We start from the raw sequence: 57,671 nt of genomic DNA, 5'->3' as shown, positions 1-57,671 counted from the left end.
CACGGTGGAACCATGGATAACCGCCGAATACTTCGTCCGCAGCCTCACCGGAAATAGCGACCGTTGCTTTTTTCTTAATTTCACGGCAAAACAAATAAAGCGAGGAATCGACATCCGTCATCCCCGGCAAATCTCTAGATAGAGTGGCTGCATTCAGAGCCTCCACAACTTCATCTGTATCGAATTCAATAAAATGATGGTTGGTTTTTAGTTCATCGACCATTCGCTGGATAAAAGGGGCATCGGAGTTGGGCTGAAAAGCATGAGCTTTAAAATGTTTATCATTATCTACATAGTCAACGGAGAAAGTATCAATGTTACCTTGGCCTGTTCTTTTGTAATAATTCACAGCAAGTGCAGATAATGCACTGGAATCGAGACCGCCGGATAACAAGGAGCCAAGCGGTACATCCGAAGCGAGCTGGCGCTCCAGCGTATCTACAAGCAGGCGTCTAACTTCTGCTGCCGTTGCATCGACATCATCTTCATGCGGCTTACTCTCGAGCTTCCAGTATGCGTAGGTGCGGAAACCATTTCTGCTAAAAATAGCTGCATGACCTGCACGAAGTTCTTTCATCGAGGAATAAACGCCGTGTCCTGGTGTTCTCGCAGGTCCAATAATAAAGATTTCAGCAAGCCCTTCCGGCCCTACCACGGCTTCAACTGCCGGGTGAAGGAGAAGTGCTTTTGGTTCAGAACCAAAAACGAGTGTATCTCCTTGATGACTGTAGAATAGAGGTTTTACACCGAGACGGTCCCGTGCCATAAAAATATGCTCCCGTCCACTATCCCAGATGACGAAAGCAAAAATACCATTAAACCGGTCTACACATCCCGGTCCCCATTCAACATAGCTTGCCAGAAGCACCTCTGTATCACAAGTGGTCTTGAAACGATGACCGCGCTGTTCTAGTTCTTTTTTTAGCTCCGGCGCATTATAGAGCTCTCCATTGTACACGAGTGTATACTGTTTGTCGCTGTGGTTCATGATCATCGGCTGTGCCCCGTTTTCAGGGTCCATTACGCTCAGTCTTCGATGTCCAAAGGCACAAGGTCCGGATATCCAAGTTCCCCCAGCATCCGGCCCTCGATTCGACATACTTTCTGTCATGCGAACAAGTAGTTCTGAGTCCTGAGTGAGATCATGGTTCCACTGTATGAATCCAGTAATTCCGCACATGAGAAGTTCATCCTTTCTGGTCGTTTCTTCCACAGAAATTTGCCTTAGGGTGTGGAGAGCGGTCCTACCTTTAAATCCCATTCTCACAGTAATAACAAATATATGCCGAATTCAGGCATAAAATGTCTGTCCGCTTCCGAAACTATAAAGGTGAAAACTATGCGTTAGGGGCGATGAACATTGCAAAAAAGCCTGTATTTCGTATCGGTAGGGGGACGATCCGTTCTGGGTGATCAAAGAGCTGCTTCCTATGAGTGGATCATTCAAGCAACGCCCGAACAAGCAGAAAATCTGCAAGGGTTGTTAAGTTTGATGCAGGAAAAAGAAGAAGAAGCCTTTCCCGGTTATGTTTTCCCATGGCCTGATACGGAAGAAGCCTCCGTCAATGTGTTATATGAGGAAGCACTTCAAAACGTGTATAACGAAATATATCGGCTGGGAACAAATGAGACGAGGAGCCATTTGTCGCAATATGGAATCGTGCGGAATGTTGTAAATGATCCTACGTTTTTGTAGGGAATGCGGGTAAATCTAAGTATTTAATTCAACTGAAAGTGGACAGGACTTTAATTAGCAAAGGAGAAGGAACCCATGTATGTTATTCAGAATGCAAAAATAACAAAGGCAATGGAGTTAAATGGAGTTTCTTGTGTGGAAGTTGCGGTGGAGCCGGCTCAAGCCGGAGATCCTTCCTTGTTGTTATACATTACAGGAAGTAAGGATGGGTCGAACCTCGAACTTCACAGAGTCGTGCGCAACCATCATGATCTTACACTGGATTGGTATAACAACAACGTAAGTGCTGCTTTTGAAGATTCAACGGAGTTTGCTTTTGAGAACACGGGTGATATTACGGCAGAGCAGGAGAAGGAAGGCTTTATGAAGGCATTGCTAAATTATAGTTCCATGAACCAGGAACTTCGAAGCAAGCTCCTAAAATAGAATTTGAAATAAATACATTTGCCAATGTGAAATAGGAAGTCGTTTTTCTACACATAATACTCCTGTAACCCGGGGAGGTGAACTGAAAAGTGACTTCAAAGTACAAGAAAAGCAAGGGAAACCGTTATAACTTCAATAATGAGTTTGCTGATGAAGTACTTGCGAAGAACACGCAACATGAAGTACATCGTAACCCGATGCGCTTCGGGAACAAATAACCGGGCTGCAATCGACGCCTCCACTCTTTCTTACTGAAAGGGTGGAGGCTGTCTATTAGTATTAGATAGGAATACATACTTTAGTCTTAAGCTTTTGAACGAAAGGAATAACTATACGTTATTTTCACTGTTTTCCGATTCTTTGTATAGGGTATAAGCTTACAAGGTACAATCGTGTTTTTTCTCATAGACAAGTGAACTTCTATCGTGATAATGATTATGTTTTGTGAAACACACTGAATAACAGAAAGGTGTTATGACATTTGAATTAAGAGAGATCGAAGGTGAGTAGCGATGAGAGAATTGGAAAAACGAAGCAGAGAAGATGAACTGACAGAACTAACATTAAGCATTGAGGAATCGATTAAGGTAGGACGCATTACTGAGATGCGTGAAGAGTTTGTCGAATGGGAACCTTACGATTTAGCGGTCGTTTATAAAGAACTTGGCGAGGCTTACCGCCCGCAGTTTATGAACGCTCTTGAAATTGAGACACTTGCAGGGATGCTAAGCGAGCTTTCTCCAATGGTTGAGGTGAATGCTCTCTATATACTTAGTAAGGAAAGAGCAGCACAGGTACTAAACCGCATGGACAATGATGACCTTGCTGACTTGATGGGCGAGATCCCTGACGAAATGAGAGAGTACATGCTCTCTATTATGGAGGTAACGGAGAGAGAAACGGTTCGCGAACTGATGAACTTTGGTCCAGAGACGGCTGGGGGGATCATGACCAACCGTTATGTGTGGTTTTATGCGAGATACTCGGTACGCGAAGCGGTCGAGAAAGTAAAGCATTTTGCCGACCTCACCAATGATATACAGGACTTATACGTTCTAAATGAACAGAAAGAATTGATTGGACTGACCACATACCGGGATTTGGTTCTTGCCCAAGATACCGAGATCATCGAAAATTTGATGCGTGAAAATGTGGTAAAAGTGCCGGCAGATATGGACCAGGAGGAAGTGGCTCATCTATTCGAACAATATGACCTTGTCTCTATGCCAGTTGAAGATCCGCAAGGCAAACTGATCGGGGTCGTTACCTTTGATGACGTGCTCGACGTACTGCGGGCAGAGGCGAATGAGGACATTAACAAACTGTCTGCAACCGACAAAACGATCGATTTTAATACACACCCGCTGACGGCTGCAAAACGTCGTCTTCCTTGGCTCATTATGCTGCTCTTTCTCGGGTTGTTATCGGGCAGCATCATTAGTATATTTGAGGGCACGGTTAGCCAGGTTGTAGCGTTAACTTTCTTTATGCCGATGATTGCAGGGATGACAGGAAATACGGGTACACAGTCTTTGGCTGTTGTGATTCGGGGATTAGGACCGCAGACGAAAATGAATCGATCGACAATCTCTCGTCTTATGTGGCGGGAACTACTCGTCGGCGTGACGATCGGTGTCGTATGTGGTATTAGTGTGGCGCTTGTCGCAGGATTCTGGCAGATGAGTTTTGCTCTGGGGGCCGTCATTGGATTTTCTCTTCTTCTGACCATAATTATTGGTACAATGGCAGGAACGATCATTCCTATTATTTTATACAAGCTTAAAGTAGACCCTGCTGTAGCCTCGGGTCCGCTGATCACGACACTGAATGATTTGTTCTCATTGTCAGTTTATTTTGGTACAGCTACGGTATTTATTTCCTACTTAACTTAATGTAGAAACTCGAAAAAAGCAGTTGTTCCTAAGGAACAACTGCTTTTTTTGCTAGCAGGAAGGATTAAGCATAATCTCGAAGCACTTTAACGCCTTGATAAATGTTGTAGACAAAAGCCCCAAAATAAATAACAAGAAAAAGGATAACATATCCGACAATAGAAGCTGCATGGTTCGCATTAAACATAAAGATTAATAAAGGGATCGCCGCGAGAAAAGGAAAGATATGCGAGAAAAAAGCTTTTTTCGCATGACCTGAAATATAGTCATCTTTCGCAACAATCCATACAATGAGCGGGAGTAGAAATGGGGCAAAGAAGATGCTGAAATAACTAAGGGATGATAGTAATTGTCTCATAAGTTTGGTACGCTCCTCTGTTGATTATCATATTTACATCATATTACCCTGCCTGCCTCAGGATGATACCTAAAAAAAGACTTTGACATTTAGTCATTTTACGATATAATAAATATCGCACGTGAAAATATATACATAACATGTCCCAGTAGCTCAGCTGGATAGAGCAACGGCCTTCTAAGCCGTCGGTCGGGGGTTCGAATCCCTCCTGGGACGTATAACGTAAAAAAGACATCCATTTAGGATGTCTTTTTTTTATATCCTGGGGGATGAGCCGCATAAGGGTTATCTCTGAAGGTGAATTCAGGTATGATCAAACATATAATCTTGGTAAAAAATAGAAGGGGTGCTTTGTTTTTGGATAAAGTTTCGTTTCTTATTTTATTTTTTACTATTGCAGCTTTAATTCATCGAGGCAGCTCTATATACTTCCCTTATAGATAAGGAAGCGGAGGAAGAGGCGAGGGAGACATTTTCGTTACAGAGCAACATTTTGGATATCATTTTTATCCTAATTTTCATTTCACTTGCGGTGGTAGTACAATTTATTTTAGGTCCTTCCACTCATTTTTTCTTATATTTTCTTATATTTATAATAATGCATGGGTATTTAGCTTTTAGAGAGTGGAGATATAGCAGGAAATCGGGGGGGCTATAAAAGGAGCTTTTTGTCTTTTGTATTTTGTGTCATATACACGGTCATAGCGTTTATGTTGTACCCTTGAAGAAGTATACTTTGAATCGGTACGGAGATGAGTTTTGTTAGAAGAAGCCAGCAATAAATGTAGTTATGAAATAGTGGACATAAAAAAAGACATCCAAAAGGATGCCTTTTCGTAATATACGTCCCAGGAGGGATTCGAACCCCCGACCGACGGCTTAGAAGGCCGTTGCTCTATCCAGCTGAGCTACTGGGACAAAATCAAGCGCGAAATAGAGCATAACATATATAATTCATAAGATCAAGGGATAAATATAAATAAGTTTTAAAATCAAAATTGAAGAAGGTCCTCTTCTCCATATATGTTTATTTCATAAAAATGATAATCAGATGTTTTTTCTGCTCAGTATTAGGTTATTCTAATATATTAGTGCTATACATAGACTACGGGTTTCTATATAATCAACGAGTCGCTTTAAGCTTCCGATAGAGAGGAGGTAATCTTAATCAAAGACACAAGCTCACAAACCACAGAAAAAAATATTGTGCTATTTCCGAAGACACTCGATTTTTATCAGATTCAGCTCACCGTTATGTTGGAGAATGAACGTTACGTGGAAGCTATTAATTTGCTTGAATTTCTGCTTCAGTGTCAGGGGCAGGAACAGCGAAACTATGATGAATGGGCAGCGCTGCTTGAATGGCTGAGGGCAGCATTTCCTCAATATATAAATTCTGATGACGACAATCCCGCGCTGGAAGAAGAAGATCTTATTGAAAGTGAAGAAGATCTAGCTCGCCAAAATGCGAGAAACAAGTTAGCTGAGGACGGGGAGTATGCGAATAAATTACTGAGCACCGTGATGGAAGAACCTCTAAGTGAACAAACGATGCTTGCGCTTGATCAGCTCGCTTATGTAGACGTGCCAAACGTTGATGCTTCTCTCAAGAACTGGCTTGAAAAAAGCAAACTACATCCTTTGCTCCAGTTCCGAGTACTTCAAACGCTTCGGAAAAGAGGCGCGCAAATGACCGTTACTCTTCAAAGAGGGACTGAGAATGTCGAAGTAGAAGTGGAGACGGTTCCTCTGAAGCCGGATGATTTTCCACATTCAGTGATACGCATTCTAGAACTTGTTGCTGAACAGACGGAAGTTCATGAGCCTACGTTATTTTATTTCGCTCAAGAACTTTGGTCACAATATATCATGGCCGTTTTTGGGACAAGTGATTACCGCTCTATGCTGGAAGGCGATGATTCCATGCTGGATATGTGGGCTGCTGCTCTTCATGCGGCGGTTGCCGAGAGTTTGGGCGGTTCCCACAATGAAGAAGAGATACGCACACTGTATGGGATTACGAGTGAGGTTAGGTTCCGATTTGAACAGGCTTATCGCTCGATTAAGCAATTTGTTTCCGGCGGACTTGATGCAAAATAGGATATAAAACTTTTCCTGCACCGCTTGCAAGGGTTTTACCCTTGAAATTGCATTTAATGTTGTTTATACTAAAATGGTTATTTTGTACGCGCTTGACAATGGTTAACACGTGAAATTTGGAGGGGAAAGCATAAATGAAAGCAACTTGGGAAAAAATAGAGAAGAACCTTGGGGTTCTTGAAGTTGAAGTAGACGCAGATCGTGTAGCTGCTGCTCTCGACAAGGCTTTTAATAAAGTCGTTAAACAAATAAATGTACCTGGATTCCGTAAAGGTAAAGTGCCGCGCTCAATCTTTGAAGCTCGTTTTGGCGTAGAGAGCTTGTACCAGGATGCAATTGACATCCTTCTTCCAGAAGTATACACGGAAGCTGTTGATCAAACAGAAATCTTCCCTGTAGAACAACCTGAAGTGGATGTTGATCAATTTGCTAAAGGACAAACTTTCAAGTTTAAGGCAAAAGTTGTCGTTAAACCTGAAGTTGATCTTGGCGAATACAAAGGACTTGAAGTCCCTAAAGTAAGCATTGAAGTTTCTGAAGAAGAACTGTCTGCAGAACTTGAGCGCCTACAACAACGTCACGCTGAACTAGTAGTTGTAGAAGAAGGACAAGCTGCATCTGGTGATGTAGCAGTTATCGACTACGAAGGTTCTGTTGACGGTGAACTGTTTGAAGGTGGATCTGCTGAGCGTCATTCTCTTGAACTTGGATCCAACACGTTCATTCCAGGTTTCGAAGAGCAAGTGATTGGTCTCGGAACAGGTGACACTAAAGACGTTGAAGTGACATTCCCTGAAGAATACCATGCAGCTGAACTAGCTGGTAAAAAAGCGGTATTCAAAGTGAAAGTACACGAAATCAAACGTAAAGAGCTTCCTGCACTTGATGATGAGTTCGCTAAAGATGTTAGTGAATTCGAAACACTTGCTGAATACAAGGAAGATCTGAAAAAACAACTCGCTTCCCGTAAAGAAGAAGAAGCAAAAGCAACTCAAGAAAATATCGTTGTCGAAAAAGCTGCTGAAAATGCAGATGTTGAAATTCCACAAGGAATGATTAACAGTGAAGTTCGCAACATGATGCGCGACTTTGACAACCGTCTTCGTCAACAAGGTATGAATCTTGAAATGTTCATGAGCTTCTCCGGCCAAACGGAAGCAGATCTTCAAAACCAAATGAAAAACGATGCTGAAAAACGCGTTCGTAACAACTTGGTTCTTGAAGCAATCGGTAAACAAGAGAATCTTGAAGTAACAGAAGAAGATGTGAACGAAGAGCTTAATAACATGGCTACTTCTTTCAAACGTTCTGCTGACGAGATTCGTCAAATTTTGGAAAGCAACGGTTCTTTCGATAGCTTGAAAGAAGAAGTGTTGCTTCGCAAAACAATCGACTTCCTTTTGACTAACAGCAAAGAAGTAGATGCTCCTGCTGAAGAAGCAAAAGAAGAAGCGGCTGAATCATTGACATCATGAGCATGTAACATAAAACCCTCCAGCGATTGGAACGGGTTTGTGTAATGCTGATCACGTATATTAGATAAGGCACGTAAGGTTTTTTACTCACGTGCCTTATTTTTTCTCACTAATATCCATTTTATAGTTATTTTTATAATTAAATGGATATTAGCTTATATACGTGATAATTTTTGTCTCCTTCCATATACTTGATATATAGGTCTTTGCTCTTTAGGCTGGAAGGCGGATTTGCACATACATAAAAAAAATGGTTAAATATGATCAAGCTTTCTCATTAATGGTATGTATGAGAAGTTGATCAAATGACATGAAACAGGGATCATGTTAAAATAAGATATATTGTAATTTATAATTTACAGATTCTTATTATTCCCTGACTTATGCGGTAAAGATTCTACTAAGGAAAAGAGGTTTACACATGAGTCTCGTACCTATGGTTGTTGAACAAACGAATCGTGGTGAACGTTCATACGATATTTACTCCAGACTGCTGAAAGATCGTATTATCTTTCTAAGCGGTGCAATAGATGACGATGTGGCGAATCTGGTAATTGCCCAGCTTCTTTTCCTCGCAGCAGAAGATCCAGAAAAGGATATCAGTTTATATATCAATTCTCCTGGTGGTTCTGTAACAGCAGGGATGGGTATATATGATACGATGCAGTTTATCAAGCCAGACGTATCCACGATCTGTGTAGGTATGGCTGCCAGCATGGGCTCCTTGCTATTAACAGCAGGTGCTCCAGGTAAGCGATATGCACTTGAAAACAGTGAAGTGATGATACATCAACCGCTTGGCGGAGTTCAAGGTCAGGCATCCGATATTCAGATTCACGCTGACTGGATTATTAAGACACGTCAGAAACTGAATCAGATTTACGTGGAGCGTACAGGTCAACCCCTTGATAAAATCGAGCGTGATACGGACCGCGACTATTTTTTGAGTGCGGAAGAAGCATTGGAATACCGTATCATTGACCAAGTACTCACCAAACCGATTAATTCTTAAAGGGGTGGTTATATGTTTAAATTTAACGATGAGAAAGGGCAATTGAAATGTTCTTTCTGCGGTAAATCCCAGGAACAGGTTCGGAAGCTGGTAGCCGGACCAGGGGTGTATATATGTGATGAGTGTATCGAGCTTTGCGCGGAGATCGTGGAAGAAGAGCTCGGTCATGATGAAGAGATCGATCTGAAAGATATCCCGAAACCAAAAGAGATTCGTGATATTCTGGATCAGTATGTTATTGGTCAGGATCAAGCCAAAAAATCTTTGTCTGTAGCGGTATATAATCACTACAAACGAATTAATACTCAGAGCAAAATTGACGACGTGGAAATGTCGAAGAGTAATATCTTGTTGCTTGGACCAACAGGTTCGGGTAAGACTTTACTTGCTCAAACGATGGCGAAAATTCTAAACGTACCGTTTGCCATTGCTGATGCTACATCTTTGACGGAAGCCGGCTATGTTGGTGAAGACGTTGAGAACATTCTGCTTAAGCTGATTCAAGCAGCAGATTATGATGTAGAAAAAGCAGAACGCGGCATCATTTATATCGATGAGATTGATAAAGTAGCACGTAAATCGGAGAACCCTTCGATTACACGTGACGTATCGGGTGAAGGTGTACAACAAGCTCTCCTCAAAATTTTGGAGGGAACTGTTGCTTCTGTTCCACCGCAAGGTGGACGTAAGCATCCTCATCAGGAATTTATCCAAATTGATACAACTAATATTTTGTTCGTATGCGGCGGTGCCTTTGATGGTCTGGAGCAAATGATCAAACGTCGTATTGGTAAAAAAGTAATTGGATTTAATTCTGCAACAGAACAGAAGGATCTAAAACCAGGTGAATACCTTGGCATGGTTCTTCCAGAAGATTTGCTGAAATTCGGTCTGATTCCGGAGTTTGTTGGCCGTTTGCCAGTTATCTCTACTTTGGAGCCGCTTGATGAGGCAACACTTGTCCGCATCTTGTCTGAGCCGAAGAATGCACTGGTTAAACAGTACACCAAAATGCTCGAACTCGATAATGTATCCCTTGAGTTTGAAACAGGTGCTTTGGAGGCTATTGCCCGTGAAGCGATCAAACGGAATACAGGAGCGCGTGGACTTCGCGCCATTATTGAAGGCCTATTGCTGGATGTAATGTACGAAGTACCATCTCGTGAAGATGTAACAAAATGCGTAATCACAGAGCAAGTCGTTGAAGAAAAAACGACACCTGAACTACGCAGTGGAGATGCAAAAGATAAAAAGCAGGAAGAAAGTGCGTGATCTTGGCTGATCCCACTTAATCTAGTTTAAATAATTTAGTCATACTCCACTGGTAAAGGGGGCTTATTACTGGAATCTTCCAGTCCCCGTACTGGTGGAGATTTGACGTTATGGGGAGAGAAAGCCATCATGTTTCTGAGACAAGATACACGTCCCGTAAAAGTTGGAGATTTGACGATTGGTGGAAGCAACGAAGTTATTATACAGAGTATGTGTACTACTAAAACTGCAGATGTAGAGGCGACAGTCGCTGAAATTTTACGACTGGAAGAAGCAGGTTGTCAGGTAGTTCGGGTAACGGTAAATAACGATGAGGCAGCAGATGCGATCAAAGAGATCAAGAAGCGTATTCACATCCCGCTGGTAGCTGATATTCACTTTAACTATAAACTTGCTCTTAAGGCCATAGAAAATGGGATTGATAAGGTTCGTATTAATCCAGGTAACATTGGCCGCCGCGAGAAGGTAGAAGCAGTAGTAGAAGCATGTAAAGCGAAGGGAATTCCAATTCGTATCGGAGTTAACGCGGGTTCTCTTGAGAACCACTTGCTTGAAAAATACGGATATCCAACAGCAGATGCAATGGTAGAAAGCGCACTTTATCATATTGGTATTCTGGAAGAACTTGATTTTCATGATATTATCGTATCCCTCAAGGCTTCCGATGTACCAATGGCGATTGAAGCCTATACCAAAGCAGCTCAAGTGATTCCATATCCTCTTCACCTTGGTATTACAGAAGCAGGAACGTTGTTCTCTGGAACAATCAAAAGTTCTGCAGGTATGGGTGCTTTGCTATCGCTAGGTATTGGTTCTACGATGCGGATTTCTCTTAGCGCTGACCCAGTTGAAGAAGTGAAAGTAGCGAGAGAACTACTCAAAACATTTGGACTGATCTCTAACGCAGCTACACTCATTTCTTGTCCAACATGCGGACGTCTAGACATAGATTTATTTTCCATTGCTAATGAAGTGGAAGAGTACATCTCTAAGATTAAAGTGCCGATCAAGGTCTCTGTTCTTGGCTGTGCTGTTAACGGTCCTGGAGAAGCTAGAGAAGCCGATATTGGTATTGCAGGAGCACGAGGAGAAGGATTGCTGTTCCGTTATGGAGAGATGATCCGTAAGGTGCCTGAGGCTGAAATGGTTGAGGAATTGAAAAAAGAAATTGATAAAATTGTTGTTGCCTATGAAGAGACTGGCTTAATACCAGGTCGCAAGCACTAATACTATAATTATGATCAACAAAAAAAGTCAGCTTTCCTTTGCGAAAGTTGGCTATTTTTGTTTTCTATCCTACATAATCCTAATTTTACGTTTACCAGCAGGTGAAAAGGCTATACTACCAAGTATCGAACTTTTTACGAGGCAAAGTTAAAGGCAATGGAAAGAAAGTAAGAACAGGAGGACATATAATGGGAACTGAACTGAGTATTATCGTTATGTTAATCAATTTGTTTTTTGGAGTCGTAATTGGACTCTATTTTTGGAATATGCTGCGTGGGCAAAAAAATAATCGCAGTGCAGTAGAGAGAGAATCTCGCAAGGAATTGGACAAACTACGGAAGCTGCGAGCGATTTCGCTGACTAAACCACTTGCTGAGAAGACTCGTCCAGCCAAGATGGAAGACATCGTTGGTCAAAAAGACGGATTACGAGCAATGAAAGCTGCTTTGTGTAGTGGAAATCCGCAACATGTTATCGTGTACGGCCCACCAGGAGTGGGGAAGACTGCGGCAGCTAGAGTTATTTTGGAAGAAGCTAAAAAGAATCCGGCCTCTCCTTTTAAGGCAGATGCTAAATTTACAGAGATCGATGCGACTACTGCGCGTTTTGATGAACGAGGAATTGCTGATCCGCTTATAGGATCCGTGCATGATCCGATATATCAAGGGGCGGGAGCCATGGGTGTAGCTGGCATCCCTCAGCCAAAGCCGGGGGCAGTCACGAAAGCACACGGGGGCATTTTATTTGTGGACGAAATCGGTGAACTCCATACAATTCAGATGAACAAGCTATTGAAAGTACTGGAAGATCGCAAAGTGATTTTAGAGAGTGCGTACTATAATTCCGAAGACACGCATACTCCTGCTTATATCCACGATATTTTTCAAAATGGGCTACCAGCTGACTTTAGGCTTGTAGGTGCTACGACCAGATCTCCTCATGAGATCCCGCCAGCACTACGTTCTCGCTGCATGGAAATTTATTTCCGTGCTCTTTTACCGGAGGAAATTGGTCAGATCGCTGAGGATGCCATATCCAAAATCGGATTCTCTGCCAACCCGGAAGCGGTTGAGGTTGTTAAAAAGTATGCGACGAATGGCAGGGAGGCTGTGAACATCGTACAGCTGGCAGCCGGACTTGCCCTGACGGAAAATCGGGATGAACTTCAGGCTTCAGATTTAGAGTGGGTAGCAAGCAGTAGTCAAATCCAGCCAAGACCGGATCGGAAAATTCCTAATCGCCCTCAGATTGGTTTTGTTAACGGACTTGCTGTATATGGTCCCAATATGGGAGCATTGCTTGAGATCGAAGTTTCAGCTGTACCTGTACCAAAAAACAAAGGCACTTATAATATTACAGGTGTCGTTGAGGAAGAAGAAATTGGTGGAGGTTCAAGGACGTTACGCCGGAAAAGTATGGCTAAGGGTTCTGTGGAGAATGTGCTAACTGTTCTACGTTCTATGGGATATGAGCCAGCAAATTATGATTTACACATTAATTTCCCAGGAGGAACACCAATCGATGGGCCTTCCGCTGGGATTGCGATGGCTACAGCTATCGTCTCCGCCATTCGGGGGATTCCTGTGGATCACGAATTAGCTATGACTGGTGAAATGAGCATTCATGGTAAAGTGAAGCCGATAGGGGGCGTTCTAGCCAAAGTCGAAGCTGCTTTTCAGGCGGGAGCTAAAAAAGTAATTATTCCAGCTGAAAACTGGCAATCCATTTTTGATAATTTAGAAGGCCTACGTGTTATTCCGGTTGAGACTGCAGAAGAAGTGTTCCAGCATGTATTTGGAGAACCGGAAAAAACAGTGGTTGAGGATATCGCTTCACCTCCGGCAGAACTCTTCCCACCGTCCTCCCCTTCCGTTCTGCATGCGGATCTAAATCGGGGCGGTAAACTGAATAGTACGGAAAGCATGTAATGTCTTGCTCCTTCATTGGTTTTTTATGTGAACATTTGATAAAATAATGAATGATAACAACTTGAGAGCCATTGGAGGTGTGAAAGCGATGGGACCGAGCAAAGCCAAAGGTCGTCGTTTTCCTTTACTGCCTTTGAGAGGACTTCTCGTCTATCCGAGTATGGTGCTCCATCTCGATGTGGGCAGGGAGAAATCCGTTAAGGCTTTGGAAAAAGCGATGGTAGACGAACATTTAATCCTCCTGTGTTCCCAATCGGAAGTAAATATTGAAGAACCTACAAGGGAAGATATCTTCCGGATCGGGACAGTGGCAAAGGTTAGACAGATGTTGAAACTTCCTAATGGGACGATTCGAGTACTTGTAGAAGGATTGGAACGCGCGGAAATTATCGAATACACAGATAATGAAGAGTTTTATGAAGTGCTGGCTGTAGAGCTTCCTGAGGAAGAATCCAATCATCCGGAGATAGATGCTTTGATGAGGACTCTACTTAGCCAGTTCGAGAATTATATAAATCTGTCCAAAAAAATTACACCGGAGACGCTCGCTGCCGTTTCAGATATTGAAGAGCCAGGGCGTCTTGCTGATGTGATTACAAGTCATCTCTCACTCAAGATCAAGGATAAGCAGGAAATTCTTGAGACGGTTGACGTCAAGCGGAGACTTGAGAAACTGCTGGATATTCTCAATAATGAACGGGAAGTTCTGGAGCTTGAACGCAAAATCAACCAACGTGTGAAGAAGCAGATGGAGAAAACGCAAAAGGAATATTACTTGCGTGAGCAAATGAAAGCTATTCAGAAAGAACTTGGCGAGAAGGAAGGGCGCGCCGGTGAAGTAGAAGAGCTCCGAAATCAAGCGGCAGCTCTTGATTTACCGGAGAAAGTCCAGGAGAAGATCGACAAGGAAATTGACCGCCTTGAGAAAATGCCGGCCAGCTCTGCTGAAGGTGGAGTCATTCGTAACTATGTCGATTGGCTGCTCGCATTGCCTTGGAGTCGAACAACCGAAGATGATCTTGATATTCAGGCTGCCGAAGAAGTGCTAGATGCGGATCATTACGGCCTTGAGAAGCCGAAGGAAAGGGTCCTTGAGTATCTAGCTGTTCAGAAGCTGGTCAAAAAGCTCAAAGGTCCTATCCTATGTCTTGTAGGACCTCCTGGCGTAGGGAAAACTTCCTTGGCCCGTTCCATTGCCAAGTCACTCGGTCGTGAGTTTGTGCGGATTTCACTCGGCGGAGTTCGGGATGAAGCAGAAATCCGTGGTCACCGCAGAACGTACGTAGGCGCAATGCCAGGAAGAATCATTCAAGGTATGAAAACAGCGGGCTCCCTGAATCCTGTATTCTTACTTGATGAAATCGACAAAATGGCTTCTGACTTCCGCGGAGATCCCTCCTCGGCACTTCTTGAAGTGCTAGATCCGGAACAGAACAATACTTTTAGTGATCATTTTGTTGAATTACCTTTTGATCTATCCAATGTTATGTTTGTCACGACAGCGAATACGGTACACAGTATCCCAAGACCTCTCCTTGATCGTATGGAACTCTTAAATATTCCGGGTTATACTGAGCTTGAGAAACTGCAAATTGCGAATCGTTATTTGCTGCCGAAGCAGATAGGGGAGCATGGCCTTACTGAAGAGCAACTTCAAGTAGGGGAAGACACGCTGCTGAAAGTAATTCGAGAATATACGAGGGAATCCGGAGTACGGAATTTGGAACAGCAAATGGCTTCCTTGTGCCGAAAAGCAGCGAAGAAAATTGTGACAGGACATGAGGGAAGTATCATTATTACGCCGGAAGAGATTAAGGATTATCTTGGACCAGGTAAATTCAGATACGGTGTGGCTGATCTCGAAGATCAGATTGGTACCGTTACTGGGCTTGCGTGGACTGAGGTAGGCGGCGAAACGTTGGTTATTGAAGTGACAGTTGTTCCAGGTACCGGCAAGTTAACACTTACCGGAAAACTGGGAGACGTGATGAAAGAATCAGCACAAGCGGCATTTAGTTATACCCGTTCGAAAGCATTAGAACTTGGTATTGCTCCTGATTTTCATGAAAAAAATGATATTCATATTCATATACCAGAAGGTGCTATTCCCAAAGACGGACCTTCGGCAGGAATTACAATGGCAACGGCTTTGATTTCTGCTCTTACGAACCGTCATGTTTCCAAAGATGTAGCTATGACGGGTGAAATCACATTGCGTGGCCGAGTGCTTCCTATTGGGGGACTGAAGGAAAAATCACTTGCTGCCCATCGTGCTGGATATAAGAAAATTTTACTCCCCAAAGACAACGAACGTGACTTAAAAGATATTCCGGATAGTGTCCGGGAAGATGTTGAATTCGTTCCTGTCGCTCATATGGATCAAGTACTGCAGCATGCTCTTGTAGAACAGGCAGGAGTGCATTAGAGAGGACAATTATTTATTATGAAAGTAACAAAATCGGAATTTATTATTAGTGCTGTTAGCCCTAGCCAATATCCTGAGGACGCCTTGCCAGAGATTGCTCTGGCAGGGCGTTCCAATGTAGGAAAATCATCGCTCATTAATCGAATGATTAATCGAAAAAATCTGGCAAGAACGAGTTCAACACCAGGGAAAACCCAACAGCTTAACTATTATCGCATTAACGATCAGCTTTATTTTGTTGATTTTCCCGGTTATGGATATGCCAAAGTGTCCAAGACACAGCGTGCTTTGTTTGGACAAATGATGGAAAAATATTTACTGGAGCGTCAAGAACTCAAACTCGTTATGCAGATGATCGATATGCGTCATGCTCCTACCAAAGACGACATCATGATGTATGACTGGCTTAAACACCATGGCCTTCCCGTTTGTGTAGTGACTACGAAAATGGACAAGATTCCAAAGACACGTCGTGCCAAGCATGCCAAAATTATAAAAGATGCCCTTCAACTTCATCCAGATGACTCCTTTGTTTCTTTTTCATCTGAGGAAGGCATTGGTAGAGATGAATTATGGGCTGTTATTTCCCGCTACGCTTTCTCTAACGATCCTTTCGGTGAGGAATTAGATCAGGATGAATTAGAAGAAGGTCAAGCCCCCTCAACTGAAGAAGCGTGACAAGCTTAAAATGCAGGATGACTGAGTTAACACGAACTTTTAATGCAGGAAAGTGAGCATCTTCCCTTTCAGCTCTATAATTTAGGCGTTCATCCCGTTTTTTACGGGTTTTGCGCAGAAATTTATCGTTTGGAGAAGAAGCAAACGGTTTAAAAGGTAGTGTATAATATAGTCAGGCATAAGCCTTGTTACGAAAATTCCGGTGAAAACACCGGCCTGATCATATCAGGAAAGAATTGAGGAGATTTTTATGGCTCAGCGGTTAGCCACAGAATATGTTAAAGCCACTTTGAAATTGTCGGAAACTCAAATGAAGCAGTTCTTGCAAATGGCAGAGGATGGTCATATCCATTCAAGAGTGAAAGTGCTCGGTAATGGAGGACAGGACATTGTACTAGAGGATAATGCAGGCGAGGAAGTTCATTTTCCATTTCATCGTAGAGAAGGGTTTTATATCTGTGAGTTGTCTTGCCGCTTGGTAAACTTACACTTAACGAATTTGGTGCGCAAGTTATTTCTTCATTTCAAAGGAGAAGGGGTCGTAAACCGAGTGTATGCTGGATTTACGATGGCGTATGTTTATTCAAATGGCTCTGTACGAAAAATTGTTGAAGTTAAGCCAGATCATTCCCGTACCGTATATGAGTACAAAAATACGCTTCAGGAAATGGAAGAAGTATTTCAAATGAGGAATGTTGAAAGGCAGATTACAGAAGTCAAACACTGCATCAATAAGCTGTTGGATTTACGAAATACTACCTTTGGTCAAGAAGGAATTGCTAAGATTGACGAGCAGCTACGCACTCATACCTTTACTTTATTCGCTCTAGAAGCGTAAGTATTTCCATAAGGAAATACATAAGTGATCTTGTTCCAAAACTCCTTACCGTCAAAGCGGTAGGGAGTTTTTTATTGTATGGTTTTATTCTGGTGCCATCTATATACTGTACCCATGAAAAGTAAGCTGTCTGTCTTAGATGACAAAGCACTTATATTTATACAATGCCCTAATTTTTGCCCCGCTTTTTTTTGTGAATTATTTCATAGTATGGCATGAATATATTTGTATTACTGGTAAAAAAACTATTGCAATTGATGTGGATAGATGTTATTTTTAATCTCGTTGAAAAGAATATAGGAACCAGGATTCACTCAGGACATTGAATGTTGCGAGAGATTATTCCCTCGGGAAGTGAATGACGTAGGTCCTAGCGGATGAAATTTTTTCAAACATTTTATTCCTAGGAAGGGGGAACCGGAAGATGGAATATTCAACTTTCGGAAGACACGTTGCTGTTGATACTTGGGGAGTCGACTTCGATTTACTGAACAATGAGGAGTTTTTGCAAGCGCAGATGGTAGATGCAGCTGAGGCTTGTGGTGCTACTGTATTGTCTGTACAATCTAAGCAATTTGATCCTCAAGGAGCTACAGTACTTGTATTGCTGTCAGAGAGCCATCTCTCGATTCACACGTATCCTGAGAGAGGTTTTGCCGCAATTGATTGTTACACTTGTGGAGAAACGGTAGACCCGCAGTTAGCCATTGACTACCTGGTGTCCGTATTGAAACCGGAAAAAACGTACGCCAAAAAATTGGTTCGCGGTTTGGGTGAAATGAAGGTTGAAACGCCTGAAATGAAACAAACCGAACTTGTTTGATGGGATTTTAATAATATTTGAATGATCTAACAACCATGGATAATCCATGGTTGTTTTATATATGTAGATATTTTACAATTTTGTTATACTTAATTACGTGAATATGTGCAGATCGAGATTTGGCTTGAAAGAGGTTTCAAGAGCTTTTGAAGTGTATAAATATATGAAGTCCCGGTAAAATTAAGGGAAAGCTGCCCCTGAAAATGAGGATTTCATAAACATGTCATAAAAAGGGGAAGGTCCGGCAAATACATATGTTATACTGAGTATTGCTTATGTTAAGTACTTAGATTACGTGCTGTTAGCAGCATATTGTGATATAGATCATATACAAAATTACGAAAACGTAGAGGCAGGTGAACTTGCAATGCACATCGTCGCAGTTGGATTGAACTACCGCACAGCGCCTGTTGAAGTCAGGGAACGTTTTACGTTTGATGAGAAGGACTTATCCCTTGCACTCCAGCAGCTTAAGATGACAACTAGTGTATTGGAAGGCGTCATTGTGGCTACATGCAACCGAACGGAAATGTATGTGGTAGTCGATCGTCTCCATATGTGTGGTTATTTTATTCGTAGTTTTATGGAGCAATGGTTTGGGATTCCTCGTGAAGAATTTACCCAGCATCTTTATATCTACGAAGATGAGCAGGCAATTCGTCATCTGTTCCGTGTGACTAGCGGGCTTGATTCTATGGTCATCGGAGAAACTCAGATTCTTGGGCAAGTCAAGCAAGCTTTTATTAGTGCACAACAAGAAAAAGCGACAGGCACTTGGTTCAACACTTTGTTTAAACATGCGATTACGGTTGGCAAACGCGCACACTCGGAAACTTCAATTGGTGAGGCAGCCGTTTCCGTTAGTTATGCTGCAGTAGAACTCGGAAAACGGATTTTTGGTTCGTTTACGAACAAAAAAGTGATGATACTCGGAGCGGGTAAAATGAGTGAGCTTACAGTTCAGCATTTGTACGCAAACGGGGCAGAAGAAGTCATTGTCGCCAATCGAACCTTTGGGCGGGCAGAGGAGCTTGCAAAGAAATTTCAAGGTACCGCGTGTACCATGGAGCAGGCATTTTCCAGACTGCATGAAGTAGACATTTTGATTAGTTCTACCGGAGCCAAAGATTTTGTCATTTCACTCGATATGGTTAAAGAAAGTATGAAGCGGAGAAAGTCGCGTCCGCTCTTTATGATTGATATTGCCGTTCCAAGAGATATTGAACCGGCCATCAGTGAGCTATCCAATGTTTACTTATATGATATTGATGATTTGGAAGGCGTAGTAGAGACGAATCTTGAAATGCGCCGTATGGAAGCTGCCAAAATTGATGCTTTTATAGAAGAAGAGATGGCAGCTTTTGATCAGTGGCTTAAAACTTTAGGTGTGCGACCAGTCATTCGTGCCCTTCAGGAAAAAGCGAATACGGTTCACGAAGATACACTTGAAAGTTTATTTAATAAGTTGCCTGAACTCGATGAAAGGCAGCGCAAAGTGATTCGGCGTCTCACCAAAAGTATGCTGAATCAAATGACGCATGAGCCGATTAACCGGATTAAAGAAATGGCTGCTGACAAAGAATCAGACGATGCTTTATCGATGTTTACCAAAATGTTCGGGCTTGAGGATGAGGTTGAGGACAAGAAACAGGACGCTCCTCCTTCGCATGGGAGCTTGAAGCCCGCCGTGGAGCAGAATCGTGGAGCTACAAAGGAATCTTCGCGTCTCTCTTATGTTCCTGTGAGCCTATAAGGCAGGTGTAGAGCATAGTGACGGTTCATGATACGATTCACAGTTTTATTATTTATATTTATGCCCTGAGCCTTCTGTTTTACTTCTCGGATTGCATTCGCCGTAATGCGAGTGCAAAGCGGATGGGCACAGGGCTTCTTGTTATTGTATCTATGATGCAGCTTCTATACCTAGTGTTTTATACGATACATCAAGGATATGTTCCAATCTATTCTATGTACGATTTTGTTTTTCTTTTTTCATTTTGTATTGTGCTGATTTCGCTTATATTAAGCCGGGCACAGAGATCTGAATATATTGTATTTCTACTCAATGTGGTTAGTTTCAGTGCTTTGGTGCTTAGTGACTTTTGGCTGGCTCCTAGTGAAAATGCTTTACTCAATTGGCAGACCGTGCACGGCATGCTGGTGATGCACATTGCGCTCGCCAATCTTGGATTTGCTGCTCTGACAGTATCGGCTGTTTTTGCGATTATTTATCTTTTTCTACATTACAGACTGAAACTGAAACGTTGGAATGATTCGATGAGACGTATGCCGAGTCTTGAAAGTCTACAGTCTCATATGAATAAAGCGAGTCTTATTGGTACACCGATTCTTGGAGTATCTGTCATCCTTGCCGTTTTGTCCATCGTTGCCGAGAAACGCTGGTTATATTTAGTGGATCCGAAGGTGCTTGCTACTTTTATTGCGCTTTGTATCTATGTCGGTTATTTTGTATCCAAGCGATATGTTGACGCCCCTCAGCAAGTAATGGCGAGATGGATCTTGATTGGATATGCTTTTATGATTATTAGCTTTGTAAGTAACGCTTGGTCTATGTTCCATAGTTGGACAGGGGAGTGAGGCAGGGTGGAAGATCATTATGTGCCTGTCATGCTGAATTGTTCGGGACGGCGCTGTCTTATCATCGGCGGAGGTAAAGTAGCTGAGCGTAAAATCCAAGGACTTATAGGTTCAGGAGCACTGCTGACGATTATTAGTCCCGAGGTAACAGAAAGTCTTCTTCACATGGTTCGCCGGGGTGAAGCCGATTGGCTGCCAAAACCCTATCTTCAGGGAGACCTGGAAGGGGCTTTTCTTGTATATGCGGCTACGAATATAGCAGAAGTAAATGAGCAAGTAATAGCAGATGCCCAGCAGAGTGGAATCCTTGTGAACAGTGTTGATTCGCCCCGTATAGGGCATTTTATTACCCCTAGTACAATCCGTCGTGGAAAGTTAACGATTGCCGTTTCTGCGTCAGGTGCAAGTCCTGGACTCGTGCGTCGTATTGTACAGCAGATGAGTGTTGATTATGGGGATGAGTATAGTGTCTACCTTGACTTTTTGCAGCAATTTCGCGAAGTGATTCTGCTTGAAGTGAACGATAAAAGAATAAGAAAGCAGCTGTTTGATCGGGTGCTGGAGCTAGATACTTTAATACAGATACGAGAAGGACAGTTTCATCCATGGTCACAGGAAGAGATGTTACTGTGGATTGCTGCCAATCAGGAGGAGTAAGTAGGATGCGAACAATCATAGTGGGAAGCAGACAAAGTGCTTTGGCTTTAACTCAAACAGGTCATGTCATCGATGATTTGAAAAAAATATGTTTACAGCATGGTCTTTTATTTGATTTTGAAGTGAAGAAAATTGTCACCAAAGGAGATCAAATCCTCGATGTAACTCTGTCAAAAGTAGGGGGAAAAGGGCTGTTCGTGAAAGAAATAGAACAAGCCATGATGGACGGAGAGATAGATATGGCTGTACATAGTATGAAGGACATGCCATCGGTACTTCCTGATCCGCTGACTACGGGGGCCGTACCAAGGCGTGAAGATCCTAGGGATGCTTTGATTTCTCGAAGTGGAGCTTCCCTTGATGAGCTTCCGGAAGGAGCTAAAGTCGGTACAAGTAGTCTTCGTCGTGCCAGTCAGTTGAAGGCGTATCGACCTGACCTCAAAGTAGAGTGGATTCGTGGAAACATCGATTCACGATTACGGAAACTTGAAACAGAAGGATTCGAAGCTATTATTCTAGCAGCAGCTGGACTTTCTCGTATGGGGTGGAGTGATCGGATTACCTCTTACTTATCACCTGATACCTGTTTGCCAGCGGTTGGACAAGGCGCTCTTGGTATTGAATGTCGTAAAGACGACAAGGAACTACTTACTCTCCTTTCTTTATACAACGATGAAGTAACGGCTAAACCTGTTTCGGCCGAACGTGAATTTTTACATGTGCTGAATGGCGGGTGCCAAGTTCCGATCGGAGCGTATGCTACATGGGTTTCTGATGAGAAAACAGAAAATCAATTGATGGAGCTCACGGGTATGGTTGGAACACCAGACGGTCAAACCATTCTGAAAGAAACGTTAACGGGTACAGATCCGAAACAGCTTGGTAAAGCTGTTGCTAGCAAGCTTATTGAAATGGGTGCAGAGAAGATACTGGCAGATGTAAGGGGATGACGTCCATGATGGGGAAAGTTTATCTTGTAGGGGCAGGTCCAGGCAATGCAAAACTCATTACCGTTAAAGGTTGGGAATGTATTCAGAAGGCAGATATTGTCGTTTATGATAGATTGTCGAGCCCGAGATTACTTCGGATTATGAAGCCAGGAGCAGAAAAAATCTATGTAGGCAAAAAAACAAATCGTCACACGATGAAACAAGAAGATATCAATCAACTTCTCGTTGATTTGGCACTTGCAGGCAAGAAGGTCGTTCGTTTAAAAGGCGGCGATCCTACGATTTTCGGAAGAGTTGGTGAGGAAGCCGAATTGCTGAATCATTACAACGTTCCTTTTGAAATCGTGCCGGGTGTAACTTCTGCTATTAGCGTACCAGCCTATGCAGGTATTCCTGTAACTCATCGGGATTATGCATCTTCGATCTCGATCATTACAGGACATGAGAGCCCTGATAAACTAAACCGTGCTATCTATTGGGACAAGGTTACAAATGCAACTGGAACGCTCGTGTTTATGATGGGCGTTGCGAACATCGGATATATTAGCCAGCAACTGATCGATCATGGTAGACCGAAGGATACACCCGTTGCGTTAATACGCTGGGGTACTTGGGCTGAACAAGACACGCTGATTGGAACGCTGGAAAACATCGAAGCAAAGGTAATTGAAAATGGATTTCGGCCACCAGGCGTTATTGTGGTAGGTGAAGTGGTTAAACAGCGGGAGCGGCTAAAGTGGGCGGAAAAAATGCCTCTATTCGGCAAACGTATTTTGGTCACTCGTGCTAGAACACAAGCGAGTGATCTCGTAGATAGAATTGAGGAGCTTGGCGGCGAACCCTACGAGCTGCCTGTTATTGAGACGCTTGCACCGGTTTCGTTAGAAACAAGAAATCAGGTGAAAGCTGCACTCGCGTCCATGGAACGATACGACTGGGCGTTTTTCACGAGTGTGAATGGGGTTGATTATTTCTTTAGGCATTTGGAAGAGCTTGGACTGGATATTCGTTCCTTGTCACGGGCAAGAATTGTAGCGATCGGTCCTTCAACAAAGGAAGCTTTACGGAGGAAGGGCATCGTAGCTGAGGAAGTGCAGGGTTCTTTTCAGCAAGAAGGATTAATGGAAACATTCGAACATGAATTACTGGCAGGACAGAAAGTTTTGCTGCCTTGCGGAAATCTTGCACGTACCTGGTTACCGGATCGTCTTCGTGAGAAAGGCTTGGAAGTTAGCCTAGCTTACGTTTATGAGACTGTAATTCCTGATGAACAGGATGATGAAATCATTCGATTGCTCAAAAAAGGGAAAATTCATGCAGTTACATTCACAAGCTCATCTACCGTAACTCATTTGCTTGCTCTGCTGAAGAAAATGGGGGACACCGATCCGGTCCGGCTTTTTGATAAAGTTCATGTCGTATGTATCGGCCAAGTGACTGCTCAGGAAGCAGAGAAGGCTGGTCTCTCCGTCAGCATCATGTCTGAGAAAGCCACAATGGAAAGCCTGACCGATGCCTTATGTAAACTCGAAGATAAAGTAACTGCAATATAAAAGGGAAGACAGAAAGGGGAATAATTCATCATGGGATTTCCAAATGTGAGACTTCGTCGCTTGCGTAGTACAGCTGCCATTCGCAGCATGGTGCGTGAAACACACCTGAATGTGAGTGATTTTATTCAACCGATTTATGTTACGTACGGAACCGGGGTTAAGCAGGAGATCTCCTCTATGCCGGGTGTTTTTCGTTTTTCTTTAGATACATTGAAGGAAGAAGTTCGGGAGATTGCTGAACTCGGTATTCCAGCTGTGCTTCTGTTTGGTATACCGGATACAAAAGATGCAGTTGGTTCTTCTGCCTACGCAGAAGATGGCATTGTTCAGGAAGCGACAAGGCTTATCAAATCATGGTATCCAGATCTTCTGGTCGTTGCCGATACCTGCCTGTGTGAATTCACAGATCATGGACACTGCGGAATGGTACATACCCACGAAAGAGACGGGCATGTGCATGCACATGTGCTTAATGATGAATCTCTTGAATTACTTGTGAAAACAGCGATATCCCAGGCGGAAGCGGGTGCGGATATCATTGCTCCTTCCAACATGATGGATGGTTTTGTAGGTGCGATCCGCCAAGGTCTGGATGAAGCAGGATATGAAAATATTCCGATCATGTCATATTCTGTGAAATATGCTTCTGGATTCTACGGTCCCTTCCGGGAAGCGGCTGACTCTGCACCTCAGTACGGGGATCGTAAAGGATATCAGATGGACCCTGCGAATGCACGGGAAGCGCTTCGTGAGGCAGAAAGTGATGTCCTAGAAGGGGCAGACATGTTGATGGTTAAGCCATCTCTATCTTATTTGGACGTTATGCGTACCATCAAGGATCAGTTCGACCTTCCGCTCGTAGCTTACAACGTAAGCGGTGAGTATGCCATGGTGAAAGCAGCAGCAATGAACGGATGGATCGATGAAAAGTCGGTCGCTTTGGAAATTTTACTTAGTATGAAGCGTGCAGGTGCAGATATGATCATTACCTATTACGGTAAAGATGCAGCCCGCTGGCTTTCAGGAAAATAAGATGCGGCTACTAGAACAAAGTGATTACACAAAGAGGAGTGAATGGAATGAGTGACAATCATCGTCAGCCTCGTATGGAGGAACGGTCAAGAAACGCTTTTGAAGAAGCAAAACAGTATATGCCGGGTGGAGTGAATAGTCCGGTTCGTGCGTTTAAATCGGTAGGACTGACTCCAATGTATGCGGATCATGGTATCGGTTCTAGAATTTTTGATATCGATGGCAATTCGTTTATTGATTATGTTGCTTCCTGGGGTCCGCTAATTATGGGACATGCCCATCCTGAAGTCATCACGGCTATTCAAGAGACAGCAGCGAAGGGAACAAGCTTCGGTGCACCTACCTTGATTGAGACGGAAATGGCCAAACTGGTGTGCGAACGTGTTCCGTCCATTGATGTTGTGCGTATGGTCAATTCAGGAACAGAAGCGACAATGAGTGCGATTCGGCTTGCCCGAGGTGTAACCGGACGAAGCAAAATTTTGAAATTTGAAGGTTCTTACCATGGACATGCAGATAGCTTGCTTATTAAAGCGGGATCAGGAGTAGCTACTCTTGGTTTGCCGGATAGTCCAGGTGTTCCGGAAGGTGTTGCTGTAAATACGATTACCGTACCTTATAACGATTTAGAGTCGGTAGGCGTTGCTTTCGAGAAATTTGGACAGGAGATTGCTGCTATTATCGTAGAGCCGGTTGCTGGTAACATGGGCGTGGTTCCACCTGTAGCAGGATTTCTCGAAGGTCTGCGTCAGATTACAGAAGATTACGGAAGCATTCTCATCTTTGACGAAGTTATGACGGGATTCCGGGTCGGACTTCATAGTGCACAAGGTAGATTTGGGGTTACACCGGATCTGACGTGCCTGGGTAAAGTGATTGGCGGAGGATTACCTGTTGGTGCTTATGGAGGCAGACGTGATCTTATGGAACAGATTGCTCCCGTTGGACCAATCTATCAGGCGGGTACACTGAGCGGTAATCCGCTCGCAATGGTAGCAGGACTGACTACACTTCGTCTATTGAATCAAGAAGTCTATGATCGTTTGGAAATGCTCGGTGCGAAGTTGCAGGCTGGTTTTGAGAAAAACGCAAAAGAACTGGGTGTTCCTGTTACGATTAATCGGGTAGGTTCTATGGTATGTCCTTTCTTTACCGATCAACCGGTAACGAATTATGATATTGCGAAATCGAGTAATCTTGATCACTTCCGGGCGTATTTCGGACATATGATTCAGGAAGGAGTCAGCGTAGCACCTTCTCAATTTGAAGGTATGTTTATTTCGGGTGTGCATACGGAACAAGATATTGAGGAAACGATTGAAGCCAACTATAATGCGCTGAAAAAGCTATGATCACTTCAAAAAGAAGAGGGGAGTGGCTAGAGCTAACTCCAGGAAAAAAGGCGCTCTCTGGCGAGAATCGTAATGAGTCTGCTGAGGCCTGGCTTCTGAACGAGCTAGGAATGCCGCATAAACTTCTCCATGAACTAAAACACAATCAAGGAATCAAGATTGCGGGGGACCGGCTACGGCTGGCCCTTTTTCCGTCTGTTTCCTTAGGGATCACTCCTCGTTATATTGAGCTGGACGTTCTGTACGAGGATGACTTCTGTCTCGTTGCTAACAAACCGGCAGGTATGCCTGTTCATCCCGATGGTAATGAACGAAGTGATGGGATTATCACATTGGATCATGCAGTCGCTGCATACTATGAATCCCAAGGACAAGATGTCGCTGTTCGGCATATCCACCGTTTGGATGTAGATACATCAGGACCTGTACTGTATGCCAAAAATCGATATGCTGAATTAAAACTGAATGGGATGATGGAGCATAAGGCGATAGAACGCGATTATGTGGCTATTGTTCATGGCGTCATCACGCAGAATGAAGAGGTATTGCAATACCCTATTGGTAAAGACCGTCATCACAAACAAAGAAGAAGAGTTTCTCCGACAGGGCAGCACGCAGTCACCCGTATGGAGGTCTCTGAACGACTGGACGATGCTACGCTTGTCCGTCTTCAGTTAGAGACGGGAAGAACTCATCAGATCAGGGTTCATCTTAGTCACATTGGACATCCTTTGTTCGGAGATACGCTATACGGAGGTTTACGGGAAGGCATAAGGAGACAGGCGCTTCACGGAGAAATGCTTACATTTGCCCATCCTTTTACGGGGGATCAGTTGAAAGTCAGCTCCCCTTGGCCAGAAGATATTGTAGAGTTATATGAAGTAAGAAAAAATCGCTGATTATACTAAATCTCAAATGTGATTTCATAAATTGGTATGAGTCCTCTAATAGGTGCATATACATGTCAACGAGAAGAAACTTATTTCTGAACTCTCGTAACATGAGCGAAAGCCATGATTTTTTTCATGGTAACTATATGCCCGAAAGGAGGACTACAGCTATGTTAAACCCGCCCTACGGACTTCGTTTTGATATTTATGAACGTGTTCAATTACCAGAAGATGTTCCTGCCATTGCGGAACTGGAAGAAATTGAGCTTTATCCTCGAATCCAGGTAATAACAGAACAGGAGCATGCAGCTCTTCGGGGTCATTTGCTGTTGTCAGGTGTGTATGTTGGCGAAAATAAGGAGCAGGAAGGTCTTCAGCATCTTATTCCGGTGGAGATAACTATTCCACTTAGCAGAGTTGCCTCTGTGGAGGATATTGCTGTTGAGATTGAAAATTTTGACGTAGATCTCTTGTCTACTCGAAGCTTGAATATTACAGGTGTTTTGTCCTTAAAGGGAATAGAAGGGATTCAGACGGAGGAAACATCAGCATGGAGTCCGGATGAATTTACGGTCGTGCATAACAATCCTTCCGAGCAAGGAAGTGGGACTCCAAGTATATATAGCGGGTTTAATCCATACAATCGGGATCCTAATACGGAAGCAAATCCAGAATCATTTGATCAAAACCGTACTAATGATGCTTCGCCAGTAAATCCAACGTTCTATACTCCTTATTCAACTCCGTCTCCAGCTCGCGAAGAAGCTCAAGAGGAACGAGATTCGTGGAATCTACCTTACGAGGCTCTTTCTGTAGATGAGGTTTTTGATCAGCAGGAAGATTTTAATCCAGAGGCAGAGGCTCAACAAGAGCAAGGTCAACAAACCTCAGAACCAAGAGAAATTAAAGAAACCCAGAATGCATTTAATGCTTATTATGCTACTCAGCAAGAAGAAGCTGGTGTGGATGATCATGAACGTAGTGCTCAGGAAAAGTTTTATTCGTCCACAGGATCATATGCTCAAGACGAAAGAAAATCAGCATCCGAGCCTTCCGCAGAACCAGAGGTTTGGCACTTTGAGACTGCAGGGGAACCTTCCACGAGTCAGCAGGAAGAGGCAGCAACTCCCGTTGATGAACCTGCAGAAGAGCTTGTGGCGATCCAGCGAGAAACCCAGGAGATCAGCTGGGAGGATGAGAGCGCACTATTGACAGCAGATGTACCTCAACCCGAAGCGGAAGACGAAAAACCGGAGCTGAAAGTTGCCTTTGGTAGCAAAAAAACAACGGATAGTACATCAGCTTCTGATTCGTACGGAATTACATCTCTTCTTCAGAAGGGCAAAAGAACGGAAGAGGTTTTACAGCTAGAGGAACAGATTCCTGTTGAAAAGCGTGATGAAGAACAGACAGAAGATTTACAATGGAAAAATTTATTCCTTGGAGGTACCTCTGAGCAGACTCCATTTAAGAAGGTCAAGCTATGTATCGTCCAACGGGAAGAAACCTTGGAGACAATCGCAGGAAGATATCAGCTTAGCACGCGTGAATTACAGCTGTACAATCGTTTATCCGAGCAGTCAATTGAAGAAGGTCAGGTACTTTATATACCTTAATTAAGATACGAAACGATGTGTTCTTGGGCGTGTTAACGACCAGGGACACTTTTTTCGTTATAATTTTGGAAAAAGACCAGGAAAGGAGATCTTATGTATATTCGATTATTTAGGTTAGAAGATACGGAGCAGCTTGTGCAGCTATTCTATGAAACTGTCCATACAGTAAATGCATTACATTACTCACCAGAGCAGTTGAACGTTTGGGCACCTATAGAACGAAAAAATGAGCTTGTTACTCGCTGGAGAGAAGAATTGGCTCATCGTATCACCTATGTTGCTGTTTTAGATGATCATATTGCAGGCTTTAGTGATATGACAGATACAGGGGATCTGGACAGGCTTTACGTACATAAAGATATGCAGGGACGCGGTGTTGCCTCAGCACTGCTGAATGCATTGGAGAAAAAGGCAGTGGAACAGTCTATCACGGACATTTTGGCCGAGGTGAGTATAACCGCGAAGCCATTTTTTGATCGGCACGGATTTCAAATCCTAGAAGAACAGAAGGTCCTCCGTGCGGGCGTATTTCTTACAAACTATAGAATGATGAAAAGACTACGCTCGCAGTAGTTTGATGAAACTTTGCTATCATCTCGCTCCAGTCTTTACCTGTATGGAAAAATAGACACTCGCCTGTTGACGAATTTAGACCAGAAATGTATGATGTCTGTAGGATTGGGGATACAATGAATATAATTAACTGTATTTCGTAGTTCTCTATAGATCCTTGAATTACACAATAAACAACGAAGAACGGGAATAGTAGGCAGTAAACCCTTCAGAGAGTGGAATTGACTGGTGTGAAATTCCGCAGGTTACGTTACTGGTTCGAAGTCGCCCGGGAGTTGCCCTTTTGAATGCTTTTTTGTAACTAAGAAGCACTAGATTGAGGCCGGCTGCAGCCGTTATACTGTCTAACGAAGTGTCATATTAAGCTCGTAACCATAAGGTTCGCGGTATTTATGTCTTGATATGAAACAAAGGTGGTACCGCGAAAGAATGACCTTTCGTCCTTTGAGGATGAAGGGTCTTTTTGTTTTTTTATCAATACTTGATGAAAAATTATTGAATTTTTAATTTAGCAGGAGGAATGTTTATGTCTGAACCAACAAATCAACCTAATAAGCCCAATCAGACGGAAATGCCGACAACTTATGATCCGCAGGCTGCGGAGCAGAAATGGTATCCGTACTGGATGGAAAATAACTTTTTCAAAGCAGGTCAGCGCAGAGATGCGCAGCCTTTTACCATTGTAATTCCACCACCTAACGTAACGGGTATGCTTCATATCGGTCATGCGCTGGACTTTACTCTCCAGGATATTATTATCCGTGCGAAACGGATGCAAGGTTATGATGCACTCTGGCTGCCAGGTTCTGACCATGCAGGGATTGCAACACAAACCAAAGTAGAGCAAAAATTGAGAGAAGACGGTATTACCCGTTATGACCTCGGACGTGAAAAGTTCCTCGAGAAAGTTTGGGACTGGAAAGAAGAATACAACAATACGATCCGTTCCCAGTGGGCGAAAATGGGATTGTCACTCGACTATTCCCGCGAGCGCTTTACGCTGGATGAGGGGTTATCCAAAGCCGTTCGTGAAGTGTTTGTTAAGCTGTATGATAAAGGACTTATCTACCGCGGTAAACGTATCATTAACTGGGATCCGGCAGCGCGTACTGCTCTGTCAGATATTGAAGTTGAATATAAAGAAGTACAGGGACACTTGTACCACCTAAAATATGAATTAAAAGACGGCAGCGGTTCTATTACCGTTGCGACGACACGTCCGGAAACTATGCTTGGTGATACAGCGGTAGCGGTTCATCCTAAAGATGAACGTTACAAAGATATGGTTGGTAAAATGCTCGTATTACCGATTATCGGTCGTGAAATTCCAGTGATTGCGGATGAATACGTAGAAAAAGACTTTGGAAGTGGCGCTGTAAAAATTACGCCTGCTCATGATCCAAATGACTTTGAAGTAGGTCTTCGTCACGATCTGCCGCAAATTACAGTGATGGATGAGACAGGTACGATGAATGCGGACGCTGGTAAGTATAAAGGGCTTGACCGTAGTGAATGCCGTAAGCAAATTGTAGCGGACCTAAAGGAATCAGGTGTACTTGTTAACATTGAAGATCATGTTCATCAAGTTGGACATAGTGAGCGTTCTGGCGCTGTAGTCGAACCTTATTTGTCCACACAGTGGTTTGTTGCAATGCAGCCGCTGGCGGAAAGAGCTATCGAAGCACAGAAAAATGGCAAGGGTGTAAACTTTGTCCCTGATCGTTTTGAGAGAACCTATCTGCAGTGGATTGAAAATGTACGCGACTGGTGCATTTCCCGTCAGCTGTGGTGGGGACATCGTATTCCGGCGTGGTACTGTGACTCTTGCGGAGAGCATCATGTAAGTCAAGAAGACCTCACAACTTGTTCCAAGTGTGGTTCTGCTGAACTTCGTCAAGATGAAGATGTACTTGATACTTGGTTCAGTTCGGCGCTATGGCCGTTCTCTACGCTCGGCTGGCCTGAAGATACAGAGGATCTGAAACGCTACTATCCAACGTCCGTTCTCGTAACTGGCTACGATATTATCTATTTCTGGGTAGCTCGAATGATCTTTACTGCGCTTGAATTTACGGATGAAATTCCGTTTAAAGACGTATTGATGCACGGACTTGTACGTGATGCAGACGGCCGTAAAATGTCGAAGTCGCTTGGTAACGGGGTAGACCCGCTTGAAGTAATTGAGAAATATGGTGCAGATGCGATGCGCTATATGATTTCAACAAGCAGCACACCAGGTCAGGATCTTCGTTTCCGCTGGGAACGTGTAGAGCAAGCTCGTAACTTTGCGAACAAAATTTGGAATGCTTCCCGCTTTGCCCTCATGAATTTGGAAGGCGTAACTTATGAAGACATTAATATTACAGGTGAGCTATCTACAGCAGATCGCTGGATTCTACACCGTCTCAACGAAACTTCGAGAGATGTAACTCGTCTGATGGATGCCTATGAATTCGGGGAAACGGGACGTGCGCTTTACAACTTCATTTGGGATGATCTGTGTGACTGGTATATCGAGTTCTCCAAATTATCCTTATATGGAGAAGACGAGCAAGCGAAACGCAAAACACAGTCGGTACTTGCTTATGTATTGGATCGTACGATGCGTCTAATTCATCCGTTCATGCCGTTTATTTCCGAGGAAATCTGGCAGCATTTGCCGCATGAAGGGGAGTCCGTTACCCTGGCTGCATGGCCTGAATTTAACGAAGATCTTGTAAACGAGCAAGCAGTTGCTGAAATGAACATGCTGATGGATCTCATTCGAGCTGTTCGTAATGTTCGTGCAGAAGTGAACGTTCCAATGAGTAAGAAGATCGAAATGAATGTAAATGCAAGCCATGCAGATGCACTGAAAATTATAGATAACAACCTTGTTTATGTTCAAAGATTCTGTAATACTTCCGATCTTACGACAGGTATTTCTTTACCTACGCCGGAGAAAGCGATGACTGCTATTGTGTCGGGTGCTGAAATTTATTTCCCACTGGCAGGACTGATTGATATTGATCAGGAAATTGCTCGTCTTGAGAAAGAACGTGAGAACTTAGATAAAGAAGTACTTCGTATCGAGAAAAAACTTGGAAATGAAGGCTTCGTATCAAAAGCACCAGCTAAAGTGATTGAAGAAGAACGTGCAAAACTTGCTGATTATTCCGAAAAACGTAGTAAAGTTATTGCTCGTATTGGTGAATTACAAAGCTAGGTTTTATCGTTTGCTCTTTATCCGGCAGTACTCTTAGTAAAGCTGATCTCACAAATTTCGCAACCGGAGGGTGAAGAAAATGTCTGAAAATACAGGAGCTGCATGTGCGGCTCCTTTACAAACCTACGATGACGCAGTAGCTTGGATTAATAATCTCATTCCGTTTGGAATCAGACCGGGACTATCCCGTATTGAACTACTTTTATCCAAGCTGGGCGACCCTCATAAACATCTGAAATTTATTCATATTGCGGGAACGAATGGAAAAGGGTCGACTTGTGCTTTCCTGACCTCTACACTTAGACAGTGCGGGTACGATGTAGGAACGTTTACTTCTCCGTACATTACTAAGTTTACGAATCGTTTTCAGTATAATGAACAAGACATTCCAGAAGACACTCTGTTGCAGCTATCCAATAAGCTGAGGCCCCTTGTAGAGGAAGTGGCTGCTTCAGAACTTGGCTCTCCGACGATGTTTGAGGTTGCGACAGCTCTCGCAATTCTGTATTATGCTGAGGTATGCTATCCTGATGTAGTAGTATGGGAGACCGGGCTTGGGGGAAGGCTTGATGTAACTAATGTCGTTACTCCTATCATTTCGGTGATTACGAATATTGGATATGACCATACCGATATTCTTGGGGATACGATCGAACAAATTACTTCTGAAAAGGCAGGGATTATTAAAACCGGCGTCCCTGTCGTCACTACTGTTGAACAGCCGGAAGCTGTAGATATCATTCGTAAAACCTGTGCTGAGAAAAAATCAAACCTGTATCTTGCAGGAGAACAGTTTACTTATGAGCAGCTTGAGGTTAATAAGAATGGTCAAAGAATCCATTTTAATGGACCGTTTCGTGAACTTGATGTGGAGCTGACAATGCAGGGCAAGCATCAAAGTGCCAATGCTGCTTGTGCTCTAATGACACTTGAAGTGCTGCGCCAGTACATGGCGTTCTATATGGAAGAGGAAGATTTGCAAAAAGGATTCCAAAGGGCATTCTGGGCCGGACGTTTTGAAAAAGTGTCTGACGATCCAATTCTTATTTTGGACGGGGCACATAATCCGGAAGGTGCAGAAACACTTGCCAGAACGATAAAGGATTTGTATGCGGACCGGAAATTAATTTTAATGATGGGCATGCTTGAGAATAAGCATCACAAGTTGTATTTTCAGCATATACTGCCACTAGTGGATACGCTTATCCTGACTGAGCCCGATTTCCGACGTAAAATGGATGCGGCACAGTTAAAAAATATGGTAGAAGAGCTTCGTCCATCCTTTGCCAAACCAAACCTTGACATCATTGTAGAACCTTCATGGAAAAATGCACTCGACTTGCTTAAGTTACGGACGGAAGCGGACGATCTAGGGGTTGTGTCTGGCACACTGTATTTAATTGCAGATGTTCGGGCCGCTCTTTTGCATCAAACCGATTCTGAAAAAGGTTGGTGAAAACTTGTTGAATACTTCGGAACATGTACATTTTATCGGTATCGGCGGCTATGGGATGAGCGCCATTGCAAGAGTTATGTTAGAGATGGGTTATAAGGTTACAGGATCTGATGTGGCATCCCAGGAGCTTACTGAAAAGCTCGCCGCAAAGGGAGCAAAAGTATATATTGGCCATACGGCTGAACAGGTACACGGTGCGGATTTGGTCGTTTATTCTACGGCTGCGCCTAAAGACAATGTGGAACGTGTAGAAGCGGAACAATTAAAAATTCCGGTTCTTCACCGTGCACAAATGTTGGCTCGTTTACTTAACGAGCGAAAGGGAGTAGCGGTTGCCGGAGCACACGGTAAAACGACGACTTCCTCGATGATTGCGCTTGTTATGGAAGAGTGCGGAACCGATCCCACGTATATCATCGGCGGAGAGATTATGAACCTCGGCACGAATGCCAAGGCTGGTAAAGGTGATTGCGTCGTTGCTGAGGCAGATGAGAGCGATGGTTCCTTCTTGCAGTACCACCCTTGGGTTGGTATTGTAACGAATTTGGAAGCCGATCATCTGGAGAATTACAACAATGATTTTAATGAGCTGAAAAATGCATATGTGAAGTTCTTAAATCAGGTAAAACCTGAGGGCTGTGCGATTGTTTGTGCAGATGATGAGAATATTCAGAGCATTATGCCACAGCTCAAATCTAACATTGTTACTTATGCGATTGACGCTGAAGCTGATTATACGGCAACGGATCTTAAGCTCGGCGATCGTCACATTTCCTTCACGATGAATCATCGTGGGGCTCCGCTTGGTAAAGTGGAACTATCTGTACCAGGCAAACATAATGTGAGCAATGCAATGGCAACGATTATTTCTTGTCTAGAGGCAGGTATCCCATTTGAATCTATCGTGAAAGCCATTGTGAAATTTAGTGGTGCAAAACGCAGGTTCCAGGTACTTGGTGAGGCACGAGATATTCTCATTATTGATGATTATGCTCATCATCCAACTGAGATTGAAGCTACAATCAGTGCTGCTAAAGCTACGGGAAAACGGATTATTGCCGTATTCCAACCGCAACGCTATACGCGAACGTTCTTCTTGCTCGATGCATTTAGTCGTGCTTTTGCAGAGGCAGATGAAGTTATCATTACCGATATTTTCTCTCCTGCTGGCGAGAAGCAAATTGAAGGGGTTCACTCTTCAAAATTAGTTGAGCTTATTAAGCAAAACAGTAATCCAAATGCGATCTACTTCCCTACAAAAGAGGATGTAGTAAAAGATCTTGAACACCGTCTAAACCCGGGTGATCTGGTGTTAACGATGGGCGCAGGAGATATTTGGAAAGCGGGTTATGAGTTAGCAAAAGGCTTGAAATAAACCTGTGTTGCTACTTGATTAGCCATAAATAAAAGCATCATTTCTGCCTATAGGCGGAGGTGGTGCTTTTTATGCATATCTGGCGTTTTTCTCACATATAGCTGTTAAAAAGGACAAGGGAGGGTCTTACACAGTGAATAAGGCGAGAATGACGTTTCGTTTCGGTGAGGAAGCTCAAAATGCATCTCCTAAATTGCATAATCCGAAGACTGAAGAGATTCAAACCATTGAGAACGCACAGGTAAACAAGAGACCAGAGGCTACAGTCATAAGTGGTACCAAAAAGACAGAGAAGACTCATCAAAACATTATTCCAATGCCACTGCATCGCCAAGTCCCTCCACTTGGTTCGGAGAATCGGATGAATCATCAGAAAGAACGGACAGGCCATCTCGAGCAAAGTTCACCAGCCCATTTTTCGGATAATGACGAGGGTAGCAAGAAAGACGCTTATTATGGAAATCCGATATATGACGATTGGGGAGAACCGTTTGGTCCCTATGTTAGTTCTTCTGTGATCGAAAAAAATGTACCCATTTCCTCCGTACGGGGAAAGGAGGAAGATAACTCTGATCATGACCATGACCTTAATTGGCAACATTCGGTCGAGTATCCAGAGATAACATCGGAGCAATACTCTGTTCATCATCGAAGATCACCAGGGGGATGGAAGCTATTTGGTTCGGTGACTGCAGCCATAATTACTGGTGTTCTATTTGGATTTGTAGCTATGTCCATGTTGAATTCTGGTTCAGAAAATGCTCCACAACCGACAGTAAAGGAAACGGCAGGTGCTGGAATTGCTTCCTCCAATGAAACGGTAAAGACGCAAACACCTGTAGCTGGAATTTCAAGTATAAATAAAACAACCGTTTCCATACCAGGAGTCACTTATTTTATGCTTCAATATGGTGTCTTCAGCACTGCAGAAGGTGCAACTCAGGCGAAGAATGAACTTGCCGAAGCGGGTATTGCTGCAGGAAGCGACCCGCTAGACGAAGCAAGAGTATATGCAGGAGTATCTTCAAACAGAGAAGAAGCGAAGCTAATAAGTAATCAGATGAAGACAGAAGGAGTAGACCTGTATGTAAGGGAGATCACTTTACCAGCAGTGTCAGACGTTGTCTTTACAGGTGATCCAGATGTGATTGGTCCTTTTTTTGAGAACAGTAGAGCACTTACTGATATGCTAACTTCCATTTCCATTGGGCAGATCGGACAACAAGTACAGGTTGCCGTACCGAAAGAGAAAATAAGTGAGCTGGCTGATGCACATCAGCGATTTACAAGCAACGTTGGAGCTATTCAAGCAGGACTTTCTGAGAATGGGAAGAAGGTTGAGCTGAAGATGGAATCTTCCATGAGTACTGCGATTAGCGCAGTTTCTGAATATAACAAAAATCCTACTAAAGAACATATGTGGAAAGTTCAATCTGCAGTGATGGATTACATTCTCCAAGAAAAGCAGCTCCTCGAGGTTATGAAGCAAACATAAGGATGTCCCTTGATCCGGCCGGGAAATGGAAATACTTCCCCAGGCCGGATTTGTATTTGTACTTAAGCCTTGCTTCCCGTATAATAATGAAGGTGTCAAAATATGGCGAGGGAAGAGTACAATGAAAAAAAATTTCGGGATGTTTTTGTTGTTTCTGCTCCTAGGATGGCTGATAGGAGCCTTTATAGCCAAGGGTCTGGAGCAATTCAAGGCTCTTTCTATTCTAACGAATACGACAACTATTAGTTGGTCGCCAAAGGCAAATTTCGACATCATTAGCTATAACCTTAACATTCAATTGAAAATGAGCTTGCTCAGTCTGCTAGGTATGGTGTCAGCAATTTGGCTTTATCGCAAATTGTAAGCAATTATTCATAAGATCATAACTACGTAGTATGAGTCATAACAAAAAGACGAATTCAAAGTAAGATATGCTTATAGCATTATCAATCCAGTAAGGAGTTATCCCTTTGAAAAAGCAGCAGAACCATCGAATCATTCTAGCTTCAACATCTCCACGTCGACGTGAGCTTATCGCTTCACTCAGACTGCCGTTTGAAGTTGTTCCAAGTCATGCGGATGAAGACACGCCAGTAGACTACACGCCAGAGCAAATCGTTGAAGAACTTTCGGTACGTAAGGCAAAGGCAGTCTTTGATTCATACGATTCAAGTATGGAGGGTGCTATTGTAGTTGGTAGCGACACTATTGTCGTAATGAACGGAATGGTACTTGGTAAACCGAAGGATGAGGAAGACGCTTTTCGAATGCTAGATATGCTGCAGAATCGTACTCATGAGGTATACTCCGGTGTTGCCTGTATCTCAGGAGATACAGGACGCATTATCGTAAATCATCGTAAGACAAAAGTGAAGATGAAAGCACAAACGCGCGAGGCAATTCTCGCTTACATTGGAACAGGAGAGCCGGCTGACAAAGCGGGAGCCTATGCAATTCAAGGGATTGGTTCTATTCTGGTAGAGTCCATTGAAGGTTGCTATTTTAATGTTGTAGGTTTGCCATTGTCCTTGCTTAGTGAACAACTCGCCGAGCTGGGTATGTACGTGCTTGCCATAGATGAAAAGTAAAATTTGATATTTTGATTCAAGTGGTGCAAGGGAGTTCTTTCGAAAAGAGGGAAAAGATGAGTTCGCCAGGGTACATGTTGCGCGACATCCCCCAAGAACAGCGCCCGAGAGAACGTATGCTTCATCATGGGGCGGGTGCACTTAGTCATGCAGAACTTTTGGCTATATTGCTTAGAACAGGGACAAGGCAGGAATCTGCTATTCATGTTGCTCAGCGAATTTTGACTGAGGCAGGAAGTCTCCGTAGTCTTGTTGATTTAAGTATCGATGAACTTATACAAATCAAAGGAATTGGACCAGCGAAAGCCATTCAGCTAAAAGCTGGCATTGAGCTCGGACAAAGATTGGCTCAGGCAAGATTACCTGTTAAGCCAACCATTCGAAATCCAAGGGATGCAGCTGAACTACTCATGGAACAGCTCAGATATTTGCAGAAGGAGCACTTTGTGTGCCTTTTTCTAAACACCAAAAACCATGTCATTGCTCAAGAGACGCTCTCCATGGGAAGTCTGAATGCTTCTATTGTCCATCCTAGAGAAGTGTTTCGTGCTGCTATCAAGTGCAGTAGTGCCTCCATTGTTTGTGCGCATAACCATCCTAGCGGAGATCCTACGCCAAGTCCGGAAGATATACAGCTCACTCGTCGCCTTTTGGAGGCAGGAGAAATTGTAGGAATTGAAGTTCTAGATCACGTCATTATTGGCGATGGAAAATTTGTAAGTTTGAAGGAACAAGGGTTCATATAATATAATGTGGTACGTTAAAGGTTTATTAAACGGAATAACCAGAATACATACCTTGTGTTCTGATCTAGCCATTTTATTAAATCAGATCATAAAGATGCAGCTGCTAATCAAAAAGCAGCGTTAATAATGCAGGGAAGAGAAAGGGAGATTACAGCATGTTAGGTGGCTTTACAAAAGATTTGGGAATTGACTTGGGAACGGCGAATACGCTCGTTTATGTCCGTGGAAAAGGAATTGTCGTTAGAGAACCATCCGTAGTTGCACTACGTACAGATACACAAGTCATTGAGGCAGTCGGAGAATCTGCTAAGAAGATGATTGGTCGTACACCAGGGAATATTCGTGCAATCAGACCAATGAAGGACGGCGTTATTGCTGATTTTGATACAACAGCAACCATGATTAAATACTTTATTCGTCAGGCGCAAAAACAGCGTTCATTTTTCCAACGTCATCCGAACGTGATGGTATGTGTACCTTCCGGTATTACTGCTGTTGAACAACGTGCAGTAGAAGATGCTACGAAACAAGCGGGTGCGCGTGAAGCTTATACCATTGAAGAGCCATTTGCTGCTGCTATTGGTGCGGACCTTCCAGTATGGGAGCCTACAGGTAGCATGGTAGTAGATATCGGCGGAGGTACTACAGAAGTTGCAGTCATTTCTCTTGGTGGTATCGTTACGAGTCGTTCTGTACGTGTCGCAGGGGATGAGATGGATGAGTCTATTATTCAATACATCAAGCGTCAGTATAACCTAATGATTGGTGAACGGACATCAGAACAGCTCAAAATGGAAGTAGGTTCCGCTCTTCCACTGGATGCTGTTGAAACGATGGAAATTCGTGGTCGTGACCTTGTTACTGGGTTGCCTAAGACCATTACAATTACTTCTGACGAAATCAGTGAAGCTTTGGCAGATACAGTGGGTTCCATTGTTGAAGCTGTGAAAGTTACACTTGAAAAATGCCCACCAGAACTTGCAGCTGATATTATGGATCGCGGTATTGTTCTTACAGGTGGCGGTGCACTTCTTCGTAACCTGGACAAGCTTCTTGCTGGCGAAACAGGCATGCCTGTTATTGTTGCTGAGAATCCGCTGGATTGTGTTGCAATCGGTACGGGTAAGGCACTAGATAATATTCATATGTTTAAATCAAGAAAGAAGTAGCGCAGCTATCCGTTTCAAACGCTAAGCCGCGATAGCTTTGCTTTCAGCCCGCTGGCTGCATCCGCCGCGAGCTGAGCCGATTCTGGCCGTAAGGTGCAGATGCAATTATGCATAGCTGTGCCATTGATTTTTATGTTGATGCTACGATGGGATCGCAAGAAAGTAGAGAATGGGCCTAAGGCTCGCTACACTTGCTTTCCCTTTTTAAGTAGTAGACATTATAACGAAATAAGGGATGTAAGAGGGTGTTGTAACTGTTTAAATGGCTTGGCAACAAAAGATTGTTTATTTTACTAGTTGGCATCATTATTTTTATTGCACTGATGGGTTTTACCGTCGGTTCCAGAGCAGGACTTTCCTTACCTGAAAAATTCACGAAAGATATGGTGGGGTTTGTACAGCAAGTCTTTTATAAGCCTACGTCTTACGTAGCAGGCTTTTTTGAAGATATAGCTAACCTGAAAAAACTTCAGGAAGAAAACGAACGGTTAAAAACGTCTGTCGCCCAGTATAAGCAGGATTCCGTAAGATACGGAAATCTGGCTGAAACGAATGAAAGGCTTCAGAAAGATTTGGAGTTTACAGAAGAACAGAAAAATAGACATAACTATAATCTTCGTACGGCACAAGTCATTAGTGTGAATTCAGATCCTAACAACCGGGTGCTGAACATTGACATTGGTAAAAATGCAGGAATTAAAGAAGGAATGGCAGTTACTACACTTGATGGACTTGTAGGTACAGTCAGTCATGTGAGTAATTTTACGGCAACAGTAACCCTCCTTACGGCACTTGACCCAAGCTCTAGCGATGCAAATGCGATTGCAGCAACAGTTGTAGGTAAAGAGAATAATACCTTTGGTATGATCGAGAAATATGATCCTAAAACAGGTTATTTACAAATGACGAAAATTTCGGAGAATTCCAAAATTAAAAAAAATGATGTCGTGATGTCCTCAGGAATTATTGAAGGTTTTCCGAAATATATGATTGTGGGTACTGTTAAGAAGATACAGGTAAGTGAATTTGGCTTGGCACAGGTTGCTTATATCGAACCAGCAGCGAATTTCACGGATTGGAAAGAAGTATTTGTAGTTATTCCTCCGGAGGTAACACCATAATGGCGGGCCGCAAGCAAGTACTGATCATTCTGTTGTTCTTGCTCTTTATACTGGAAGGTACGGTCATGCCTTGGATTATTCCGGATGCGTGGTTGCCTCGTGTCGGATATAACTTCGTGTATATTGCGATTCTTTTTGTAACGGTATACTATCACAGACATACGGCATTAGTGCTCGGTATTATATTCGGATTATTACATGATGTTGTTTTTTATGGACATATGATTGGACCTTATTCCTTTGCAATGGGGCTTGCCGCATATTTACTCGGACTCATTTTCAAGTCCCCGAGAACTTCGATGCCTGTCATGATGATGGTTGTCATTTTTGGGAGTTTGTTATTTGATACGATATTGTTTTTTATTTACAAGCTTTTTCAGCTCAATCAGGTTTCTTATGACTGGGCGCTTGTGGAATACATGATACCTACCGTATTCATACATTTTATATTTGCTCTTATTATTTATGTTCCTTTGCGTAAGCAGTTGGATAAACTGTCTCGGCGCAGGGTAATGAGTAAGGACAAGGTGTAATGTTTTTGCATTTTGCAGGGAAAAGAAGGAACTGCTGCGCTTCGGCACGAATGTTTGAGATGGGAGGGACAGGCTTATGACAGTAAAATCGAATCATGTGACGATTAAAGGCATCAAGGATGGCCTGGTTTTCCTGATGGATGACGAGTGTGATTTAGAAGAGCTGCTGAGTGAATTGCGATATAAGCTGGAACACAGCCATCAAAATATATTGTCCGGTCCCATCATTCATGTCGATGTCAAACTAGGTTCTCGTGTCGTTACCGAAGAACAGAAGGATGCCATTCTTCAGATATTAAAACAGAAGGGCAATCTCTTAATTCGTTCCATTGAGTCTCCGGATGTGAAGGCTGATCATGACGATGCGAAGGCAATTACGACTATGACTGGAATTGTCCGATCAGGTCAAGTTTTGCATCATGAAGGCAACTTGTTATTGCTCGGAGATGTAAATCCAGGCGGGATTGTAAGCTGTACAGGTCACATTTTTATAATGGGTGCCCTGCGCGGGATGGCACATGCGGGGAATGCCGGCAATGAAGAGGCGATTATTAGCGCAGCTCATTTTGCCCCGACTCAGCTGCGTATTGCAGAGGTCATCAGCCGTCCTCCGGACGAATGGGAGATACGCGAAGCAGGAATGGAGTTTGCTTACTTGCAGAACGGACAAATGCAGATCGACAAAACGAGTAACATCGTTCGGTTGCACCGTGATTTTAACGCGTTTAAAGGGGTGTAGCATACATGGGAGAGGCGATTGTTGTCACTTCGGGGAAAGGCGGCGTCGGAAAAACGACGACATCCGCCAACATAGGCACTGCACTTGCCTTACTGGGTAAGAAAGTATGCCTGGTAGATACAGATATCGGACTACGCAACCTAGATGTTGTTATGGGCCTTGAAAATCGGATTATTTATGATCTGGTAGATGTGGCTGAGGGCAGATGCAGGCTGGGCCAAGCTTTAGTCAAAGACAAGCGCTTTGATGAACTATACATGCTGCCTGCTGCACAGACAAAAGATAAAAACTCGATATCTCCCGAGCAAGTGAAGGATATCGTGCTTGAACTTAAAAAAGATTTTGAATATGTCATTATCGATTGCCCGGCTGGAATAGAACAAGGTTTCAAAAATGCGATTGCAGGGGCAGATCAAGCAATTGTAGTTACGACACCAGAGAATGCGGCTGTACGTGATGCTGACCGTGTTATTGGGCTTCTTGAGAGCTCACATATAAAGTCTCCTAAACTCGTGGTTAATCGAATTCGCAATAACATGGTGAAATCGGGCGACATGCTTGATATCGATAGCATTCTTCAGGTTTTGAACATTGATCTTATTGGAATTGTTCCAGATGATGAACTTGTCATCAAAGCAGCAAATTCAGGTGAACCAACCGTTATGAATCCCGACTCACAGGCTGCTCTGGCTTATCGCAATGTAGCAAGACGTATTCTTGGGGATACCGTACCGCTTATGCTGCTCGAACAGAAGAAGGGCGTGTTTACACGCTTCAAGAAATTTTTCGGGATGGGTTGATTTATTTTGCTTCGCAAATGGAAACAGCTGGACTGGCAACTGATGTTTCTCCTCATGCTATTCATGATCGTAAGTACAATGGTAGTCCATAGCTCCATTATTCCTACGCCAGAATTTAAAGGGTACGATATCAGGACAGCTGTCTTTTATGTAGTAGGGTTTCTTGTTGTACTAGGAATGTCTTTGATCGATTACCGTGATTTACTTAAATATAGTGCGGTTATATACGGGATTGGTCTATTATTGATCGTTCTCGTATTTTTTGTCGGCGCTGAAGTGAACGGAGCAAAGAGCTGGTTCCAGTTACCTGGAGGATTGTTATTTCAGCCTGCCGAATTATTGAAAATCATTTTGATCATCGTGACAGCTCGGATGCTTGGTAAGAGAAAAGGGGAACCTCTTCAATTTAGAGCAGATATTATTCCTGCTTCTTTCGTTGTACTGATTCCTTTTATTCTCGTATTGATTCAGCCTGACTTAGGAAATGCGATCATTTATTTGGTTGTGTTTGTAGGCATGCTATGGATTGCGGGTACGCGATATAAACATGTTCTGATTGGTATTACCACTGTTTTAGCTGTATTAATTATTTTCGTAACCGTATTTAATACGTTTAATGATCAGATTAAGCAGACCTTGGAAGAGCAGGATCGACTTCACTGGTATCAGCGAATTAATACGTTTCTGAATCCGGCAGAGGCATCTAGTGATGATCGGCATCAGTCAGGTTATGCGCTAATTGCTATCGGTACCGGTGGATTATCCGGTGACGGATTTATGCAAGGTGAACTCAAGAACAACAAATTTATACCGTATCCGTATTCGGACTCCATCTTTGTTGTCATTGGGGAGGAGTTTGGATTTCTAGGCAGCGCATTTGTATTGCTTATGTATTTTTACCTGATTTATCGGATGCTTCGGATTGCAGCTTCTTGTCATGACAAGCGGGGCGCCTATATTATTATCGGGATAGCTACCATGTTTATTTTTCAAGTATACGAAAATATCGGGATGATGATTGGTCTAATGCCGATCACGGGAATCACATTACCCTTTATTAGTTATGGTGGTACTTCTCTGCTGATTAATATGCTGTGTATCGGACTTATAATGAGTATCAAATTACATCAGGATAAATATGTGATTGAAGAAATAGAGAACGGGTAGATTTGATTAATGACGTTCCTTGTCATTTTCTAAAATAGAAAGAATGAATATAGCACTGGAGCTTCCGAGCTTCCGTGCTTTTTTTATGCTTAAAAAGGAGGCTTGTTCATATTCGTCTCATCCAGCTCATAAAATGAAATAGTTGGAGTATACCTCACTAGGAGGGCTGGAGTTTATGGACATTAAACAAAATATTAAAGAACGAAGACAGGAACGAATTAAGGAACTTCTTGCGCTTGAGACAAGTTATCAAGAGAATAAACGAACTTTAGGGCAGGAATTAACCGGCATAGGATCTCAAGTCAATCTACAGGACAAGCAAACGCATTTGTTACAAAAGAATCAGCAATTCACGGATCAGCCGGACGAACGGCTTTATCGATATGAACGAATGGATCAAGTGAACGAGGAACGGGACCCTGAGGTTCTTTGGAAAAAGGGATACCGTGGCTGGGGTGATCTTCCTGAAGAAGATCCGCCCCGCCGTCCTAACCGATTCGGCAAAGGTTTTGTAAAAAGGTTAGTATTTAGTGCCATATTGTTTGGTGCTATTATAGGTGCTTTCAAATGGGATGCGCCTTTTTTACAGCCGACGAAACTGTTTATTGCGGACAGTCTTCATCGGGAAATGGATTTTTCTGCCGCTACCGTTTGGTATACAGAACATTTTGGCGGAGCTCCTTCTTTTCTCCCGATCTTTCAAAATGACGATCCGTCTCCTCTGAAGGTATCGGCATCCCGAAAACGGACAGCCCCGCTTCAAGGGACGGTTGCACAGCCATTTGCCATAACCATGAAGGGTATTGAAATCGTACCTAATCCAGAAGGTGGTGGGACTCAGCAGGTGCAGAGCATTGATGCTGGTCGAGTCATCGAAGTGAATAACAGTCCGGGGGAAGGAACAACGGTTGTTATACAACATACAGCTACGCTTACCGGTATTTATGGAAGGCTAGAAGAAACAAAGGTAACCGTCGGTTCTTGGGTAGAAGAGGGAGATCGAATCGGTCAAATTTCGGCAGGTACTCCTGAACATGATCAAACCCTATATTTCGCGCTCAAAGAGGGCGACACGTATATTGATCCAACGGAAGTGATCTCTTTTGATTAAAGTGATGGGTGTAGGACTGTCCATGCATCCGGTATTTGTACTCCTTATGATGCTTTCCGTTGCTACGGGTCAGTTCGTTGAACTCATCACTTTGTTTGTGATTGTGTTTATCCATGAACTGGGACATGCAACAGCAGCCGCTCTTCTTGGTATTCAAGTGAAATCTATTCAAATGTTGCCGTTCGGTGGCGTGGCAGTTATTGAAGACAGGGGGGATCTGACCGCAGGGAAAGAGATACTTATTTCTCTAGCAGGTCCTCTTCAAAATGTACTTATGATAGGTGCCGCTGCAGCAATGCAGAGCTTAGGATGGTGGGATGGAGAATTCCTGACCTATTTTATTCAGGCGAACACGATCATTGCATTGTTTAATCTGTTGCCCATTCTCCCGCTCGACGGGGGGAAAATAGCTCAAGCTTTGGTGAGTTTGTTTCTTCCTTATCACAAAACGCTGATCATCACTTACAGAATCAGTATTGTCGCAAGTATGTTTATGATTGGGATTGCGTTGTTTCCTCTTTTCATTGACCAAGGGAAAATAGAGCTGAACATTCTGCTCATGGGATGTTTTTTACTGTACTCTGGGATCGTAGATTACCGCAATATTCCCTATCGATTTGTTCGCTTTTTGGTTAATCGGGACAAGTTATTTACTTATCATGTTTCAGCCGGTAGCCTTGCCCAGCCAATAATTTCAATGCCAGCGAAACCTTTGGATGCTATCTTGCGTTTATTTAAGAGAGAGAAATATCATATGGTTTATGTCATGAACGCTCAGGGCAAAATCATAGGTGTTCTACCAGAACAGCGTATTATTGAGTCATATTTTGAGAAAAAGGGGTAATTCACAAAATAAGAGAGCGTGACGTTACTATTTCTTCTCTCTAAAAGTCTCTAGAGGTGAAGCCATGAAACAAATGATTGTACACTGCCAGCCAAACCTAACTCAAATGGCACTTCTGGAGAAGGGCAAGGTAGTTGAATATGCAGCAGAACGAACAGGTGAACGAGGGTTGCTCGGTTCTTACTTTAAAGGACGTGTAGTCAACGTACTACCAGGCATGCAGGCTGCCTTTGTTGATATCGGTCAGAAAAAAAACGCCTTTCTATACATTGATGATGTATTACACCCTAATTTGGACAAGCAGCCCAAAGTGAAACCTTCTATTACCGAATTGCTTCATGTTGGACAGGAGATTATTGTACAGGTCTTCAAAGAACCAGTTGGAGGCAAGGGAGCCAGAGTGACGACTCATTATGCACTTCCTGGCCGTTTTATTGTATATATGCCGCTCGCTGGATACGTAGCAGTTTCCAAAAAAATTGCCAAAGACAGCGAACGGAATCGGTTAAAGTCGATCAGTGAAAAGTGTAAGACTGAGGAAGAAGGCATGATCGTCCGCACCGTATCCGAATCGGAAAGTCTGGATTCCATTAATGGAGATTTAGCTCAGCTCAGGAAACAGTGGGAGAAAATTCAATTCAAAGCAGGAAACAGCAGTGCTCCTCGCTTACTACATCGAGATTTAAGTATTGTGCAGCGATTCATTCGCGATAGCTATACTGAGGGCAGCGATGAATTTGTTATCGATGATGAACAGAGAGCCAAAGAAGCAGCAGTTTATTTTTTGGAGATGGCATTTAGTAAAAGTCCAAAAATCCATGTATATGCCGGCAATCTGCCTGTATTTGAAGCGTACGGGGTTCAAGAACAGCTTGAGAAAGATTTCAAACGGAAAGTATGGCTGGACGGTGGCGGATATGTCGTGATTGATAATACGGAAGCTCTAACAGTCATTGATGTAAATACGGGTAAATATATCGGAGGGCGGAATTTGGAGGAGACGGTTACAGCAACCAACCTTCAAGCTGCAGCGGAGATAGCACGGCTCATTCGTCTTAGAGATATCGGCGGAATTATTATCATTGATTTTATTGATATGGAGAAGGAAGATAATCGGAGCGAGGTTTTACGAACACTTGAAACGGAAATTAAAAAAGATCGAACGAAATCCTATGTAGTCGGATGGACGAGACTCGGTTTGCTTGAGCTGACACGCAAAAAAGTGAGAGAAGAAAGTACACTTTTCAACGAATAGAACGATTGTAGAAAATATTGATTTATACATATACCTGTGCTACAATCAGTAGGTATGTGTTTAGTATTCATTGCTGCACATGCTGCAACCGCTCCGATCAGGTTGAAGTACTACATTCCGTAAGGACGTGCAGTCACCTGGATTAGGCGAGTCTGAGACATGAGGAGGTGCAAGCAAATGTACGCAATTATTGAAACTGGTGGTAAACAATACAAAGTTCAAGAAGGCGATGTTCTTTTCATCGAGAAATTGAACGCAGCTGATGGTGAAACTGTAACGTTTGACCGTGTTCTGGCTGTTTCCAGTGAAAATGGTTTGACTGCAGGTACACCGGTAGTAGCCGGCGCAACTGTAACAGCGACTGTTGAAAAACATGGTAAAGGTCAAAAGGTTGTTATCTACAAATACAAACCTAAAAAGAACTACCGTGTAAAACAAGGTCATCGTCAACCTTACACTAAAGTAACAATCGGCAAAATCCAAGCGTAAGAAGGTGGGACAGTGATTACTGTACACATTTTTCGTCTTAGTGATGGCAGTATTCGTGGTTTTTCTGTGAAAGGCCATGCGAATTATGCAAAAGCCGGTGAAGATATTGTATGTGCGGGTGTATCTGCCGTAACTGTGGGTACCGTGAATTCAGTTGAGGCCCTTACAGGTGTTCAGCTTGATGCGGAAATGGAACATGGTTTTCTTAGTGCTTATCTTCCTTCCGGGATTCAGAACAATATCTATTCTCAGGTACAGCTGCTGCTTGAATCACTTGTGGTAATGCTGAAATCGATTGTCGATTCATACGGTGAGTATATTCAGATAAAGCAGCATAATAACTAAAGAAGGAGGTAGACTACAATGTTAAAATTGGATCTTCAGTTATTCGCATCCAAAAAAGGGGTAGGTTCCACAAAGAACGGTCGTGATTCCCAGTCTAAACGTCTTGGTGTTAAGCGTGCAGACGGTCAGGCAGTTAGTGGCGGCAGTATCCTTGTTCGTCAACGTGGAACGAAAATTCATCCAGGTACGAACGTAGGTATCGGTAAAGATGATACTTTGTTTGCGAAAGTGGACGGCGTTGTTAAATTTGAACGTTGGGGCCGCGATCGTAAAAAAGTGAGCGTCTACCCTGTTGATGTTGCTCCAGTAGCAGCTGCAGTAGAAGCGTAATAAGGCATTAAAGCCTAAGGAGCCTTCGGCATGTTTGCCGAAGGCTTTTTTTATATCATGTTACTGTCTGATAACTTTGTGTGTGATATACTGCCTGTATAGCCTAATATGAAGGGCGGACAAGATTCGATGAACGGGGAGAAGTTATGAATTCCTGGAAAAAAGTGCCTTATGCGGCATTAACCTCAATTCTATTTCCGTTAGTTCTGGTGATCATCATGAAGACCCTGATCTCCTGTATTTTGCTTGGCGTGTGGATCGCTGTCGTCTTTGTATTCTTACTGAGAATTATGGACAAACAGCTTGAGGAGCAGCGCAGGCATATTACACAGAGAATGGAGAATACAGCGATATCAACATTAAATCATCATAGACATGATTGGATGAATGACCTGCAGGTGTTATATGGATACATTCGTTTAGGAAAAGCTGATAAATCCATACAAGCTGTGGAAAGAATAAAAGAGAGAGTTACGGAAGAAAGTAAAATCTCCAAGCTCGGCATATCTTCTCTTGTTTTTTATTTGCAATCGTACAGAACGAGCGGCAGTCCGCTTGAACTTCATGTTGAAGTTGAAGAAGGTCTAAGGCTGGATACCTTGATTTCTCCCGAGGACGGTGAGATGTTGACAGGGGCGATTGCAGATACGGTCAGGGCTTATCAATTCAGCAACCGATCGTCTTGGGGAGAGATCCGCAAGCTGATGATACTTTTTCATCAGGATCAAGGTGATATTATCGTGCGTTTCGAAGGGGAGAAGGTATCGCCAGAATCCGAAGCCTGGAGTAATCTGTTTACCATAAAGCAAGGAAAAAAAGTAAAAGTCGAAGCGGAACCGACATCTGAAGAAGATGCGTTATTTCAGTTTCGTGTGACTTGCGGTATGTGAGGAAGGAGTAACTATGTTTGTAGATAAAGCGAAGATATATGTTAAAGGCGGCGATGGAGGAGACGGACTCGTCTCATTCAGACGTGAGAAATACGTTCCGGAGGGCGGTCCAGCCGGCGGTGATGGAGGAAAAGGCGGTAGCGTTATTTTCCGAGTAGATGAAGGTCTAAGAACACTGATGGACTTTCGTTATCAACGTCACTTCAAAGCAAAACGTGGAGAAAAAGGACGTAATAAAAGTCAGCACGGCGCAAATGCGGAGGATATGATTGTACGAATTCCTCCTGGTACAGTAGTAACGGATGAAGATACAGGCGAAGTACTCGCTGATCTTACGCGTCACGGACAACAAGTGGTCATCGCACGCGGAGGCCGAGGTGGACGCGGGAATATGCGTTTTGCAACTCCCAAAAATCCAGCTCCGGAACTTGCTGAGAATGGGGAAGAGGGTCAAGAACGTTATATTGTGCTTGAGATGAAAGTAATGGCGGACGTTGGTCTGGTAGGATTCCCGAGTGTTGGTAAATCCACCTTGCTGTCTGTCGTGTCTGGTGCAAAACCGAAGATTGGAGCTTACCATTTTACAACGATTACACCTAACTTGGGTGTAGTTGAAGTAGGGGAAGGACGTAGCTTCGTTATGGCCGATTTGCCTGGTCTTATTGAAGGGGCAAGCGAAGGGATCGGACTGGGTCATGAATTCTTGAGACATGTTGAACGAACTCGTGTTATTATTCACGTCGTGGATATGAGTGGTTCGGAAGGAAGAGATCCTTTTGAAGACTGGAACAAAATTAATGATGAGCTTCGTCAGTATAACGAAAAACTGATGAGTAGACCACAAATTGTAGCAGCTAACAAAATGGATATGCCTGAATCTGAAGAGAACCTTGCGGCGTTTACGAAGCAACTCAAAGAGATTCAGCCTGAGATTGAAATTTTGCCGATCTCTTCACTAACAAGACAAGGGATTAAAGAACTTCTCTATAAAGCAGCTGATCTGCTTGATTCTATTCCTGAAGAATTGCTTGTGGAAGAGGTTGCTGAAGTTAATGAACGCAAAGTGTACAAGCTGGATAAGGCTGAAGACGAAGGTTTTACCATTGTCCGCGAGAATGAGATGTTTGTTGTACACAGTGCTAAAATTGAGCGCATGATGAAACGGATGCAACTTAACTCTCACGAAGCCATTATGAAGCTGGCACGTACATTGCGTTATATGGGTGTAGACGATGAACTTCGTAAACGTGGTGCCAAAGACGGTACGATTGTGCGTATTTCTGATTTTGAATTTGAATTTGTAGAGAGCAGCAGCTACTTTTAAGTAACAGCATAACGATATACTACCGCGGATATCCTTTTGAAGGATATCCGCGGTTTTTTACAATCTTCATGCCATCTGTCTATTGCCCTTTTCGTTTCTGTCTATTATAATGTCCACTATATGAATACAATAGTCTTTGAGGAGAGGACGTTTTGAAAGATCGTTACTATTTAGTACGAGAAGATATTTTACCTGAGGCTGTGGTCAAGACGATGCAAGTGAAACAGCTGCTTGCTTCTGGTGAAGTGAAAACAGTGCATGAGGCAGCCGAACGGGTTGGCCTGAGTCGGAGTGCATTTTACAAATATAAAGATGGAATCCATTTAGTTAATCAGTTGGAAAAAGAAAGAATCGTTACCATTTCTATTGACTTAGAGCATGAATCAGGTATGCTTTCACAAGTACTGTCCTTGGTGGCAGCGTGCGGTGGGAATGTACTCACGATACATCAGAGCCTTCCTCTTCAAGGAAGGGCGAATGTAGTGATATCCGTGGAAATTTCACATTTAACTGAAGAGATTGGTGAGATGTTGGAGCAGCTTGAAAAGTTGCGGGGAGTGAAACGCACTCGTCTGATTGGTCAGGGATAGAGGGGAAGAATCACTAAATCGTACATTAGGGGATGAATGATATGAAACCAATTAAAGTAGGTTTGCTCGGTTTAGGAACTGTAGGAACAGGTGTAGTTCGCATTGTGGAAGGAAATCAGGAAGATCTCAGCAGTCAGGTAGGTTCTCCTATTGTGATTGAGATGATTGCTGTTAAAAATACGGAAAAAGCCCGTAATATTCCTGTGGATTCCACAAAGCTGACAGAAGATCCTTGGGAAGTCATTCGTCATCCTGAAATTGACGTAATCGTTGAAGTCATGGGCGGCGTAGATCAGACGAAAGAGTATATCCTAGAAGCGCTTGAGCGCGGAAAACATATCGTAACTGCCAATAAGGATCTCATGGCACTATATGGTTCAGAGATTTTGGCCAAAGCAGAAGAAAAACGTTGTGATGTTTATTATGAAGCGAGTGTAGCTGGCGGAATCCCAATTATTCGTACATTGATTGAAGGATTCTCCTCGGATCGTATTACCAAAATTATGGGCATCGTCAATGGGACGACCAATTATATTTTAACGAAGATGAGCCAGGAAGGCGCCTCTTATGAAGAAGTACTAAAAGAAGCCCAAGACCTTGGTTATGCAGAGGCAGACCCGACTTCAGATGTGGAAGGCCTTGATGCAGCTCGTAAAATGGCGATTTTAGGAACTTTAGGTTTTCACACCAACGTTGAACTTCGCGACGTATCAGTTAGCGGAATTTCATCGGTTACGAAAGAGGATATCGGGTATGCGAAGCGTTTGGGTTACGATATGAAGCTTCTCGGTATCGCAGAGCGTCAAGGAGACCAGATTACAATTAGTGTTCAGCCGACTATGGTGAATAAGCAACATCCGATTGCCTCTGTAAACGGTGTGTTTAATGCGGTTTATGTTCATGGGGAAGCTGTAGGGGAAACGATGTTCTACGGAGCAGGAGCAGGGGAACTACCAACTGCCACTTCTGTTGTAGCTGATCTCGTTTCCGTTATCCGTAATCTAAAGCTTGGTGTTAGCGGACTGAAAGCAATCATACCGTACAAAGAAAAAAGGCTGATCAAAGACGAAGATATCAGTTATAAATATTTTATTCTGCTCCACGTTGACGATAAAGCGGGGGTTCTGGCTAAAATTACACAAATATTTGCTGAATATGATGTTAGTCTTGCTTCGGTTGTACAGCAGCCAAACGAACTAAATCCGGATGCAGAGATTATTATTGTGACACATGATGCAAGTAAAGCCAGCATGGATAAGGTGCAAAGACACTTTGAGTCGCTTGAAGTGATTCGAAAGGTGAAAAGTGTGTACCGCGTAGAGGGCTGAGCTCATTTCGGATGACTGGGGGAAATCATTAGTTATGAATAACATCGTAAGAGTTAAAGTCCCGGCTAGTACAGCGAATCTTGGCCCAGGCTTTGATTCCTTGGGCATGGCGCTCAGGTTGTATTCTTATATAGAGATGCAGCAAGTGGATGAGACTTGTATCGTTTTGCATGGTGAACATCTGGATGGAATTCCAACAGACAAATCAAACTTAATCTATAAAGTAGCTCAGGCTGTTTTTAAAGAAGCTGGAGTAGAGGTTCCTGAACTCTCTATTTCTATGTATTCAGAGATCCCTCTTACACGTGGGCTTGGAAGCAGTGCTTCTGCCATTATTGGTGCGCTTGTTGCAGCGAATGCGCTCATTGGCGCTCCTTTATCAAAGGATCATCTGTTTACAATGGCAACGCAGATAGAGAAACATCCAGATAACGTGGGAGCTTCACTGTTTGGTGGATTTGTTGCCGCCGCTTGGGATGGGGTGGATGCTCATTATGTAAGGGTTGCACCACCTGAAGCATTAGAGATTCTGGTAGTGATCCCGCATTTTCAGCTGTCTACATCTAAGGCTCGCGAAGCGTTACCGAAAAGTCTCTCCCTTCAAGATGCGATCTATAATATCAGCAGATCATCCATGCTAGTAGGGGCTATTGCAGCGGGTCGTTATGATTTGCTCGCTACAGCGATGAAAGATAAGCTTCATCAGCCTTATCGCGCAGAATTAGTCCCTGGTATGGTCGAAATTTTAGAGCAAGCCCCTCATAGAGGAGCTCTTGGAGCAGCGCTTAGTGGAGCAGGACCTACTGTGCTAGCACTTGTGCATAAGGAAGAGACTCGGAAGCAAGAACTTGAGAATTATATGTTAGAAACGATGAAGGCGCATGGACTTCAGGCAGACACTTTGTGGTTACAACCGGATCATAATGGAGTACAAAATATTTCACTGATGCATTCCGGTTCATTTTTGGATATGATAAAAGGGGAAGTTGAAGCATGAAACGAGTTGCGTTATTGCCAGAGGGCACCGTATCCCACGAAGCGCTCGATTTTTTGTTTGGGGACGAGCCCTATGAGGGCGACCATTACAAATTGATTTCCGATGTATTTCGGTCAACAGACCGGGGACAAAGCAATTACAGTGTTATTCCCGTGGAGAATACAATAGACGGTTCGGTAAGTCTACATATGGATTGGCTAATACATGAAGTGGACATTCCCATGCAATGCGAGTGGGTATACCCATCTATTCAGAATTTGATTGGTGATCAGAAAGAATTTCTGAATGACAGAGGTGAGGTTGATTTTACACTCATTCGCAAAATTATGTCTCATCCAGTAGCGATTCCGCAATGCCAGCAATTTATTCGTACCTATGCACCTCAAGCGGAACTTGAGAGTGTTGGAAGCACGGCTGAAGCAGTGGAGATTGTTAAAAGGAATCCGGGAAAAGGCTGGGCAGCGATTGCTACACGCCTTGCAGCCAAGAAGCACGGTCTTGATCTGATGGCTGAGCGCGTTACAGATCACGATAACAACTACACTCGGTTTGTTTTGATTGGTCACGATCCTATTGGCTTGGATAGAAAGATCGACCACATTAAGACAAGTGTCTTAATTACGCTTCCTGAGGATTTTGCAGGTGCGCTTCACCAAGTCTTGTCTGCATTTGCTTGGCGCAAACTAAATTTGTCGCGAATTGAATCCAGACCAACTAAAAAGAAGCTGGGCAATTATCATTTTTATATTGATGTATTGGAGTCTACTGATTCCGTATTGCTATCCGCAGCTTTCGCTGAGATTGAAGCACTGGGATGCCAGGTGCGCGTTTTGGGATCATATCCCTGCTACACATACAAGGAACAATAATTCGGAGGTGCAGTCATCATGTCAGAACAATGGATTTATTTAGATGGTCAATTTGTAACGAAAGAAAATGCAAAAGTTTCAGTTTTTGATCACGGCTTCTTATACGGAGACGGAATTTTTGAAGGAATTCGAATTTACAACGGAAACATTTTTAAATGCAAAGAGCATTTGGACCGTCTGTACGATTCAGCGAAATCCATTATGTTGAATATCCCGCTTGCTTACGATGAAATGCTCGAGGCTATGGCAGAAACGATTCGTCGTAACAATATGCGCAACGGTTATATCCGTCTCGTTGTATCTCGGGGGTTCGGAAACTTAGGAATCGATCCCAATCGTTGTCCAAAGGCAACCGTCGTTATTATCGTAGAAGAGCTTGCTATCTATCCAGAAGAGGCTTACCTTACAGGTCTTAGAACGGTGTCTGTTTCCCAACGTCGTAATATTCCTGATGCACTGAACCCTAAGATTAAATCTCTAAACTATCTGAATAATGTACTTGTCAAAATCCAGTCCAATTATGCAGGCGTGGGCGAAGCGATTATGCTGAATACACAAGGCTATGTAACGGAAGGATCATCAGACAACATTTTTATTATCAAAAATGGAGTTCTGTTCACACCTCCATGTTACCTTGGTGCACTCGAAGGTATTACAAGGAACGCAATAATTGAGCTTTGTGATAAGCTGGGGTTCCAAGTGAAGGAACAACCGTTCACACTTCACGATGTTTATGTAGCAGATGAAGTATTCTTTACTGGTACAGCCGCAGAAGTTATCGCTGCTTATGAAGTTGATGGTAGAACGATTGGTTCTGGTGTAGCGGGTCCTATTACGCTGAAATTGCTTGAAGCTTTCCGTCAAATCGTTGATAAAGATGGATATAAAGTATTTGAAGACTAAACTGTAATGTATAGGTGTGATGATCTTGCACAGCTTATGTAAAGAGCAGATCATTGTGTGATAGTGTTATGGAAATAACATAAGACCTCTTTAGCAACTTGTCCCCATTTAGGGATTTTTGCTGAAAGAGGTTTTTTTTGCGAGAAATGATGTCAATGTGAAAAGTCCTGCATAGGATGAGAGTAACGAAAGTAAGGGCGAATGTCATGCCTGAAGATTGTTAGGAGGTTATGAACCTGTGAGAATACACATCGTAAAAGAAGGGGATACCCTGTATTTCTTGTCCAAGAAGTATAATGTGTCTTTAGAGAAGATCATCAGTGCGAACCCGGAAATTGCAAACCCTAACCAGCTAAGTATTGGAATGAAGGTGAAAATACCATCTGTACCTGTTACGAACCTTCCGGGAGAATCAATTTTACATCAGCACAAGGTAGTCCAAGGGGATTCACTATGGAAACTTTCCAAAGCTTGGGGCGTCTCGCTCCACGATATGATTGCTGCAAATCCACAGTTAAAGAATCCAAATGCACTTATGGTAGGGGAAACCGTATATATTCCTTCTGGATCAACTGGAACCCATCATGGAAGTACAGGAGCAGAACAAATGGGTAATGAAGAGAATTTGGCGGAAACCACACCAAGTGGTCAGGAACATACGGGGAAAAAGAATACAGCTCCAATGCCGAATTACCCACAGCTACCAGAGCTTCCAGAGATGCCGGAAATGCCTGTCATGCCAAAAGCGGAAATGACAAAGCCAAAGCCACCTAAAGCCGAGATGACTAAACCAAAACCGACTCCGCCAAAAGCGGAAGTGACAAAACCAAAACCAAAACCAGAGCCACCGAAAGAAGAAGTCAAGAAACCGGTTGAACCTGCTCCAATGCCAGAAGTTAAGCCGATCGCACCTCCACCTCCTAAACCAATGCCTCTGCCTGCACCTAAACCTGAAATGATAAAACCCATACCACTTCCCGTTCCAATGCCACCAATGAAGAAACCAGAATATGAACCTAAAAAAGAAGAGTACTACATGAAAAAAGAGGATTGTAACGACGAGTACATGAATCCTTATCAAAACAAAAAAATGCCAGAAGAAAAAGTGTATATGGATTCAAAAAAGAGCTCAATGATGCCTGTTTATGATAAAGGAATGTACGAGGGGAATGCAGGGTGGCAACATTATCAAAAACCTTATGAACAAAACCCGATGGGGAACATGAATTATAAGAAACATGCACAGCCAATGCCGTATGTACAGCAGCAACAAAATAAGCATAACATGCCTCATCATCCCAATAATGGAGAACCGAATCAGCCATATACCACTTATGAGCATGGTGGGTATATTGTAAATTACGCTCTTGTGGATGTCCCTTCCTATGGAGATTGCGGATGTGGCCATGCAAAACCATTACCTTATAGCTATATGCAAGCGGAAGCGGACTGGAAAGCAGCAACTGCCCAAAATGCGCAGCCTTTACTGCATCCACAAGCATATGGCCACAATCCACAGTACACAAATTACTTCAGACCAACTGAATATGGGGTTCAGGCACCTTATTATAATCCTAACTACGAAAATCAAAATGTTCAAAGCGGCTATGAGGAACCTTCTTTTCAACTAGAGGATACAATAAACACTGCGCAAACCAGTGGTAACACGGCTGAATTACAGCAGGAAGCAAGTGTCGAATTGAATGGCTTAAATCAGCTTCCAATGTTGGAAGAGGAAAAGACAACAATTCAGAAAAACAAAGGCAAAGCCAATAAAGTAAAAAAAGCAGTAGTGTCATCTAATAAACGTAAAAACTCAACAAATAGTAAGGGGCAATCCACAAAAAAAGGTAAAACCTCGAAAAAACGTAATAGTCCATGGATTAAACTATAAGGAACAAAAAACGAAAAGCGGTCCCAGAGCCGCTTTTCGTTTTTTTATATTTAGGGGTTGCGTTATTCATAGGATCATGATATATTATAATTCCTGTCACCGACAGGCAGAGAGAATGGGATTAATAGTTTGCTAGATTGATTGAAAATAAAATTAAAAAAACTGTTGACAAACATTCTACTGACATGATATGATATAAAAGTTGTTGACGACGAGAGTTGTTAGCGAGATTGATCT

General features: G+C 43.1%; 54 protein-coding genes, 2 tRNA genes and 2 other annotated features (1 of these 58 running past the window's edge). Of the genes, 53 read left to right on the top strand and 3 right to left on the bottom strand.

Annotated elements, in window-relative coordinates; translation table 11 throughout:
- A protein-coding gene (gene asnB, locus KFT32_RS06545; protein WP_211746343.1) for an asparagine synthase (glutamine-hydrolyzing) crosses the window boundary here: on the bottom strand, window positions 1-1,180 show its 5' portion. It extends 665 nt beyond the left edge of the window; the window shows 1,180 of its 1,845 coding nt (coding positions 1-1,180); its start codon is at window positions 1,178-1,180; its stop codon lies beyond the left edge, outside the window.
- A 180-nt stretch (window positions 1,181-1,360) separates the two neighbouring features.
- Between asnB and KFT32_RS06540 the strand changes: the two genes are divergently transcribed.
- The 4 genes from KFT32_RS06540 (at window position 1,361) to mgtE (ending at window position 4,014) form a co-directional block, all read left to right on the top strand.
- On the top strand, window positions 1,361-1,696 hold the full coding sequence (locus KFT32_RS06540) for a hypothetical protein (protein WP_211746342.1): 336 nt from the start codon (window positions 1,361-1,363) through the stop codon (window positions 1,694-1,696).
- Between the two features lie 75 nt (window positions 1,697-1,771).
- On the top strand, window positions 1,772-2,122 hold the full coding sequence (locus KFT32_RS06535; RefSeq protein ID WP_211746341.1) for a hypothetical protein: 351 nt from the start codon (window positions 1,772-1,774) through the stop codon (window positions 2,120-2,122).
- Window positions 2,123-2,211: 89 nt separating this feature from the next.
- Window positions 2,212-2,340, top strand: a complete 129-nt coding sequence (locus KFT32_RS27415; RefSeq protein ID WP_283246417.1) for a hypothetical protein — start codon at window positions 2,212-2,214, stop codon at window positions 2,338-2,340.
- A gap of 294 nt (window positions 2,341-2,634) precedes the next feature.
- Window positions 2,635-4,014, top strand: a complete 1,380-nt coding sequence (gene mgtE, locus KFT32_RS06530) for a magnesium transporter (RefSeq protein ID WP_211746340.1) — start codon at window positions 2,635-2,637, stop codon at window positions 4,012-4,014.
- Window positions 4,015-4,078: 64 nt separating this feature from the next.
- Here mgtE and KFT32_RS06525 read toward each other — a convergent pair whose 3' ends face one another.
- Window positions 4,079-4,372, bottom strand: a complete 294-nt coding sequence (locus KFT32_RS06525; protein ID WP_211746339.1) for a magnetosome magnetite crystal formation protein family — start codon at window positions 4,370-4,372, stop codon at window positions 4,079-4,081.
- A gap of 142 nt (window positions 4,373-4,514) precedes the next feature.
- Here KFT32_RS06525 and KFT32_RS06520 point away from each other — a divergent pair.
- Together KFT32_RS06520 and KFT32_RS27660 are read left to right on the top strand one after the other, a co-directional pair.
- A tRNA-Arg gene (locus tag KFT32_RS06520) sits at window positions 4,515-4,588 on the top strand.
- Between the two features lie 277 nt (window positions 4,589-4,865).
- Window positions 4,866-5,030 carry a DUF4181 domain-containing protein gene (locus tag KFT32_RS27660; protein ID WP_211746338.1) on the top strand — a complete coding sequence of 55 codons (165 nt, stop codon included), beginning with the start codon at window positions 4,866-4,868 and terminating at the stop codon, window positions 5,028-5,030.
- Window positions 5,031-5,216: 186 nt separating this feature from the next.
- Here KFT32_RS27660 and KFT32_RS06510 read toward each other — a convergent pair.
- Window positions 5,217-5,290: transfer RNA gene (locus tag KFT32_RS06510), tRNA-Arg, on the bottom strand.
- 243 nt (window positions 5,291-5,533) lie between these two features.
- On the opposite strand from KFT32_RS06510, the gene KFT32_RS06505 reads away from it, so the two are divergent.
- From KFT32_RS06505 to KFT32_RS06275, 47 genes are all read left to right on the top strand, one after another.
- Complete coding sequence (locus KFT32_RS06505; protein WP_211746590.1) at window positions 5,534-6,472, top strand: hypothetical protein; 939 nt, start codon at window positions 5,534-5,536, stop codon at window positions 6,470-6,472.
- Between the two features lie 134 nt (window positions 6,473-6,606).
- Window positions 6,607-7,947 (top strand): trigger factor, encoded by a 1,341-nt coding sequence (tig, locus tag KFT32_RS06500; RefSeq protein ID WP_211746337.1) that lies wholly within the window; start codon window positions 6,607-6,609, stop codon window positions 7,945-7,947.
- Between the two features lie 421 nt (window positions 7,948-8,368).
- On the top strand, window positions 8,369-8,959 hold the full coding sequence (gene clpP, locus KFT32_RS06495; protein WP_211746336.1) for an ATP-dependent Clp endopeptidase proteolytic subunit ClpP: 591 nt from the start codon (window positions 8,369-8,371) through the stop codon (window positions 8,957-8,959).
- A gap of 12 nt (window positions 8,960-8,971) precedes the next feature.
- Window positions 8,972-10,231, top strand: a complete 1,260-nt coding sequence (gene clpX / locus KFT32_RS06490) for an ATP-dependent protease ATP-binding subunit ClpX (protein WP_211746335.1) — start codon at window positions 8,972-8,974, stop codon at window positions 10,229-10,231.
- Window positions 10,232-10,360: 129 nt separating this feature from the next.
- Window positions 10,361-11,458 carry a flavodoxin-dependent (E)-4-hydroxy-3-methylbut-2-enyl-diphosphate synthase gene (gene ispG, locus KFT32_RS06485; protein WP_211746334.1) on the top strand — a complete coding sequence of 366 codons (1,098 nt, stop codon included), beginning with the start codon at window positions 10,361-10,363 and terminating at the stop codon, window positions 11,456-11,458.
- Between the two features lie 188 nt (window positions 11,459-11,646).
- Window positions 11,647-13,386 (top strand): ATP-dependent protease LonB, encoded by a 1,740-nt coding sequence (gene lonB / locus KFT32_RS06480; RefSeq protein ID WP_211746333.1) that lies wholly within the window; start codon window positions 11,647-11,649, stop codon window positions 13,384-13,386.
- An 88-nt stretch (window positions 13,387-13,474) separates the two neighbouring features.
- The gene (gene lon, locus KFT32_RS06475; protein ID WP_211746332.1) at window positions 13,475-15,811 is read left to right on the top strand and encodes an endopeptidase La; all 2,337 of its coding nucleotides are present in this window, start codon (window positions 13,475-13,477) and stop codon (window positions 15,809-15,811) included.
- A gap of 18 nt (window positions 15,812-15,829) precedes the next feature.
- Window positions 15,830-16,489, top strand: coding sequence for a ribosome biogenesis GTP-binding protein YihA/YsxC (yihA, locus tag KFT32_RS06470; RefSeq protein WP_211746331.1), 660 nt, complete (start codon window positions 15,830-15,832; stop codon window positions 16,487-16,489).
- Window positions 16,490-16,739: 250 nt separating this feature from the next.
- Window positions 16,740-17,327, top strand: coding sequence for a non-ribosomal peptide synthetase module (locus KFT32_RS06465; protein ID WP_211746330.1), 588 nt, complete (start codon window positions 16,740-16,742; stop codon window positions 17,325-17,327).
- Window positions 17,328-17,751: 424 nt separating this feature from the next.
- Window positions 17,752-18,150, top strand: a complete 399-nt coding sequence (gene speD / locus KFT32_RS06460) for an adenosylmethionine decarboxylase (protein ID WP_211746329.1) — start codon at window positions 17,752-17,754, stop codon at window positions 18,148-18,150.
- Between the two features lie 367 nt (window positions 18,151-18,517).
- Window positions 18,518-19,903: a glutamyl-tRNA reductase gene (gene hemA / locus KFT32_RS06455; protein ID WP_211746328.1), complete on the top strand. Its 1,386-nt coding sequence runs from the start codon at window positions 18,518-18,520 to the stop codon at window positions 19,901-19,903.
- 17 nt (window positions 19,904-19,920) lie between these two features.
- A complete protein-coding gene (gene ccsA, locus KFT32_RS06450) occupies window positions 19,921-20,748 on the top strand; it encodes a cytochrome c biogenesis protein CcsA (protein ID WP_349304871.1) in 828 nt (275 codons plus the stop codon).
- A gap of 6 nt (window positions 20,749-20,754) precedes the next feature.
- Window positions 20,755-21,405, top strand: coding sequence for a precorrin-2 dehydrogenase/sirohydrochlorin ferrochelatase family protein (locus KFT32_RS06445; RefSeq protein ID WP_211746327.1), 651 nt, complete (start codon window positions 20,755-20,757; stop codon window positions 21,403-21,405).
- 5 nt (window positions 21,406-21,410) lie between these two features.
- Complete coding sequence (gene hemC / locus KFT32_RS06440; protein WP_211746326.1) at window positions 21,411-22,355, top strand: hydroxymethylbilane synthase; 945 nt, start codon at window positions 21,411-21,413, stop codon at window positions 22,353-22,355.
- Between the two features lie 5 nt (window positions 22,356-22,360).
- A complete protein-coding gene (gene cobA / locus KFT32_RS06435) occupies window positions 22,361-23,908 on the top strand; it encodes a uroporphyrinogen-III C-methyltransferase (protein ID WP_211746325.1) in 1,548 nt (515 codons plus the stop codon).
- A 30-nt stretch (window positions 23,909-23,938) separates the two neighbouring features.
- Complete coding sequence (gene hemB / locus KFT32_RS06430) at window positions 23,939-24,940, top strand: porphobilinogen synthase (RefSeq protein ID WP_211746324.1); 1,002 nt, start codon at window positions 23,939-23,941, stop codon at window positions 24,938-24,940.
- Window positions 24,941-24,987: 47 nt separating this feature from the next.
- Complete coding sequence (hemL, locus tag KFT32_RS06425) at window positions 24,988-26,292, top strand: glutamate-1-semialdehyde 2,1-aminomutase (RefSeq protein WP_211746323.1); 1,305 nt, start codon at window positions 24,988-24,990, stop codon at window positions 26,290-26,292.
- On the top strand, window positions 26,289-27,191 hold the full coding sequence (locus KFT32_RS06420) for an RluA family pseudouridine synthase (protein ID WP_211746322.1): 903 nt from the start codon (window positions 26,289-26,291) through the stop codon (window positions 27,189-27,191). The genes hemL and KFT32_RS06420 overlap by 4 nt, the downstream gene beginning before the upstream one ends.
- Window positions 27,192-27,352: 161 nt before the next feature.
- Entirely contained in the window at window positions 27,353-28,798 is a 1,446-nt protein-coding gene (locus tag KFT32_RS06415) for a LysM peptidoglycan-binding domain-containing protein (RefSeq protein ID WP_211746321.1), read from the top strand.
- A 93-nt stretch (window positions 28,799-28,891) separates the two neighbouring features.
- On the top strand, window positions 28,892-29,371 hold the full coding sequence (locus tag KFT32_RS06410; RefSeq protein WP_211746320.1) for a GNAT family N-acetyltransferase: 480 nt from the start codon (window positions 28,892-28,894) through the stop codon (window positions 29,369-29,371).
- 170 nt (window positions 29,372-29,541) lie between these two features.
- Window positions 29,542-29,819 (top strand) — a binding site (T-box leader).
- A gap of 78 nt (window positions 29,820-29,897) precedes the next feature.
- On the top strand, window positions 29,898-32,576 hold the full coding sequence (locus tag KFT32_RS06405; RefSeq protein ID WP_211746319.1) for a valine--tRNA ligase: 2,679 nt from the start codon (window positions 29,898-29,900) through the stop codon (window positions 32,574-32,576).
- 79 nt (window positions 32,577-32,655) lie between these two features.
- Window positions 32,656-34,032: a bifunctional folylpolyglutamate synthase/dihydrofolate synthase gene (locus KFT32_RS06400; protein ID WP_211746318.1), complete on the top strand. Its 1,377-nt coding sequence runs from the start codon at window positions 32,656-32,658 to the stop codon at window positions 34,030-34,032.
- Window positions 34,033-34,039: 7 nt separating this feature from the next.
- On the top strand, window positions 34,040-35,407 hold the full coding sequence (gene murC / locus KFT32_RS06395; protein WP_211746588.1) for a UDP-N-acetylmuramate--L-alanine ligase: 1,368 nt from the start codon (window positions 34,040-34,042) through the stop codon (window positions 35,405-35,407).
- A gap of 133 nt (window positions 35,408-35,540) precedes the next feature.
- Window positions 35,541-36,902: an SPOR domain-containing protein gene (locus KFT32_RS06390; protein ID WP_211746317.1), complete on the top strand. Its 1,362-nt coding sequence runs from the start codon at window positions 35,541-35,543 to the stop codon at window positions 36,900-36,902.
- Between the two features lie 121 nt (window positions 36,903-37,023).
- Window positions 37,024-37,266, top strand: coding sequence for a DUF4321 domain-containing protein (locus KFT32_RS06385; protein WP_211746316.1), 243 nt, complete (start codon window positions 37,024-37,026; stop codon window positions 37,264-37,266).
- Window positions 37,267-37,372: 106 nt separating this feature from the next.
- The gene (locus KFT32_RS06380; RefSeq protein WP_211746315.1) at window positions 37,373-37,990 is read left to right on the top strand and encodes a Maf family protein; all 618 of its coding nucleotides are present in this window, start codon (window positions 37,373-37,375) and stop codon (window positions 37,988-37,990) included.
- 56 nt (window positions 37,991-38,046) lie between these two features.
- Entirely contained in the window at window positions 38,047-38,736 is a 690-nt protein-coding gene (gene radC, locus KFT32_RS06375) for a RadC family protein (RefSeq protein WP_283246416.1), read from the top strand.
- Between the two features lie 155 nt (window positions 38,737-38,891).
- Window positions 38,892-39,905: a rod shape-determining protein gene (locus KFT32_RS06370; protein ID WP_211746314.1), complete on the top strand. Its 1,014-nt coding sequence runs from the start codon at window positions 38,892-38,894 to the stop codon at window positions 39,903-39,905.
- A gap of 281 nt (window positions 39,906-40,186) precedes the next feature.
- The gene (mreC, locus tag KFT32_RS06365) at window positions 40,187-41,026 is read left to right on the top strand and encodes a rod shape-determining protein MreC (protein ID WP_211746313.1); all 840 of its coding nucleotides are present in this window, start codon (window positions 40,187-40,189) and stop codon (window positions 41,024-41,026) included.
- Window positions 41,026-41,559: a rod shape-determining protein MreD gene (mreD, locus tag KFT32_RS06360; protein WP_211746312.1), complete on the top strand. Its 534-nt coding sequence runs from the start codon at window positions 41,026-41,028 to the stop codon at window positions 41,557-41,559. The genes mreC and mreD overlap by 1 nt, the downstream gene beginning before the upstream one ends.
- Before the next feature lie 76 nt (window positions 41,560-41,635).
- Window positions 41,636-42,298 carry a septum site-determining protein MinC gene (gene minC, locus KFT32_RS06355; RefSeq protein WP_211746311.1) on the top strand — a complete coding sequence of 221 codons (663 nt, stop codon included), beginning with the start codon at window positions 41,636-41,638 and terminating at the stop codon, window positions 42,296-42,298.
- 5 nt (window positions 42,299-42,303) lie between these two features.
- Window positions 42,304-43,098, top strand: coding sequence for a septum site-determining protein MinD (gene minD / locus KFT32_RS06350; protein ID WP_211746310.1), 795 nt, complete (start codon window positions 42,304-42,306; stop codon window positions 43,096-43,098).
- A 6-nt stretch (window positions 43,099-43,104) separates the two neighbouring features.
- Window positions 43,105-44,265 (top strand): FtsW/RodA/SpoVE family cell cycle protein, encoded by a 1,161-nt coding sequence (locus tag KFT32_RS06345; RefSeq protein ID WP_211746309.1) that lies wholly within the window; start codon window positions 43,105-43,107, stop codon window positions 44,263-44,265.
- 175 nt (window positions 44,266-44,440) lie between these two features.
- Window positions 44,441-45,376, top strand: a complete 936-nt coding sequence (locus KFT32_RS06340; protein ID WP_211746308.1) for a M23 family metallopeptidase — start codon at window positions 44,441-44,443, stop codon at window positions 45,374-45,376.
- The gene (locus KFT32_RS06335; protein ID WP_211746307.1) at window positions 45,369-46,220 is read left to right on the top strand and encodes a M50 family metallopeptidase; all 852 of its coding nucleotides are present in this window, start codon (window positions 45,369-45,371) and stop codon (window positions 46,218-46,220) included. The genes KFT32_RS06340 and KFT32_RS06335 overlap by 8 nt, the downstream gene beginning before the upstream one ends.
- 64 nt (window positions 46,221-46,284) lie before the next feature.
- Window positions 46,285-47,475 (top strand): Rne/Rng family ribonuclease, encoded by a 1,191-nt coding sequence (locus KFT32_RS06330; RefSeq protein ID WP_211746306.1) that lies wholly within the window; start codon window positions 46,285-46,287, stop codon window positions 47,473-47,475.
- Between the two features lie 76 nt (window positions 47,476-47,551).
- Window positions 47,552-47,639, top strand: a sequence feature (ribosomal protein L21 leader region).
- Between the two features lie 13 nt (window positions 47,640-47,652).
- Complete coding sequence (rplU, locus tag KFT32_RS06325; RefSeq protein ID WP_160036361.1) at window positions 47,653-47,964, top strand: 50S ribosomal protein L21; 312 nt, start codon at window positions 47,653-47,655, stop codon at window positions 47,962-47,964.
- A gap of 12 nt (window positions 47,965-47,976) precedes the next feature.
- Entirely contained in the window at window positions 47,977-48,309 is a 333-nt protein-coding gene (locus KFT32_RS06320; protein WP_211746305.1) for a ribosomal-processing cysteine protease Prp, read from the top strand.
- Window positions 48,310-48,327: 18 nt separating this feature from the next.
- The gene (gene rpmA / locus KFT32_RS06315) at window positions 48,328-48,639 is read left to right on the top strand and encodes a 50S ribosomal protein L27 (RefSeq protein ID WP_006208812.1); all 312 of its coding nucleotides are present in this window, start codon (window positions 48,328-48,330) and stop codon (window positions 48,637-48,639) included.
- Between the two features lie 146 nt (window positions 48,640-48,785).
- The gene (locus KFT32_RS06310) at window positions 48,786-49,529 is read left to right on the top strand and encodes a Spo0B domain-containing protein (protein WP_211746304.1); all 744 of its coding nucleotides are present in this window, start codon (window positions 48,786-48,788) and stop codon (window positions 49,527-49,529) included.
- Window positions 49,530-49,542: 13 nt separating this feature from the next.
- On the top strand, window positions 49,543-50,853 hold the full coding sequence (gene obgE, locus KFT32_RS06305) for a GTPase ObgE (protein ID WP_211746303.1): 1,311 nt from the start codon (window positions 49,543-49,545) through the stop codon (window positions 50,851-50,853).
- A gap of 152 nt (window positions 50,854-51,005) precedes the next feature.
- Window positions 51,006-51,443 (top strand): ACT domain-containing protein, encoded by a 438-nt coding sequence (locus KFT32_RS06300; RefSeq protein ID WP_211746302.1) that lies wholly within the window; start codon window positions 51,006-51,008, stop codon window positions 51,441-51,443.
- A gap of 41 nt (window positions 51,444-51,484) precedes the next feature.
- Entirely contained in the window at window positions 51,485-52,771 is a 1,287-nt protein-coding gene (locus tag KFT32_RS06295; RefSeq protein ID WP_211746301.1) for a homoserine dehydrogenase, read from the top strand.
- 34 nt (window positions 52,772-52,805) lie between these two features.
- Complete coding sequence (thrB, locus tag KFT32_RS06290) at window positions 52,806-53,768, top strand: homoserine kinase (RefSeq protein ID WP_211746300.1); 963 nt, start codon at window positions 52,806-52,808, stop codon at window positions 53,766-53,768.
- The gene (pheA, locus tag KFT32_RS06285; RefSeq protein ID WP_211746299.1) at window positions 53,765-54,637 is read left to right on the top strand and encodes a prephenate dehydratase; all 873 of its coding nucleotides are present in this window, start codon (window positions 53,765-53,767) and stop codon (window positions 54,635-54,637) included. The genes thrB and pheA overlap by 4 nt, the downstream gene beginning before the upstream one ends.
- Before the next feature lie 18 nt (window positions 54,638-54,655).
- A complete protein-coding gene (gene ilvE, locus KFT32_RS06280) occupies window positions 54,656-55,540 on the top strand; it encodes a branched-chain-amino-acid transaminase (RefSeq protein WP_211746298.1) in 885 nt (294 codons plus the stop codon).
- A gap of 238 nt (window positions 55,541-55,778) precedes the next feature.
- On the top strand, window positions 55,779-57,434 hold the full coding sequence (locus KFT32_RS06275; protein ID WP_211746297.1) for a LysM peptidoglycan-binding domain-containing protein: 1,656 nt from the start codon (window positions 55,779-55,781) through the stop codon (window positions 57,432-57,434).
- The last annotated feature ends 237 nt before the right edge of the window (window positions 57,435-57,671 follow it).

Origin of the sequence: Paenibacillus sp. Marseille-Q4541, from assembly GCF_018310695.1 — a bacterium.
Classification (GTDB): Bacteria; Bacillota; Bacilli; order Paenibacillales; family Paenibacillaceae; genus Paenibacillus.
Note: the sequence above shows the minus strand (reverse complement) of the source record. Positions and strands in the feature narration are given on the sequence as shown.

Coding starts and splice junctions, on each gene's coding strand:
- lonB (WP_211746333.1), top strand. CDS start 11,647: ATGGGAACTGAACTGAGTATTATCGTTATGTTAATCAATTTGTTTTTT.
- KFT32_RS06330 (WP_211746306.1), top strand. CDS start 46,285: ATGAAACAAATGATTGTACACTGCCAGCCAAACCTAACTCAAATGGCA.
- KFT32_RS06405 (WP_211746319.1), top strand. CDS start 29,898: ATGTCTGAACCAACAAATCAACCTAATAAGCCCAATCAGACGGAAATG.
- thrB (WP_211746300.1), top strand. CDS start 52,806: ATGAATAACATCGTAAGAGTTAAAGTCCCGGCTAGTACAGCGAATCTT.
- ilvE (WP_211746298.1), top strand. CDS start 54,656: ATGTCAGAACAATGGATTTATTTAGATGGTCAATTTGTAACGAAAGAA.
- clpP (WP_211746336.1), top strand. CDS start 8,369: ATGAGTCTCGTACCTATGGTTGTTGAACAAACGAATCGTGGTGAACGT.
- mgtE (WP_211746340.1), top strand. CDS start 2,635: ATGAGAGAATTGGAAAAACGAAGCAGAGAAGATGAACTGACAGAACTA.
- clpX (WP_211746335.1), top strand. CDS start 8,972: ATGTTTAAATTTAACGATGAGAAAGGGCAATTGAAATGTTCTTTCTGC.
- lon (WP_211746332.1), top strand. CDS start 13,475: ATGGGACCGAGCAAAGCCAAAGGTCGTCGTTTTCCTTTACTGCCTTTG.
- KFT32_RS06420 (WP_211746322.1), top strand. CDS start 26,289: ATGATCACTTCAAAAAGAAGAGGGGAGTGGCTAGAGCTAACTCCAGGA.
- ispG (WP_211746334.1), top strand. CDS start 10,361: ATGTTTCTGAGACAAGATACACGTCCCGTAAAAGTTGGAGATTTGACG.
- KFT32_RS06370 (WP_211746314.1), top strand. CDS start 38,892: ATGTTAGGTGGCTTTACAAAAGATTTGGGAATTGACTTGGGAACGGCG.
- KFT32_RS06465 (WP_211746330.1), top strand. CDS start 16,740: ATGGCTCAGCGGTTAGCCACAGAATATGTTAAAGCCACTTTGAAATTG.
- KFT32_RS06385 (WP_211746316.1), top strand. CDS start 37,024: ATGAAAAAAAATTTCGGGATGTTTTTGTTGTTTCTGCTCCTAGGATGG.
- rplU (WP_160036361.1), top strand. CDS start 47,653: ATGTACGCAATTATTGAAACTGGTGGTAAACAATACAAAGTTCAAGAA.
- KFT32_RS06410 (WP_211746320.1), top strand. CDS start 28,892: ATGTATATTCGATTATTTAGGTTAGAAGATACGGAGCAGCTTGTGCAG.
- hemB (WP_211746324.1), top strand. CDS start 23,939: ATGGGATTTCCAAATGTGAGACTTCGTCGCTTGCGTAGTACAGCTGCC.
- KFT32_RS06340 (WP_211746308.1), top strand. CDS start 44,441: ATGGACATTAAACAAAATATTAAAGAACGAAGACAGGAACGAATTAAG.
- hemC (WP_211746326.1), top strand. CDS start 21,411: ATGCGAACAATCATAGTGGGAAGCAGACAAAGTGCTTTGGCTTTAACT.
- hemL (WP_211746323.1), top strand. CDS start 24,988: ATGAGTGACAATCATCGTCAGCCTCGTATGGAGGAACGGTCAAGAAAC.
- minD (WP_211746310.1), top strand. CDS start 42,304: ATGGGAGAGGCGATTGTTGTCACTTCGGGGAAAGGCGGCGTCGGAAAA.
- KFT32_RS06535 (WP_211746341.1), top strand. CDS start 1,772: ATGTATGTTATTCAGAATGCAAAAATAACAAAGGCAATGGAGTTAAAT.
- minC (WP_211746311.1), top strand. CDS start 41,636: ATGACAGTAAAATCGAATCATGTGACGATTAAAGGCATCAAGGATGGC.
- pheA (WP_211746299.1), top strand. CDS start 53,765: ATGAAACGAGTTGCGTTATTGCCAGAGGGCACCGTATCCCACGAAGCG.
- speD (WP_211746329.1), top strand. CDS start 17,752: ATGGAATATTCAACTTTCGGAAGACACGTTGCTGTTGATACTTGGGGA.
- KFT32_RS06310 (WP_211746304.1), top strand. CDS start 48,786: ATGAATTCCTGGAAAAAAGTGCCTTATGCGGCATTAACCTCAATTCTA.
- mreD (WP_211746312.1), top strand. CDS start 41,026: ATGGCGGGCCGCAAGCAAGTACTGATCATTCTGTTGTTCTTGCTCTTT.
- cobA (WP_211746325.1), top strand. CDS start 22,361: ATGATGGGGAAAGTTTATCTTGTAGGGGCAGGTCCAGGCAATGCAAAA.
- KFT32_RS06400 (WP_211746318.1), top strand. CDS start 32,656: ATGTCTGAAAATACAGGAGCTGCATGTGCGGCTCCTTTACAAACCTAC.
- KFT32_RS06525 (WP_211746339.1), bottom strand. CDS start 4,372: ATGAGACAATTACTATCATCCCTTAGTTATTTCAGCATCTTCTTTGCC.
- rpmA (WP_006208812.1), top strand. CDS start 48,328: ATGTTAAAATTGGATCTTCAGTTATTCGCATCCAAAAAAGGGGTAGGT.
- KFT32_RS06295 (WP_211746301.1), top strand. CDS start 51,485: ATGAAACCAATTAAAGTAGGTTTGCTCGGTTTAGGAACTGTAGGAACA.
- KFT32_RS06415 (WP_211746321.1), top strand. CDS start 27,353: ATGTTAAACCCGCCCTACGGACTTCGTTTTGATATTTATGAACGTGTT.
- radC (WP_283246416.1), top strand. CDS start 38,047: ATGAGTTCGCCAGGGTACATGTTGCGCGACATCCCCCAAGAACAGCGC.
- hemA (WP_211746328.1), top strand. CDS start 18,518: ATGCACATCGTCGCAGTTGGATTGAACTACCGCACAGCGCCTGTTGAA.
- tig (WP_211746337.1), top strand. CDS start 6,607: ATGAAAGCAACTTGGGAAAAAATAGAGAAGAACCTTGGGGTTCTTGAA.
- obgE (WP_211746303.1), top strand. CDS start 49,543: ATGTTTGTAGATAAAGCGAAGATATATGTTAAAGGCGGCGATGGAGGA.
- yihA (WP_211746331.1), top strand. CDS start 15,830: ATGAAAGTAACAAAATCGGAATTTATTATTAGTGCTGTTAGCCCTAGC.